The sequence below is a fragment of the Myroides sp. 1354 genome, from assembly GCF_030324495.1.
Taxonomy (GTDB): Bacteria; Bacteroidota; Bacteroidia; order Flavobacteriales; family Flavobacteriaceae; genus Flavobacterium.
Genome location: NZ_JACAGN010000002.1, coordinates 240,733 through 298,403, shown reverse-complemented (window position 1 = coordinate 298,403; position 57,671 = coordinate 240,733). Strand labels below are relative to the sequence as shown.

The following is a 57,671-nucleotide window of genomic DNA, read 5'->3' as shown; positions in this document are numbered from 1 at the left end:
TTTGCAAGCCTTAATTTTTGACTCGGTGTACAACCCATTTAGAGGGATTGAAGTAATCTTCCGTGTAATTAACGGAAAGATTTCAAAAGGTCAGAAAATTAAGTTCATGGCTACAGGTAAAGAATACTTTGCTGATGAAATTGGTACGTTGAAATTGAATCAAGTTCCCAAACAAGTCATCTCAAGTGGAGACGTAGGCTACTTAATTTCGGGTATTAAAGAAGCAAAGGAAGTAAAGGTTGGAGATACGATTACAGATGCAAAAGTACCTACGCAAAATATGATCGAAGGATTCGAAAACGTTAAACCCATGGTATTCGCGGGGATTTACCCTGTAGATACTGAGGATTATGAAGAATTGCGTAACTCGATGGAGAAATTGCAATTGAACGATGCTTCTTTGGTATTTGCTGCAGAGAGTTCGGCTGCTTTAGGATTCGGTTTCCGTTGTGGATTCTTGGGAATGTTACACATGGAGATTATTCAAGAGCGCTTAGAGCGTGAGTTCAATATGACGGTAATTACAACGGTTCCCAACGTATCGTACTTAGCCTATACGAAGAAAAACCCAGATCAAGCGATTGTGGTGAATAACCCTTCTGACTTGCCTGAACCTTCAAAATTAGAACGCGTAGAAGAACCGTATATCAAAGCAACCATTATTACAAAAGCGGACTTCGTAGGGCCTGTAATGAGTTTGTGTATTGAAAAACGCGGAATCATCACCAATCAAACATATTTAACTGAAGACCGTGTAGAGTTGATGTTCGATATGCCTTTGGCGGAGATTGTATTCGATTTTTACGACCGATTAAAAACGGTTTCTAAAGGATATGCTTCGTTTGATTATTCGCCAATTGGAATGCGTACATCAAACTTAGTGAAGGTGGACGTGATGTTGAATGCAAACGTAGTGGATGCATTATCAGCTTTAATGCACGCAGATAACGCTTACCATATCGGGAAAAAAATGTGTGAGAAATTGAAAGAATTGATTCCACGTCAACAATTCGATATTCCAATCCAAGCAGCTATCGGAGTTAAAGTAATCGCTCGTGAAACAGTAAAAGCTTTGCGTAAGGACGTTACCGCTAAATGTTACGGAGGGGATATTTCTCGTAAACGTAAATTATTGGAAAAACAAAAAGCAGGAAAGAAACGCATGCGTCAAGTTGGAAACGTAGAGATTCCTCAAGAAGCGTTTATGGCTGTATTAAAATTAAATGATTAAAACGAATGACTCGTGATATAAAGGGACTATCTCAACTTGGGATAGTCTTTTTTTTGTCAAAAAATAAAGAAAAATGAAAAAAGGAATCGTATTAGCCCTTATGGTGGCTTTATGGGGGTGTAAAGATACTGCTAAACCAGAACCTTTAGCACAACCAGAACAAATAGAAGACGTCGTTTTAGAAGATACAACATCGCCTAGTACAATTACTAAATCAATTCTACCTAGAGAAGAGAAAATTAGTATGGATGTACTTTTACCGATGTTTTATGATAGAGATTTTTATGGGGAAGAAGTCAATAAAATCAATGCAAATTGGCTGGCTCTATTTGAAGTAAACGGACAGTTTCAAGTGCGCAAGGCCAAGTACGAATTGCAAGTAGAAATGAACGAATGTACCGAATCTGAAGTAATTGGAGCTATTTCAACGGAAGAGGAGGGACCAATACTCTTCTTTAGTGGAACAAAGGACATTCTAAAAGGGAAAAAAGAAACAGTAAACATCAAAGAACAACCTCTTTGGCCGGAAGCACCACAACAATACGTTTTTAAGGGAAAAACATACGTTTTAAGAGCGGAAGGCAAACAAATGGACACTTATCTTTACACAGACGATTCAGAGCAGGAAAAGACCTTTAAATTGTTTGAGAATTATAAATTGTATTTGAGTGTAGATGGAAGTGAGGAACAATTGGTTTTAGATATCCCTCATTTCAATGATACCTTTGTAAAATTACTGTTTGTTGGTGATTTAGATCACGATGGTCAATTGGATTTTATTTTTGATACATCAGCAGATTACGAACAAAAGAGTGTAGAAATATATCTGTCTAAAGGAGCCAAACACAAGGTTTACTTAGCGGGTGCTACTACAGTGGATTTTGCTTGTTAATCAATTCATGAAAATAAAAAACCTCTTGTAGCTCAAGAGGTTTTTTTATGGTTGTTATTTTTTGGAAAAATCACCCACGTAAATGGTTGTGAATTTTGATGGTTGCAAGTACTTCTTAATTGCAGCATTCACTTGTTTTACGGTTAGTTTTTCGATATCAGTATTCAACTTGTCGAAATCATTGAATGGAATATCATACGTTAAGTATAAGTTAGATAATGACATTAAGAAATTGTCACTACCTAAGTTCGTTTGTCTTGAACTTTTCCAGCTAATTTTGTTTGCTTTTAGTTCTTCCTCTGTTATTCCGTTGGCAACAAGTTTAGCAAATTCTTCGTTGATTGCCGTTTCTACTTCTCCTCGTTTTGTTGGATTTAAGAAGGCATAAATCATCCAGCTGGAGTTGTTGTTATTTACATTAGAAGGTACAGATAAGGAAGTACCAGCACCATAGCTAATCCCTTCTTTTTCACGTAGTCTTTGTGGAATACGAGCTGTCATGAATCCACCCCCCATTACTTCATTAGCAAATGTCAAGGCTGCATAATCTGGGTTTGATTTATTCATTTGGAAGTTTAACTGTCCTACAGCCGCAGCATTTTCTTTGTCTGGTGTTTGTACTATCTCTTTCCCTTGTTTTGTTCCAAAGAAAGTAGGATACGCTCTTTCAAATTTTGCGTTGCTATTCCAGTTTCCTAAAACACGTTCTAGTAATTCTTTGGCCTCTGCTTGGTTTTGCATCCCCAAAACCGTAGCAATTCCATTGTTAGCACCGAAGAATTTAGCGTAAAAATCTTTGATTTCTTTGGTTGTTACAGCTTTTACACCATCAATGTCTTCTTGTATAGATGAAGCATAGAAGATACTACCTTTCGCTTCGTTTGATGTTGCTTGTGCTATTTTGGTAAATGCAAGTTGTTGAGGGTCATTTAGATTGCTTTCCAAATAGGTTGTGTATTCTAGTTTCATCTTCGTCAACTCACTTTCCGGGAAGCTTGGATTTTTCAATACATCATCCAAGAGATCCATTGTTTCCTTAATGGTGCTGCGGTACGAATTAACAAAAATTGAAATGGTTTGCTCATTAAAGCGAATGGAAATACTAGATTTTAAGTTGTCTAATTTATCTTGAATGTCTTGTTTAGATAATGCTTTAGTTCCAGAAGTCAACATCGATGCTGTGAAGGATCCAACGTATTGTTTATTGTGTAGATCTTTTTGGTTTCCAATTGGAATGTTGATTGAAATATTTACTTTTTCTCCTTTTAAATCTTTATCAATAATACCGTATTTTAAACCATTGCTCAATTGACCAGAGGTATAGTTTTGCTCTAAGTTAGCAATTGTTGGCGCAAAGTCTCTGATGTCGTGAGACGTTTCTTTTCCTTTGTAGTCTTTTACTAAATGTTCGATATCTGTATTCAAGAATTCGGTCGGTTTTACGCGAACTTCCTCTTTGGTAGGGATAAATAAACCAACGGTGCGGTTGTTGTCTTTGAAGTATTTTTTCGCCACGCGTTTGATATCTTCTACGGTTAAGTTTTCAATATTGTCACGGTGTAAGAAAGCCAAGCGATAGTCACCAGAACCGATGATTTCCGTTAAGTTAATCGCCGTTCCAATTGTATTGTTTTGCAGGGATTCGATATCCTTTAAAAGTTTCGTTTTTGCACGGTCTAAATCAGCTTGTGTATAAGCAATATCTCCAATTTTGGCTACTTCAGCTTTAATGTCCGCTAAGGTTTTCATTTGATCCTTATCATTAGGTACATCAAAATTGAATAGCATAAAACTAGCATCGCGTACGGTTGGACTATAGGCCCATAAAGAAGATACTTTCTGTGTTTCAACTAAAGCTTGGTGTAAATAACCCGAAGGATCGTTGTTTAAAATGTGCTCTAAAGCTTCTAAGGCAGCAAAATCTTTATCTGCATAAGAAGCAGTGTGATAGAGCATTTGGATGTGTTTGCTATCTCCATTGCGTTTTACTTCAATGTATTTCTCACCATCTTGAGCTGGTTCTACCGTTAATATTTCATCCAACACACGTGTTGGTCTAGGAATAACAGAAAAATGCTGTTCGATATATTCAATTGCTTTCTTCTCGTCAAACTTTCCTGCTACAACTAAGACCGCATTATCTGGTTGATAGTATTTTTCGTAAAAACGTCTCAGTTGAGGTGTTTTTACGCGCTCAATATCTTCTTTAGATCCAATTGTACTCAACCCATAGTTGTGCCATAAGTAGGCCGTATTAGCGGTTCTTTCCATTAATACACCTGTTGGATCGTTTTCTCCAATCTCAAACTCATTGCGTACTACAGAGAATTCTTTATCTAAGTCTTCCTGTAGGATAGTTGCGTTAATCATACGATCAGCTTCCATCTCCAATGCCCAAGCTAAGTTTTCATCAGTAGAAGGGAATACTTCGTAATAATTCGTTCTATCGTAATATGTGGTACCATTGGCAGCTCCTCCTTTGTCCGAAAGCATCTTCTTGATGTCTCCTAAGTTTTTGGTACTTTTAAAAAGCATATGCTCTAATAAGTGAGCCATCCCTTTTTCTCCGTACCCTTCGTGTTTAGAACCTACTTTGTAGACAATGTTTACGACTAAGTTGTTTTGAGAAGCATCTGGAAGTAATAAAACCTGAAGCCCATTGCTCAATTTGTATTCTTTAATGTCTTCAACTTGCGTTACAAAAGCAGCTTTGCTTCTTTGCTGTGCGGCAGCGAAATTGGTAAAACCAATGGCACTCGCCAGTACAAGTGTGTAAAAAATTCTTTTCATTTAAATTGTTTTATACTAATTGGTTGTAAATAACTCAAATTGATGCAATCAATAAAAGCTTATGGAAGATAGGTCGCCATTTTAGCTTTTTGTTACTGATTAACATATATTTAAGTTTTAAGTTGATTAATTTAGTATAAAAAAAAGCACTTAGCTAGTGCTAAGTGCTCGATTGATTTAGGAAAGCTCTTCTACAGCTTAATACAGGTCTTTATACTTGTTAAAGTGATATAACAATGTGTGTTTATCTGTATAACCCGATTGTTTCCACAAGAGTTTACCTTGTCGGAACAACAGTAAGGTGGGGACTCCTCTCATGTTGTATTGGGTACTGTATTGCGCGGTTATCGCTTGATTTTTATCTACGTCAATTTTGATAATCGTAATATCATCTTGTAAAATAGCTTTTACTTCTTCTAATACTGGGGCTTGCATTTGACAAGGACCACACCAAGTAGCAAAAAAGTCAACCAATACAAATTGATCGGATTGAATTAACGCTTCAAATTTTGTCATGTTTTTTATTTTAAATTAGAGGAACAAGTAGAAGTACAGCTGTTGTCTTCTAATGCAATTCCCGTATTTTTAATTGCGCCAAACCCACCAATTACATCAATCATATTGTGGTATCCTCTTGCTTTTAAGATAGAAGCGGCAATGAGTGAACGATATCCACCTGCGCAGTGAATATAGAAGTTTCCTGTTGTAGGGAAGGCGGCTAAATGATCATTTAAGAAATCTAATGGTGTATGGTTTAGATTTTTGTATTGAATGTGGGAGGCATTGTATTCTCCTGGTTTTCTCACGTCAAAAATAGTGATGTCTCCCGTGTTCATCGCTGTTTCTAATTCACTAGCCGTTACTTGTTGTATGGTATCATATTCTTTACCCGCATTTTTCCAAGCGTTAAAACCACCTGCTAAGTATCCCAGTGAATTGTCATACCCTACTCTTGATAAACGGATGATGCACTCTTGCTCACGTCCTTCAGGAGCAATGATTAGAATCGGTTGTTTAATATCGGTGATTAAAGCTCCTACCCATGGAGCAAATTGTCCATCTAAACCAATAAAAATAGATCCTGGGATATGTCCAGCAGCAAAGTCAGCTGCTGATCGAACATCAAGTAGTAAAGCACCAGACTCATCAGCGAGTAATTCAAATTCCGCAGGAGTTAAGGGTTTATTATTGTTGATAATGTTTGCAACATCATCGTATCCTTCTTTGTTTAGTTTTACGTTTAATGGGAAATAAGCAGGAGGAGGTAATAAGCCATCCGTTACTTCTTTGACAAATTCAGCTTCTGTCATATCTGCGCGTAAGGCGTAATTGGTTTGTTTCTGATCTCCTAGGGTTCCAACAGTTTCTTTACTTAAGTTTTTTCCACAAGCTGAACCCGCTCCATGCGCTGGATAGACGATTATATCGTCTGCTAACGGCATGATTTTATCGCGTAAACTGTGGTATAAAGTTGCGGCTAATTGCTCTTGCGTTAAGCTAGCTGCTTTTTGCGCTAAATCAGGTCGACCTACATCTCCTAAAAATAGGGTGTCACCTGTGAAAATAGCGTGATCTTTACCGTTTTCATCTTTTAATAAATAGGTTGTACTCTCCATCGTATGCCCAGGAGTATGCAGGGCTGTAATGGTGATATTTCCCAATTGAAACACTTCACCATCTTTTGCGATATGCGCTTTAAATGTTGGATTGGCATTGGGGCCATATACAATGGGAGCGCCCGTCTTTTCTGCTAAAGTAACGTGTCCACTTACGAAATCCGCATGAAAATGCGTTTCGAAAATGTACTTAATCTTAGCCTGATCCTTGTCTGCTTTGTCTACGTATTGTTGTACTTCGCGTAAAGGGTCAATAATAGCAACTTCTCCGTTGCTCTCTATATAGTAAGCACCTTGTGCTAAACATCCAGTATAAATTTGTTCTATCTTCATAAGTCTTGTTTATTTTATTGATTAGTAAAAGTAAGAAGATGTTTTTAATTGTGCAGTAACATAGGTTACAAACTAGAAAAACACTTCTTTACTGAATATGTATAAGGCCATCAGCAATACAAAATAGCCAAAGCCTTTTTTTAAGTTGTTGTCTGGAATATAACGCGTCAAAAATATACCCAGAAATATACCTGCGATTGAAATACCACTAAAAGTAAGCAGTAAGTTCCAGTCAATGAGCGGATTTTTAATGTCTCCTAAAAAGCCGATGAGCGATTGAATGGCAACGATGAATAAGGATGTTCCCACAGCTTCTTTCATGCTACTGTTGGCAAATAGAACCAAGGCAGGAATGATTAAAAAACCTCCACCTGCACCTACGGTTCCTGCTATAATCCCGATTAAAACTCCTTGAAGTATTAACTTACTTTCTTGAGGTTGTGCGATCTTAGAAGTGATTGCCTTGGGGCGAATCATTTTCATCGAAGACGCGAACATCACTAAAGCAAAAAGCACCATGAGCAGTACATTCTTTGAAAGTGAAAGAGATCCAAAGACAAACGCGTCAGGAACTAAAGGCAATACAAAGGCGCGCATCACATATACAGCTAGTAAGGAAGGAATTCCAAAAAGCAAAACTAACTTGTAATTTACTTTGCGGTTCACAGCATTTTGTATGCCTCCAACTAAAGCGGTAGACCCCACAATAAATAGGGAATAAGCGGTAGCTAAAAAAGGCTCTATTTTTAAAATGTATACCAAAATAGGTACGGTTAAAATGGAACCTCCACTGCCAATTAAGCCAAGCGAAATCCCCACTAAAAGGGCTAAAGCATAACCGACAAATTCTATGTTCATGATTAATTGTTTTTGAGCAATTCGATGTATTTTCTGTTTAAGCGAATAATCCCTTGATTTTCTAGGGTTTTTAAGATACGAGAGATAACAACTCTAGAGGTATTTAACTCATCTGCAAGTTCTTGATGGGTATTGTGGATGAATTTGCTGTTGTATATTTTGGCTTTGTCTTGTAGTAATTTACACAAGCGCTCTTCCATATTCATGAAAGCCAAACTGTCAATTGCAGACAGCATTTCGTTCATTCTGTTATTGTAACTATTCAGCACAAAATTGCGCCAGCTTTTATAGCGAACGAGCCAATCATCCATCTTACTTACAGGAATTAAGATTACACTACCGTCTTTTTCTGCAATAGAACGTACCTGACTTTTGGTCTCTCCCAAGCAGCAAGTTAAGGTCATCGCACAGGTGTCTCCTTCTTCGATATAGTACAATACAATTTCTCCTTCTTTCTGATCTTCGCGTATTATTTTAATTGCACCAGATAATAATAAGGGAATTTTTTTGATGTATTCTCCAATTTCCATCAGGCGTTCTCCTTCTGTAAAATCTTTAATTGTAGAGACTTCAATAATTTCGTCTAGTAACTTTTCTTCAAAAAGACCTTGGTATTTCTCTTTAATAATATGTCCCATAGTAATACTTCTCGTTGTTTGGATTTAAAGATAGTATAAATGGTTTAGGTATCAAAAATAGGAGAACCGCGAGGGCTAATTTTTTAATGAGGCAACCATTTTTGTATAAGACCGTAAAACCAGGTACCCAATAAAGCTCCTATAATGGCAATGATGATCGGATAAAAACCAGCACCTAATAAGGCAAACATAGGACCAGGACATGCACCACCGAGTGCCCAACCTAATCCAAAGAAGATACCGCCAAGTAAATACCGAGGAATGCGCTTTTCTTTTGGGGTAAATACAATGGGATTACCCGAAAAATCGTTGATTTTTTTCTTTTTGATGATCAAGGTGGCTATAACGGCTAGGGTTAAGGCTGTTCCCATAATTCCATACATATGAAAGCTATCAAATTGAAACATTTCATAAATTCTAAACCAAGAAGAAGCTCCTGATTTAAACATGCCAATACCGAATAAGATACCGACGAATAAATAAGCTATTTTTTTCATTTCGTAAGCATTAAAAGATAAGTGGAAAAATTAAGTGTACCATAATCAGTCCACCGATAAAAAAGCCAATAACGGCGATAAGAGAAGGCAATTGAAAATTACTCAAGCCTGTAATTGCATGTCCTGAAGTACATCCACCCGCATATCTCGATCCAAAACCAACAAAAAAACCAGCAATTAGTAGCAAAAGGATTGTTTTGATAGAGGAAAATGCTTCTTCTCCAAAGAGCTCAGTTGGAACATAGGCCTGACCAGCACTTTCAATACCCAATTCGTTCAGCTTTTGAATGGTGGATTCTCCCAAGGGAATAGCAGCACCATTGACACTTAAAAAATGATAAGCAATAAACCCGCCGAGTATGGTTCCTATTAAGAAAAGTAAATTCCACGTTTGGGCTTTCCAGTTGAAACAGAAAAAATCACAAGTCTTTCCTGCTCCCATCATGGAACACATGGTTCTTAAGTTGGAAGAAAAACCAAAAGTTTTCCCCATGAGTAACAGTAACACTAAGGTGGTAGCGATAAAAATTCCACCCATATACCAAGGCCAAGGTTCGTAAATCCAATGCATAATTGTTCTATTTAGATTTGTATAGGACAAAAGTGAGGATTATTTTAGGGATGCACAGTAACTTTTGATACAGTAAAAGACATTTAAGATAGGGGAGGAAGAAAAAGGTGTAAAAAACAAGCGAAAATTTCGAATAATGAAAAAGGATTTAGTAGCTTTATAATTAATCAACAAAAAACAAAAATTAAACGAGTACAATTATGAATACAAGAAAGAAACATAGGGTTGTTTTTCAAATGAATACCGAAAATATCAATGAACAAAACGCTTTAATGACCTATGTAACGAATGTAATTAATCATTGGGGAAATGATGTGGAAATCCATGTGGTTGTACATGGTCCAGCTATTGGAATGGTGAGAAAAACAAAGACAATGGTTGGTGATGCTTTGAAGCAAGCCATGCAAAAAGGCGTTCAGTTTTTTGCTTGTGAAAATACTATCCGCGTACGCCAAATTGACAAAACGGATATTTTCGAACATGTGGGTTATGTACCTTCCGGATTGATTGCAATTATTGAAAAACAAGAGGAAGGATGGGCCTATATTAAATGCAATTTATAGCGGTCAAAAGATTCTCTCTGTTTACCTTTGTGTCGAAATAAATAAAGACAAATTAATGAATATTGATACTGCAAATTTCTGTGCTTATCTGCAAGCTGAGGTGATTGGGGATAAGAAAGAAGAGCGCTTTGAAATTAATCGCGTTTCTGTAGACAGCAGAACGCTTTTAAATGATAGTACAACCTTGTTTTTTGCCTTGGTTGGACAAAATCACGATGGACATACTTATATCGAAGAACTGATTCGATTGGGAATTACCTATTTTGTGGTATCAGATCAAACAAAAATAATACAACAGCCAGGCGTAACGTATTTTGTTGTACAAAATACGTTACAAGCGCTGCAACAAGCTGCCACTTGGCATCGTCAAAAGTTCGATATTCCAGTGGTGGGAATAACGGGAAGTAGAGGGAAAACGGTGGTCAAAGAATGGTTGAATTTTCTGTTGAGTAAGGAATACTCTATCATAAAAAGTCCCAAGAGTTACAATTCACAAACAGGTGTGCCTTTATCTGTATTTGGAATGGCTGAACAGCATACGATTGGTTTGTTTGAGGTAGGAATATCTACAGTAAATGAGATGAAAAATCTACAGCCAATTGTTCAGCCAACGTTGGGGATTATCACTTCGATAACCAGTGAACATCAGGACGGGTTTGAAACAGTAGAACAAAAGATTCAAGAGAAAATGCAATTGTTTACGCATACACCTGTCCTAATTGGAGAAAAAGACCCTCGAATTTTAGCCGTACTACCTTCACAAACGACCTATGCAAGTTGGAGTTTAACTGATTCAGATACCGTTTTATACGGCAAGGTTGAAGAGAGGAAACTAACACTTATATATAATAAGGTAGAAACCTTTACGGTTGACATTCCTTTTACGGATGAATTTTCGATACAAAATTGCATGACCTGTATTCTGACGATGCTCGTCATGGGGTATGCAATTGAAACCATACAAGAACGCATCAAAAAATTGTATGCGATTGAATTGCGATTGCAAGTAAAAAAAGGCATCAACAATTGTTCGATTATTGATGATGCTTATAGCTCGGATTTTCAATCTTTGAGTATTGCTTTGGACTTCTTGGAAAAGCACCGTAGTAATGCCAATAAAACAGTGATTCTATCTGATGTATTTCACAGTGGATTAGAACCGCGAGAATTGTATCGACAAGTCAATCAATTGCTCAAGAACTCTCATATTGGAAAGGTAATTTGCATTGGAGAAGAAATTAGTCAATATGGCAAAGATTCTTCCATTGTGCGCTACTTTGCATCTACGGATGAATTTTTGCAAAAAGTGTCCATGGATGAATTTATAGATGAAACAATTTTAATTAAGGGAGCACGAGGATTTCGCTTCGATAAAATTGTCAGTTTATTAGAAGAAAAAACTCATGAAACCGTATTGGAGATTAATCTCACCGCTATTCGTCATAATTTAAATTTCTATCGCTCTAAATTAAAACCAGAAACCAAAACCATGGTGATGGTAAAAGCTTTTGGTTATGGTCACGGAAGTGTTGAAATTGCCAAGTTATTGGAGCATGAAAAAGTAAGTTATTTAGGAGTGGCATTTGCTGATGAAGGAATTGCATTGCGAAAAGCAGGAATTAAAACGAATATTATTGTGATGAATCCTGAGATTAGTGCTTTTTCTGCTATGGTGGCTTATGATTTAGAACCTGAGATTTATTCGCTTCGAGAACTACGTGCTTTTCTTCAATTAGTTCGTGAAAAAAACGCGTATCAATATCCTATACATATTAAGGTAGAAACGGGTATGCATCGTCATGGATTTGTAACCTCCGAATTGGATGAGCTTATTGCTATTTTAAAACACACCAATAGCGTAGAAGTAAAATCTATTTTTTCTCATTTATCTTCTAGTGATATGGAGGTATATCAAGATTTTACCTTGGGGCAAATGGAATTGTTCCAAAAAGATAGTTCCTATATTAAGGAGCAATTGCAGATTCAACCCATTTTACACATTTTAAATACATCGGGTATTTATAACTATTCTTCGTATCAGATGGATATGGTACGTTTGGGAATTGGGTTGTATGGTATTGGCAATGACAAACAAGAGATGAAGCAATTGCGCAATGTGGGAACCTTGAAAACGCGCATTATGCAGGTGAAAGAAATAGAGACTGGCGAGAGTGTTGGTTATGGTCGTCGTTTTCGAGCGACGGGAAAAACGAAGATAGCGACTGTGCCAATTGGATATGCAGATGGGATTCATCGTCTATGGGGAAGTAATGGAGGTTATGTTTTGATTGAAAATCAAAAAGCGCCAATAACCGGATCCATCTGTATGGATATGTTAATGGTCGATGTTACAGCCATTGATTGTCGTGAAGGAGATGAGGTTATTATTTTTGGAGCAGATTTGCCAACGACGATTATAGCGGAGGCTATTCACACAATTCCATATGAAATAATAACAAGTGTGTCTCAAAGAGTTAAAAGAATTTTTTTCGAAGAGTAAAAAAAAGTTTTTTTTTAGAATAAAATAAGTATTTTTGTTAAAAACAATCAATAAAATTTTAACTATGGGATTTTTAAAAGAATTTAAAGAATTTGCTGTAAAAGGCAATGTAATGGACCTAGCAGTAGGGGTTATCATTGGGGGGGCATTTGGTAAAATCGTTACAAGTATCGTGAATGATGTTATTATGCCTGTAGTTTCTGCAATTATAGGAACGCCAGATTTTACGAATATGTATTTGGTGTTAAAAGGAGATGCACCAGATGGAGCGCCTTTGGCAGCAGCGAGAGGAATTGACGGAAACGTTGTTTTCGCCTATGGTAGTTTTATTACAGAAGTAATTAACTTTACATTATTAGCGTTGTGTGTATTTCTTTTGGTAAAAGGAATTAATCAATTGAGAAAGAAAGAAGCTGCGGCTGTAGAACCAGAACCAGCAGGGCCACCAGCACCAACACAAGAAGATTTGTTAGCAGAAATCAGAGATTTGTTGAAAAATCAAGGAAAATAAATCGTGATTTATTCTTAATAAAAAAAGGAGAGGGGTTTTACCCTCTCCTTTTTTTATGTGTGTTTTGGAAGCCTAGTAGAAAGGGGTGTTACACCCCTGTTTTTTGTTTAGTTAAAGTTTTTTTTAGTAAATATTAAGATGATGCATCTATTTGAGCTTAATTGTTAATATAGTTCTTCTGTTTGTTTGTATTTGTTGATTATTTTGATTGTCTTAACGTATTTTTTTTGTGTTTATATATTTTTTTAAGATTTTGTTTTTGGTTGCATTATACTGTATCTTCCCGCATAGAATTTGACTTTAAGGAGTGTTGTTGTAATTGTTTGTAAAACAAGCTTATACATTTTTTAACTTTTTCGTATTGTAAAAAAATAACATAAAATTAGCATATGTCGATTTTTTGTTATTTGTTTGTTAAACAATTTAAAATTAATAAAACATGAGGAAAATTGTACTTCATTTCTTCTTTGTTATAGCTGCCTTGCTAATGGTAAATGAGGGGTTTGCGCAAAGTAGAAAGGTTACAGGACAAGTTACTGGTGAAGATGGATTAGGTCTGCCAGGAGCTAGTGTGTTAGTTAAAGGAACCCAAGAGGGTGTTGGTACCGATTTTGACGGTAATTACTCTATTAACGTAAAAGACGAGAATGCTGTTTTAGTATTCCAGTTTGTAGGGACAATTACAGTTGAGAAAAAAGTTGGTAAAGCTAGTGTTGTTAATGCTGTATTGAAAGATGACAGTGCAATAATGCAAGAAGTAGTAATCAATACAGGTTATCAACAAGTTGCTAAACGTAAGGAAGCAGGTGCAGTTAGCCGTATTGAGGCAAAAGACCTTAAAGTAGATGGGGTTGCGGATGTAAGTAGAATGATTGAAGGTAAAGCTGCTGGGGTAAACGTACAAAACGTTACAGGTACTTTTGGAGCTGCTCCTAAAATTACAGTTCGTGGTTCTTCTTCTATCTTAGGGGATACTAAGCCTTTATGGGTGATTGATGGAGTTGTTCAAGAAGATATCGTAAACGTGTCTTTTGAGCAATTAGCTTCAGGTAACTCTGAGTCATTATTGAGTTCAGCGATTTCTGGATTAAATAGTAGTGATGTATTGAGTATTGAGATCTTGAAAGATGCATCAGCAACAGCTATCTATGGATCGCGTGCGATGAATGGTGTTGTAGTTGTAACTACAAAATCAGGAAGAAAAGAAACGCCGTTGACTATTAACTATTCAATGGAGAACTCTGTTCGCGTTATTCCTACTTATGGGCAATACGATATTTTAAACTCACAAGAGACGATGAGTATCTTTAATGAGTTGACAGATAAAGGATATAATCAATTGCCTTCTTCTATTTCTGGAAGATACGGAGGGATTTATCGCAATATGTATACTGCAATTGACAATAATGAATTGTTAAATGATCCTATTGCGAAGAATCAATATCTACAACAATATGAAAGAGCTAATACAGATTGGTTTAAAGAATTGTTTAGACCAACTATTACGCAAAATCACTCGTTGAGTTTCTCAGGTGGAGGTAAAAATAATGCTTTCTTTGGATCGATTGGTTATTTTACGGATCCAGGATGGACAGTTGCAGACAAAGTAAACAGATTAACTGTGAATTTGAAAAATACATTCTTTGTTAATGACAGATTCAACCTTACATTATCTGCTAACGGATCAGTTCGTGATCAACGTGCACCAGGTAGTTACGATAGTAAAAGAGATGTAGTGAATGGTGGAACATCACGTGAGTTTGATTTAAACCCATTCAGCTATGCTTTGAATACTAATAGAACGATTCGTCCATATGACAACGATGGGAATTTAGAATATATTAGAATGAACTGGGCTCCTTTTAATATTTTACAAGAGCTTGAAGAGAATACAATGAAAATTGATGTAAAAGAAATCAAGTTTCAATTAGATGCTGACTATAAAATCTCTCCTACAGTTACTTATAACTTTAGTGGGGCTCTTAGATATGCAGATACATATCGTACACACGATATGACTGAAAATTCTAACGTTGCTGCAGCTTATAGATCAGAGGAAACTGCACAGGATGTTAAGAATAACGTATTTTTATATAAAGATCCTAAGAATCCTGCAAGAAACCCTACTTCAGTAATGAAAGAAGGAGGTATCCGCAGAACATTCAAAAATGATTTAACATCATATAACGTAAGAAATACAATTAGCTATGCTGATATCTTTAAAGATCTTCATGAATTAGATGTTTTTGGAGGTGTGGAGATGCGTTCAGTTGATAGAAATAGTGATTTTAATTCTATTTATGGTTTAATGTTTGACAACGGAATGGTTGTTAAAACAGATCCACGTATGTATGAGAAAATCATTAATGAAGGTGGTGTTTTAGCAAGTTCTGATGCATTTAGAGAAAGAACAGTTGGTTTCTTCGGAAAAGTTGGTTATACCTATGATAGACGTTATACAATTGGTGTAACTGGAAGATATGATGGTTCAAATCAACAAGGTAGAAGTGGTAGTAATAGATGGTTGCCTACTTGGACGGTTTCTGGAAAATGGAATGCTAGTAATGAAAAATTCTTAGCAGATAGCGAGACAATCAGTAACTTGAGTTTAAGAGGATCATATGGTTTAACTGCTACAGCAGGTCCTGCAACAAACTCTTTAGCTATTTACCGTAGTGCTATTATTGACAGAAGATTACCAGGAGAGAGAGAAACAGGTATGCAAATCGAAGATTTACAAAACGGTGATTTGACTTGGGAGAAACAACATGAGTTAAACGTAGGTTTCGACTTAGGATTGTGGAATAATAGAGTACAATTAGTAGTTGATGCTTACCAAAGAAAAGCATATGATTTAATTGACGTAGTTGTAACTTCAGGTATTGGAGGTCAAAAAAGTAAATTAGGTAATAATGCCGATATGACAACAAAAGGTATTGAGTTTGCTTTGACTACTACAAATATTAAAACGCCTAATTTTAGTTGGACAACTACTATTAACGCTTCTTACTATCACCAAGAAATTACTAGATTACAAAACAAACCTAGAGTTATCGATTTAGTAAGTGGTTTTGGTGGGAACGTGATTGGTAATCCAAGAAACGCTTTATACTCTTATGAATTTACAGGATTGACTGATGAAGGTTTACCTACATTCATTCAAGCACCTGGTGTAACCGATAATATTAGTGGTGCTAATTTCCAAGCAACAGAAGGTATTACTGATTATTTAAAATATGAAGGTGCTATTGAGCCAAATAAATCTTTAGGTTTATCAAGTACATTCAATTACAAAAACTGGAGTTTGAATTTATTCTTTGTTGCTTCAGGTGGAAACAAAATCAGATTATATGAATCGTTTAGCTCATCGTATAGTGATTTAGATGTATTTACAAAAGATTTTCAAAATAGATGGGTATTGCCTGGTGATGAGTTAAAAACTGATATTCCTGTTATTGCTGATAAAACATTGGTGCAAGAATATGGTATCAACAATTTAGCAAGAGCTTATAGTACTTATAACTATTCTAGTAGCCGTATTGCAGATGGTGGATTTGTTAGATTGAAGAACGTATCTTTAGCTTACGATTTCCCTCAAGATATTACTAGAAATCTAAGATTAAGTAATTTATCACTTAAAGTGATGGCTACTAACCCTTGGTTGATTTATTCTGACAAAAAATTAAGAGGTCAAGATCCAGAGTTCTTTAGAACAGGAGGAGTTGCAATGCCTGTAACTAGTCAGTATACTTTAACATTAAATGTTGGATTTTAAAAGATAAAAGATCATGAAAAGATTTAAAATATTAGTTTGTTCATTAGCGCTTGTAACAGCTTTTACAAGTTGTGATAGTTTCTTGTCTGAGACTCCTGACAATAGAACACAACTGAATACGACACAAAAAGTAAAGGACCTTTTAGTATACGCATATCCATCATACCACATGGCTTCTTTTTTAGAAGCAATGTCTGATAACGTTACTGATTCTGAGAACCCACGTGGTGGAACGAGAGAAAACGATGCATATTACCTTTGGAAAGATAGTGATGATGTTAGTTCAGACTCTCCTTCAGCTTATTGGGATGGTTGTTATAGTGCTATTGCTCAAGCAAATGAAGCTTTAGAGGCTATTGAAGGTTTTACAGAAACGAATGAAACTCGTGGGATAAGAGCTGAAGCACATTTAGCTCGTGCTTACGCTCATTTCATGGCAGTAAATATTTTTGCTAAGCACTATAATCCTGCAACAGCTGCAACCGATTTAGGTGTGCCATTCGTAACTGATCCAGAAAGAGAGTTGATTAAAAAATATAAACGCCTTAGTGTACAAGAAGTTTATGATTTAATCGAGCAAGACTTATTAGCTGGTTTAGCAGATGCTAAGTTTATTACTTATTCATCATTGCCAACTAAGTTTCACTTTAGTGTACAAGCAGCAAATGCTTTTGCTACTAGGTTTTACTTATACAAAGGTGAGTTTGATAAAGTTTTGGAGTATTCTTCTAGTGTAGATGGAAAACCAGCTACTTTAAGAGACTACGTAGCATTTAACTTGATACCTGTGGATAACAGAGTTTTATATTATGCCTCTACTGAACCAAAAACTAATTTATTAGTTTCTACTATTCCTTCTGGGTATGAAAGAACTTTTGTGTATGATCGTTTCGCTCCTGAAACAGATTATATTGTGAAAACTATTATGGGTAGTTCGAACAATCCATTTGGTAAGGAGTTTCATTATAGAACTGCCGCATACCGTGGCACTAATATTAGTTTTATACCTAAAGTTGGAGAGTACTTTAAATTAACTAACCCTACAGCAGGTACAGGGTTTGCTTTTGTTCAGTCTGTATTGTTCAGTAATGATGAAATGTTTTTAGCTCGATTAGAAGCTTTGGCAATGGATAATCAAATTGAAGCTGCTATTGAAGGATTACAGTATTTCTTAGGATTGAGAACTATAGGTTATAATGCAAGTACTGATATCTTAAAAATTGAGAAGCTTCGTTCGATGTTTCCTGATGCTGCTACAGTATTAACACCATATTATACATTATCAGGTGATCAAGCGGTTTTAGTTGCTGCAATTGCGGAAGCAAGACGTAGAGAGCTTATTCATGAAGGAAATCGTTGGTTTGATATCAAACGTTTTGATATGAAAGTAAATCACCGTATTGAACAAACGACATATACCTTAGAAAAAGGGGATTTGAGACGTGCATTTCAATTACCACAGCACGTTATTGATGCTGGTTTAACTCCTAATCCTAGATAAAAATGAAAAAAAATAATTTATTTAAGTTGGCTTTAGCCGTTTCTTTGGCTGCTGGTACATTTGTATCATGTGATAAAGACAATTCATTGGACAAAGACAGTGTATTGAACACAGATAAGGTTGAATATTCTCCATTAGATTTATGGTTAAGAGAAACATATTTGTATCCTTATAATATTAGTGTGGAGTACAAATGGGATCAATATAAAGTTGATAATACAAGATATTTAACTCCTGCAGACCCTAAAAACGTTGAAAAGGTAATGAAGGTGGTTAAAAAGGTTTGGATTGATTCTTATACAGAGGTGACATATCCTGAATTTATTAAAGAAAATACCAATAGAGAGTTTTTCCTTGTAGGAGGGGTGAATCTAAATAAAGAAGGAAGTCAAACATTAGGTTTAGCAGATCAAGGACAGCGTATTGTTCTTTTTACAATTGATTTGATTGACGTGACTAATGTAAATGAGATTAGACAGTTTGTACATACTATTCAACATGAGTATGTGCATATTCTAAATCAAAAAAGAATCTTTGATAAAGAAGCTTTTGGAGAGATAACACCTTCAGGTTATGATTCTAACTGGCAGAACTATAACGATCCTGCATCTAGAAATGAAGGATTTATTTCTGCTTATTCTAGAAGTAATGTTGACGAAGATTTTGCTGAAATGGCAGCAGCAATGCTTGTGAATTTTACGGCTTATGATGCAATGATAAACGCTGTTCCAAATGCTACAGGTAAAGCTAAACTAAGAGAGAAAGAAGCTTTAGTTGTTGAATATTACAAAGATATTTGGGATATTGATTTTTATGATTTGTGTCAAAAAGCTGATGCTAATACTAAAAAAGCAGCTGAAGAAGCACAGCTAGGTCAGTAATTTTAATAGAAATATAATTATGAATTTAAGATATATTAAAAGTGGCCTTTTGGTTTGTATGTTGAGCTTATTTACAGTAGGTTGTCAAGATACGGATCCCGATGATATTTTCGGGGATAAGGCAAATGTTAGAATAGAAAAAGCACGTGTTGAGTTAAATTCTGCATTGTTAGATGCTGAATATGGTTGGAAAATGATTTATTTTACCGATGATGCTCAGTTAGGTGGATTTAGTCACTTGATAAAATTTGAGGCAGCTGATAAGGTTACTATGGTATCAGATTTTAATGCAAGTACCTTAGTACCTAAGGTATCTACTTATACTTTACCTTTAGGAAGTACAATTTCAGTATTATTTGCTACTCCAAATCATATTCATGAATTAGGAAAAGGAAATATTTATCCTAATGAACAGTTAAAAGGAAAAGGGTATTTAGGAGATAATCAGTTCTTATTCTACGGTTATGATGGTGATGTTCTGACTTTAAGAGGAAACCGCGGTTTGTTTAATATCAAATTAACTAAGGCAACAGCAGAAGATTGGAATAATATCAGTACAAATAGTGCATTGATGAATGTTATTGCTCAAAAGCGTAATTTGGTTATGACTGAAAATGGAGAATCATTAGTATTAAATTTTAGATATACTAGAGGTACTAGATACGCTACTGTATTAAATAATGAACAAACAATATCTGTTAACTCTAAAGGTGGAATCGGAATTGGTTTTAACGTTGATGAGATTGTTGTTAGCCCAGCAATCGAATTTGAAGATGGATCTACAATTTCAGTATTGAAATTTGAGAATGGTGTTTTCAAAGGAGAAAGTGGTAGTAATTCAATTATAATCATGTAATATAAAAAGAGTCGCAATTGCGACTCTTTTTTTTGTACCTAACAAATCGTATTTTTGTTATTCACAATAGTCAGTATTTTACTGACTTTTTTATTTATGGGAATAGTAAAAGAAATCGTATTAGAAGCAGGATCACTTTATGTTTGGCATATTACCGAATCTATAGAAGAATTGGAGACATCGCTTGAATTAAGTATTTTTAGTCAAGGACGCTTAGCTAAAATGAAATCGGAGAATCATCAAAAGGCTTTTTTAGCCGTGCGTCAAGTTTTACGTCAGTTAAATATTGCGGATACTGATTTAACGTATGACAAAAATGGAAAACCTAGTTTGAGTTCTGGAGAACATATTTCTATTTCTCATTCTTTTGATTATGCAGTAGTGGCGATAAGTAAGGAAAATGTTGGGGTGGATATCGAATTGATCCGCGAAAAAATCGTGCGCCTAAGTGGTAAATTTTGCAATGAAAGTGAATTGAGTAATGCGCCTATTGAACTTGGATTGAAGCTGGATTATTTAACGGAAATCTGGTCAGTTAAAGAGGCTTTATTTAAAATGTGTAATTCACGTAGTTTGAGTTTTGCCCAAGATATGAATGTCAACGTAGTACTGAAACAGGCGGAAATAAGTCAAGGAGAATTTCAAGTTAAGTTGAAGTATCTTTCTTTTAGACTAGAGAATTACGTTTTAGTGGTTAGTTATTAAATTAGTAAATGAAAATTGTAGCAATTTTCGTAAATTGCTCAAAAAATTAAAATATGGAAGATAATCAGCCTATTTATGCTGTTGCTCATGAATCGGATACGGTTAAAGCACAGTTTTACAGAAGAACTTATGGGAATTTAGCTCTTGGTGTATTAGCATTTATTGTATTTGAAACGATTTTATTGAACACTCCTTTTGTAGTAAATGGAATGTTTCAATTGTTGGGAATGGGTAAATTCTCTTGGTTAATCATCTTAGGTGCTTTTATGGGGATTACCTGGTTCGCACAAAATTTAACCTATAAAACAGCGAATAAACCACAACAATATGCTGGGTTTATGTTGTATGTATTAGCAGAAGCGTTCTTATTTGTTCCTATCTTAGTTGTTGCCTTGAGTATGACAGGTGATTCTTCACTTATCGTGCAAGCAGGTGTATTGACTTTAGCTTTGTTTTTAGGACTTACAGGAGTTGTATTTGGATCGAATGCAAACTTTTCATTCATGCGTTCTATTTTAACGATAGGGTTTTTCTTAGCGTTGGGAACGATAGTTGCAGGAATGTTATTTGGTTTTGATTTAGGTTTATGGTTCTCTTTAGCGATGGTAGCTTTAGCTTCAGGTTCCATCTTGTATTCAACATGGCAGATTAAAAATGAATATGCCGCAGATCAATATGTACCTGCTGCATTGAGTTTGTTTGCTTCTTTGATGTTGTTATTCTGGTATATCCTGAGAATTTTAATGAGCAGAAACAATTAATTCAATTAAAATAGAGAGTAAAGCCATACCAATCGTATGGCTTTTTTTATAAACTAAAAGTATGATTGAGTTTTTCTTTGGAGCCTATCGCGATACAAGTTGGTTGAACATAGGATTAGAGAGTATTGTCTTTGTTTTTGGTATACTCAGTGTTTGGTACGCAGGAAAGGAAAATATTCTTGTTTATCCTACGGGTTTAATCGCAACGATAATCACCGTTTATTTGCTGTATTTAGCCGGTTATTTAGGCGATATGATCCTTAATGGCTATTACTCCTGTATGAGTATTTATGGTTGGTATAATTGGTCTAGAATGAAGGAAGGTGGGCAAGTTGTACAAATTAGTCGGACGAATGGAAAAGAAAAGGGAATTGGAGTCTTTGTGTTTGTGGTAACTATTGTTCTTGTATATGCAGTATATCGTGTAACTAATACGCCAATTGCTCCAGAAAATTATATCGATATTTTTACCTCTGGTGTTTTCTTTTTAGGGATGTATTATATGGCTTTGAAGAAAATTGAAAATTGGACAATGTGGCTGATAGGAAATATTATTTCTGTGCCACTTTATGCTTATAGAGGCTTGGGGATTTTGGCTATTCAATTTATTATTTTTACGGTATTGGTTATTCAAGCTTATCTTAGTTGGTACAAAATTTTAAAACAAGAAGAAAAAAAATATGGATAAACAAGAGTTAATACGGGAGTTGACTTTCAAAGCGGTACGAAGTGGGGGAGCAGGGGGGCAACATGTCAACAAAGTATCTTCAAAAGTCGTTTTATTTTGGAATTTAGCAACATCCACGGTGTTTAATGAAGAAGATAAAAATAGATTGTTCAAGAAATTGAATAACTATATTTCGAAAGAGGGTGTATTGATTTTAAGTGCAGAGGAAACTAGAAGTCAAATAAAGAACAAGGAATTAGTCATTCAAAAATTAATTGCCTTACTTAAAGTGGCTTTGGTTCAACAGAAAATTCGAAAAGAAACCAAAGTACCCAAAAGTGTTATTCGCAAAAATCAAGAAAATAAAAAGAAATTATCGCTTAAGAAGGAATTGAGAAAGCGAATTATTTAATGTTGATTTGATAACCGGGTAATCATAGGGTAACATAACAGTTGTACTATTGAGTCAACGTTAGAACATATACTATGATTCCTAAGAAGATTCACTTGTGTTGGTTTGGTAGGGGAACTTATCCCGCAGAGATGATACAATGTTTGCAGTCGATTGCCTTACACTTACCTCAATATGAGGTTATCATTTGGACTGAAGAGAATTTCGATATAGCATATTATCGCTTTGCCAAAGAAGCTTATCAAGAAAAAAAATATGCCTTTGTCTCCGATGTTTGTCGTTTACACGTTTTGAATGAATATGGTGGAATATACTTGGACACCGATGTGGAAATTGTTCAAAATTTCGATGCATTTTTATCGCATAAGTTCTTTTGTGGTTTTGAATCGGATCGTTTGTTGAGTACCGCTGTTTTAGGTAGTGTAAAAAACAATCCTATTTTGCAGAAATTGCTGGATGTCTACCGAAAGAAGTCTTTTTACCGCAGGCACTTGTATAAAAAATACTATACAACGCCCAATACGATTACAATCACAAATGAATTTTTGCTGAGAGGATTGCAATTGAGTAATCAAAAGCAACAACTAGTTAGTTGTGAGACCGTCATCTATCCTCAAACTTTTTTCAGTCCAAAAGATTGGAATACTGGAGAATATCAAATTTCAGACGAAACTTGTGCCATTCACCATTTTTCGGGTTCTTGGAAACATGGGAAAAATCGAAAAGATTGGATCAAGCGTTTGTTTTTATTCTAAATAATACTACCTATATTTGCAGTTCAAATCTCAAAGGGGTGCCAAAAAGGCTGAGATCATACCCGTAGAACCTGGGCAGGTAATGCTGCCAAGGGAAATAGTGCAAGGACTAACTTGCACGGGAAAAGTGTAATTATTAATCAAACAATAATTGCCCCTTTTATTTGTGAAAGTATTTTTACGAATGAAAAAAGTAACTGTAAATTCATTATTTATCCTTGGTTTATGTTTAAGTGCAACCCTATCTGGGTATGCGCAGAACCAAGTGAATCAAGACTCCATTCAAAAAACAGCCTTAAATGAAATCGTGCTATCGGCTGTTCGCGTAGATGGCAAATCACCGATTGCTTATGAGAATATGTCCAAAAAACAAATTGCAAAACGCAATTTAGGACAAGATATTCCTTTGTTGATGTCGCATATGACTTCAGTAGTGACAACAACCGATGCAGGAAATGGAATTGGTTATTCGAGTTTTCGCGTGCGTGGTTCAGATGGAACACGGGTTAATGTAACCCTAAATGGAATCCCCTATAACGACGGAGAATCTCAAGGATCTTTTTGGGTGAATATGCCCGATTTTGGATCTTCTGTTCAAAATCTACAATTACAGCGTGGTGTTGGAACTTCTACCAATGGTGCAGGGGCTTTTGGTGCGAGTTTGAATTTAAAAACCGATGATTATTCCCAAGAAGCAAACGGAGAAATTGCCAACTCTTTTGGTAGTTACAATACCCGTAAGTCTACCGTTAAATTCAGTACAGGATTAATTAATGACAAGTTTGAAATTGCAGGGCGTTTGTCTGACATTCATTCGGATGGATATATTGATCGAGCCTCTTCAGATTTAAAATCTTATTTCTTACAAGGGGTTTATGTTGGTAATACTTCCTTAATAAAAGCATTAGTATTTGGCGGAAAGCAAAAAACATATCAAGCGTGGAATGGTGTTTCACAAGAAGAAATAGATACTTATGGCAGACGTTATAATCCTGCAGGAAAGTATAAAGATGATCAAGGAAATACACAATTCTACAATAATGAAACAGACAACTACAAGCAAGATCACTACCAATTGCACTGGAGTGAAAGATGGTCTGATCTATGGAGCTCGAATGTGTCCTTGCACTATACCAAAGGATATGGGTATTACGAGAATTACAAAAAGAATCAAAAGGTCAAAGAATATGGGTTAGCTCCTATTTTTGTCAACGGAGAAGAAGTGAATCGAACGGATTTAATTCGCAGAAAAGCCTTAGATAATCATTTCTATGGAATGGTATTTAATGTCAACTATAAGACAGAAACATTAAACGTTGTTGTTGGAGGAGGTGCGAATAAATACGAAGGAGATCACTTCGGAACTATTTTGTGGGCAAAACAACCCGTGAATTTTGATTATAAACAAGAGTATTACCGTGATCATGCGGTGAAAACGGATTTGAATTTCTTTGCAAAAGCGACTTGGCAATTGGCCGAACAATGGAGTTTATATGGCGATATGCAGTACCGTAGAGTAACCTATGAAGCGAATGGATTGGATACAGGCTTAGTCAACGATAAATTTAATTTCTTGAATCCCAAAGCAGGTATTACTTTCCAAGTGAATGAAGAGAATCAATTGTATTTCTCCTATGCTAGAGCTAATAAAGAACCAAATCGCAATGATTATGAAGGAAGAAAAGTAGAACATGAAATGCCAAAAGCAGAGAAATTAGACGATTTTGAATTAGGATGGAGATTGAACACACCCAATACTGCGATTCATGTCAATGCCTTTTATATGAAGTACAAAGACCAACTGGTACTAACAGGTGAACTAAATGATGTCGGAGCCTCGGTTCGCGAAAATATTGAGGATAGCTACCGTTTGGGAATTGAAATTGACGCTCAGGTGAAGGTGTTGGAAAAATGGTATTGGAGCCCAAGTATAACACTAAGTGCAAATAAGAATAGAGATTTATATTACCTATGGGAAGGAGAAATGCAGTATTTTGGAACAAAAGCCATTGCTTTTTCTCCTGATTTCATCGCGTCTAATGCCATAACGTATACGCCAATTACAGGAATGAGTGTTTCCCTATTGACGAAATTTGTTGGGGAACAGTATATGTCGAATATTGAAGCAAAGAATTCTAAACTAGATTCTTATTTTGTCAATGATTTGAGTTTGAACTACGAATTTCCAGTGAAGAAATGGTTTAGAAGTATAGGCGTTTCTGTCTTGGCAAACAATATTTTTGATGTCAAATATGTTTCCAATGGGTATTATTGGTCTGATTTTGATGGCACACAAGCCATTGATGGTGCAGGGTATTATCCTCAGGCTACATTCAATATCTTAGCAGGTTTAACACTGAAGTTTTAATAAAAAAAGGATAATCAATTGATTATCCTTTTTTTATTCAGTATAAATTTTTGCTCTTGTACTTTCTTTATAGCTTACATTTTTTTTATGATGCCCAACAAGCTTACCACGCTACGGAATCCTCTGGTGTTAGAGGTACCCATCGGATCGGTCTTTCTGGATCCCATGGTTCTACTAAGATGGGGCCTTCTGGATCCCAAGGTATTAGGATAGGATCTTCTGGCTCATAAGGCAAAGGCATGGCATTAAACACTTGATAATTAGGATAAGGATATATTCTCATTAAAGCTGATACCCTTGCATTAATAACTGAAATTGTAGCACTCCCCGATTCCGAAGAAATAAATTGAAGTTGATCAGGACTACCATTATGTCCTTTAATATTTCTCCATACCTCGATTTTATAAGGGTATGTTTTTCCTCCTTTTATAGGTCCTGGAATTTGTCTATCGCCATCATTTGTATTGGCAAATGTCGGTGTGCTGAAAGCTATTAATAAACCTAATGCTGCTAATAATTTTTTCATAATTAAAATCTTTTATTTGGTTAATGTAATTTAATGATATAATTAATTAATAAAAGTTTAATTGTGTAAAATTAACAAAATATATGGTATAAATACACATATTGTTAAAGAGTGAAAGATGGAATTGAAACAAAGAAGAAGATGACTTTTTAGGAGTCTATCTTTCTTAGTAATTGTTTTTAGATTGCTTTTTTTGCTATATAGTTAATAGTTTATGCTTAACGTATTCCCCTTTTGACTAACAGCATAGGGTTTTAATTGATATTGTGCCCCAGGAGTCTGAGAAGTTCCTGTTAGGAGACTGTACTGCAGTGGTGTTGGATGTTGTTCACAAGAACAGGTTAGAAAAATATCACCAGGTTTGTCTAATTTCATTCTGGAGCAATTGCGATCAACAGGATGGTTAGGGCAAGCAACATCATAGGCCAAATAGTAAGGACCTGCATTGAAAATAATCACGGCAATTACGCCCTGATTTTCAATAATTACAGAATTATTAGGGAATTTTAATTTATCGTAAGCAGGTAAGTTTAGATCGATGAAGATAGAAACCGGATTATTGGGTAAATAAGGGTTACTATAACGAACGCTGTCTTTTGAACAGCTAAAGCTAAATAAGAGGACGAGCACTAAGAATAAATTTTTTTTCATCGCATAAAATATTTGTAAAACAAATTTAATTAATTAACTTTGACATGTAGTCATTACAGAAATAGATAATTTATTTAAATAAATATTAAAATATTTTTACGCACCAGAAAATCCCGTTTCATGGGATTTTTTCTATTTATATAAACCAGTTAATTATGAGTAAAATTTCGTATTACACTGCTGAGGGGCTGAAAAAGCTAAAGGATGAATTAGAGCAGTTAAAAAGTGTAGAGCGTCCAAAAGCATCACAAGCAATTGCAGATGCAAGAGACAAAGGGGATTTATCGGAGAATGCGGAGTATGATGCAGCAAAAGAAGCACAGGGGTTACTGGAACTGAAAATTGCAAAAATGGAAGAGGTAGTTTCTACCGCTAGAATTATTGATGAGTCACAATTAGACGAATCAAAAGCATTGGTACTTTCAACGGTTAAAATTAAAAACCAATCCAACGGTATGATTTTAACGTATACGCTAGTAGCAGAAAGCGAAGCTGATTTAAAAGCAGGAAAAATTTCTGTAACTTCTCCTATTGGAAAGGGATTATTAGGAAAATCTGTAGGTGAAATCGCAGAAATTAAAGTTCCTAATGGACAAATGAATTTTGAAGTTCTTGAAATTTCAAGAGATTAATTAAAAAAACACCGTTCGTATGAGTTCAATTTTCACTAAAATAATCAATGGAGAACTTCCAGCATACAAAATCGCTGAAAACGATAAGTTCTTAGCTTTTTTAGATATTAATCCTAATGCAAAAGGACACACTTTGTGTATTCCAAAGCAAGAGATTAATAAGATCTTTGATATGGAAGAAGATCACTATGTAGAATTAATGAAATTCTCAAGAAAGATTGCGAAGGCTTTAGAGCAAGCGGTTCCATGTAAGAGAATTGGGATGTCTGTGGTAGGACTAGAAGTACCTCATGTACATGTACACTTAATTCCTTTACAAACAATGGATGATATTCGTTTTAGTAAAAAAGAAAGCTTGAGTCCAGCGGAGTTTGAAGAAGTAGTAAAAAAAGTACAACAATATTTATAGGCTAATAAGAAAGTCCTATAAAAAGTAAAAGCAAACAGCAGTAGAAACATTCATGTTCTACTGCTTTTTTGTGTTTGTATGTTTCCTTTGTAAGCGGCTTGTTTGTTGTTTCAATACTAGATGCTTCAATCTGAAAATGTACCTATCCTCTCATTCTTACCTGATGCTCAACTTTTTTATAAATAATAACGAAAGTTGTGCCCTTGCCAAGTTCTGAATGGTGTACTCTAATCTTCCCATTTTGATATTCCTCTACAATTCGTCGAGAGAGTGATAAGCCCAACCCCCATCCTCGTTTCTTCGAAGTATAACCTGGTTCAAATATCTTCTCAAATTTCTTTTTGGGAATTCCACTTCCTGTATCTGTAAGGAAAATATGCACCAATTGATCTGTTTCCGAGACGACCAATTCTATTTCTCCTTTTCCCTTTGTTGCATCAATGGCGTTTTTAATTAAATTCTCAATGGTCCAGCTGTGTAATTCTGGATTGAGCATCACCTTTATTTCTCGTTCAGGAGCTATAAAATTGAAGGTGATTTGCTTGGAAGAGCGCTGTTGAAAATAGGCATAAGTTTTATAGGTTTCAGCGATAATATCAACAGGGGTTAATTGAGGTTTGGAACCAATCTTAGAAAAGCGATCGGCAATGGTTTGCAATCGCTTGACGTCTTTCTCGATTTCTTCAATAATAGTAGGGTTAACATCTTCTAATTTCATCAATTCAATCCATCCTAATAAAGAGGACAAAGGTGTGCCAATTTGATGGGCGGTTTCTTTGGCCATCCCTGTCCATAAACGATTTTGTGCCGCAATTTTATTACTGCGATAAAAAATGATAATCAAGGTGGTAAAGAAGACGAAAATTAAGATTAGTGCTAGAGGATAATATTTTAATTTCAGCAAGAGTGAAGAATTACCATAATATAAATACTGCTTTTGCTTACCGACTTCCACCTCAATAGGTGTATTTTCATTTTTGAGCTTGCGTAAAAAGAGCACGGCTTCTGCTTCACTTTCTTGTACTTTAAGTGGAACATTGACCATAGCTAAAATACTATCTCGTTCATTGGTCTGAATAATGGGGATCGTCGTATTATTCGTCAGAATTAACAAGGGGAGTTCAAGATTTGTATCATGAGGGTTGGCTTCATTTAAGGTATTGGATGCTGTAGACCAAATTTCCATTTTAATGCGCTCTTCTTCTTTATAGGTCTGAAAAAAAGAATAAGTATTCCAAAGAATAAGCAGTAAAACCACAAAGGCAGTAGCAATGAGTGTCCAACGAATAAGTTCTCTTTGTATTTTCAAGGTAAATATCAATTTAGATGCTTAAAGGTAACTAAAAAAAAAGCGATATAATTCATTCGATTGGGGCTTTTATCCGAAGTGAAGAGATGCCTTTTCACTTATTTAAACGGAAAAGGATGTGTTTCAATATAAGCTTAGGTAAATTTTGTGTGATAAAGTACTATTATTTCTTCAGGAGAACAGCTATTCTACTGAGGTGGAGAAATACATAGAAAAAATAGCAAGTGAATCAGTTGTTTGTTTCCTGTGTTTTTTTGTGGTTCAATCTGCTTTTACTACCTTTACTCATCTACCTAAAAAGAAGAAATAAAATGAAAACAATAAACCCAAAAGACATTTCAACTGTTGAATTGCAAGGTTTTTTACAAGGATCTGTTGGTCCTAGACCGATTGCTTTAGCTAGTACAGTTGATGCTGATGGAAATCCCAATTTATCCCCTTTTAGCTTTTTTAATTTATTTAGTGCTAATCCACCGATTTTAGTTTTTTCTCCATCTAGACGTGTACGTGATAATACGTGTAAACATACGCTATTTAATGTTCAAGCAACCATGCAGGTGGTGATTAACGTAGTAAATTACGATATGGTTCAACAAACATCCCTATCTAGTACAGAGTACAAAGATGGAGTAAATGAGTTTGTGAAAGCTGGTTTTACGATGATAGAATCTGAAGAAGTTCGCCCGTTCCGCGTAAAAGAGAGTCCTGTTCAATTTGAATGTATTGTTCAAGAGGTAATCGGTTTGGGAACCGAAGGAGGGGCTGGTAATTTAGTGATTTGTGAAGTGGTAAAAATGCACATTGACGAAGCTATTCTCAATGAAAAAGGAGGAATTGACCAACATAAAATTGACTTGGTTTCGCGTATGGGAGGTAATTGGTACAGTCGTGCCAATCAAGGAATGTTTGAAGTTGAAAAACCCTTGACCACTTTGGGATTAGGTGTTGATAATATCCCGCAAGAAGTCATTGATAGTTTGGTGTTTTCAGGAAATGATTTGGGTATCTTAGGAAACGTGGAGCACTTGCCTACGGAAGAGGAAATTCAAACCTTTTTATCGGCAAATGCACAAGCAAAAGAAATCGTCGAGTCAGGGGATTTAGAAAAGAAATTTAAGCAAGCTAAAAAGTATTTAGAGGAAAATAATGTACCTTTGGCTTGGAATATGATATTAGCAAAGTAACAATCAGGAAAAAAAAGATATAATGGAAGTAATAGGAAGAATTAAGGTGATTGGGCAGCCACAAGATATTAGCTCAAGCTTCAGAAAAAGAGAAGTTGTGGTTACTACTGAAGAACAATATCCACAAGATATTTTAATTGAATTTACGCAAGATAGAGTGAATTTATTGGACAGCTACCAAGTTGGTGAACCAGTAAAAGTATCGATTAATTTAAGAGGAAGAGAGTGGACATCTCCACAAGGTGAAGTAAGATATTTCAATACGATTCAAGGTTGGAGAATTGAAAGAAACATGCCTGCACAAGGAATGGGTCAACCAATGGGTCAACCGATGCAAAATCAATATATGCAACAACCAAACATGGGGCAACCAGCACAACAAGCAGGAGGTTTCAACCAAAATTACCAAGGTAATCAAGGAACGCCAAACCAGTTTGCACAACAAGCACCGCAAGCGCCTCAAACACCACAGTTCCCTCCAGCTCCGTCATTCACGGAAGAGGATCACGATGATTTACCATTCTAAATTAATACAAATCCCTAATCACTTGATTGGGGATTTTTTTTCACAATGATTGCTATTTTAGACCCCAATTATTTAGGTTTTCCCCCGGTAGAAACTGCACATGAATCGGGAATTTTAGCCATCGGCGGTGCTCTTACTGCGGACTGGTTACTTTTGGCTTATCAACACGGTGCTTTTCCTTGGTTTGAAGATGGTGAACCCATTACCTGGTGGGCTCCAAATCCAAGAATGGTTGTGGACCCCAAAACGTTTAAGCCCTCGAAGAGTATGCGTAATATTCTGAATAGAAATTTGTTTGATGTGACTTTTAATACGTGTTTTGAGGCTGTAATTAGCCAATGTCAGCAAGTCAAAAGACAAGGGCAAAATGGAACGTGGATTACAGATGAGATGTTGACTTCGTATTGTGCGTTACATCAGCTTGGTTATGCTCAATCTGTAGAAGTTTGGCAAGCAGGTCAACTCGTAGGGGGACTGTATGGTGTAGATGTTGGCCATGGTGTTTTCTGCGGCGAGAGTATGTTTTCTTTGGTATCCAATGCGAGTAAAGTCGCTTTTCATAAGTTGATAGAAAGGCTTCAAGAAAAAGAGTATCAATTGTTAGATTGCCAAGTGTATAATCCCCATTTAGAATTATTAGGGGCTGTCGAAATTCCCCGTGAAAAGTATATGGAGTATCTCCAAGATAAAAAGTAAACGGAAGATGCAAACGTTAAAAGGCTAACGTCTGCATCTTCCAGTTTAAAGTATCAATGAGTACCAATTGATTGTGTAAAGGCTGTACGTTTAAGATAACCTTGAGTGTTTCTTGGGCCATCATCAAACCGATAATACCAGGAAAAGTTCCCAATACACCGTGTAATCCACAGTTGGGAATATCTTTGGGATCAGGTGCTTCAGGAAATAGGTCCCGTAGATTTTTTGATTTTTGGTGATTAAAAACAGCCAATTGCCCTTGAAAACCCAAAATGCTTCCATAGATCAATGTTTTGTTTAGCCGTACACAGGCATCATTGACTAAATAACGCGTAGTGAAGTTATCCGAACCATCTACAATATAATCATAGGAAGAAAACAACGACTCAACGTTTTTGTGCGTTATTTTCTCTTTATGGATCTGGAAGGAGAGATGTGGATTGAGTTGTGCAATGCGTTTTGCTGCAAGGTCAACTTTATATTGTCCAAGGTCGTTTTCTGTAAATAAAATCTGACGGTGTAAATTGTGTATTTCCACACAATCAAAATCGACAACCCCTAAATAACCCACCCCAGATGTGGCTAAGTAAGTTAAGATTGGAGAACCTAATCCACCAGCACCTACAACCAATACGCGTGCCTCCTTTATTTTTAGTTGCCCCGTCGTTCCTACTTCAGCTAGATTCATTGGGCGACTATAGCGTAAAAAATCGTGTATCTCCAACATATTAAGACAATAAAAAATTAGCATAACTCTGATTCCAATCGGTCCAAACAGGATCATACCCTTTCGATTTAATCAGCTGATATATCGATGCTGTCGATCGATTGTCACAAATTTCGAATTGAGCGAGAGAGTCCTGATCTACACTATAGCCTCCTGGGTTTGTTTTTGAACCTGCACTCATTGAAGTTACCCCTAGTCCAATGACATGATCTCGAAATAGCTCGCTTTCTCGTGTAGAAATCGATAGTTCAATATCTTCATTCCAAATGCGATAAGCAAACATCAATTGCAGTAAATCGATGTCTTCCATGATAAAGTTAGGTTCGACATTGCCTTCTGCAGGGCGCAATCGAGGAAAGGAAATGGAATATTTAGTTTTCCAGTACTTCTTCTGAAGGTAATCCAGATGCAAAGCAGTGAAAAAACTATCCACTCGCCAATCTTCTAAACCGAGTAATACACCCAATCCAATTTTGTGTAGACCCGCTTGTCCAATGCGATCTGGCGTTTCCAGGCGATAGCGAAAGTTGGATTTTTTTCCTTTGGGATGATATTGCTTATACACAGCTTCATGATAGGTCTCTTGATAAACCAAAACAGCATAGACCCCCAGTTGAGCCAGAATTTCATACTCATTTTGTTCTAAAGGTTGTACTTCGATAGATATCGTTGAAAAAGAAAGGCGTATTTGCTTGATTGCTTGTTCAAAATATCGAAGATTTACAGTGTGATTGGCTTCACCTGTTACCAGTAAAATATGATCATATCCTTGACTTTTAAGTAAGTGAATTTCACGTTCAATTTCGGTAGGTGTTAGTGTTTTTCGACGAATTTTGTTGTCGATACTAAAACCGCAATAGGTACAGATATTGTGGCATTCATTGCTCAGATACATGGGTGTATAAAGTTGAATGGTTTTGCCAAATCGCTTATGTGTCAATTGTTGACTCAGTTGGGCCATTGGTTCTAAAAAAGGACGAGCTGCAGGTGAAATCAAGTGAAGAAAATCAGTTAGATTTCGTTTTGACTTGCTGAGACTTTGGAACACTTGTTCTGCTGTCGTTTCGTCTAGTTGTTGGCGAATTTCTTCCCAGGAATATTGTGTGTAAACATCGTAAAACGTCATAGTTACTGATCTAAAAAGGAAGTTAATGGACTAGAGGCATGGGCGTGGTTTTGGACGGTACCCAGTTGAGCTTCATAAGCCATACGCCCTGCAGCGACGGCTTGTTGAAAGGCTTTGGCCATTTGAACGGGATCTCCAGCTACGGCAATAGCTGTATTGACTAATACCGCATCTGCACCTAGTTCCATGGCTTTGGCCGCATCGGAAGGAGCCCCTATTCCTGCGTCAACAATAACGGGAACACGACTATTTTCAATAATGATTTCCAAAAAATCAAGGGTCTTCAATCCCTTATTTGTTCCTATTGGGGAGCCCAAAGGCATGACTGCTGTTGTTCCCACTTCTTCTAAACGCTTACACAAGACAGGATCTGCATGAATATAGGGCAGTACAAAAAATCCTTGTTTTGCCAATTCTTCTGTTGCTAGTAAGGTTTCAATGGGATCAGGTAATAGATATTTCGGATCAGGGTGAATTTCAACTTTCACCCAATTGGTCGCTAGGGCTTCTCTTGCTAATTGAGCAGCTAATATCGCTTCTTTCGCATTTCTCGCTCCTGAGGTATTGGGTAATAAATGCAAATGTGGATGATTCAAATGGGCTAATAAAGTCTGGTTGTTTAACTTTAAATCCAATCGCTTTAGTGCAACGGTAATGAATTCCGTTTCGCTAGCTAAAGTAGCGGCTTCCATTTGAGCATTAGAACCATATTTTCCTGTGCCTAAGAATAGACGTGAGTGAAAAGTTTTATCTCCAAGTTGTAGGGGTTTCATAAGAAGTAGGTATTTAATTGTTGTAGTATATGTTGAGGATGTTGGGCTTGATGAAGTAGGGAAGAAATAGCTACACCTGATAATCCTAATTGCTCTAAGAAGGGAAGATCCTCTAAGGTAATTCCTCCAATAGCGATAATAGGTGTCTTTTTTTCTTCGATAGTCAATGTAGTCAATAGGGTTTCATAACCTTTAAATCCTAAAAGAGGGCTTAAATTTTTTTTAGTTGACGTATAGCGCAAAGGACCTAATCCAATATAATCGCAACCTTCTGCTATTCGTTGCCTAATCTCAGATAATGTATTTGCTGTTCCGCCTATTATTTTATTGGGTAATAATACACGTGCAGTAGCTATTGAAGTGTCTTGAAGACCAAGATGAACACCATCGGCATCAAGAGCTAAGGCTAGATCAACATGATCGTTAATAATTAATTTAGCTTGATAGGTATCACAGAGGATTTTGGCCTGCTCGGCAGTTTGCCATCGAATGGAGTTTAGGGTATCTTTAAAGCGGAATTGAATCCATCGCTGACCTCCAGCTAGAACGGATTCGATGTGATACAATTGTTCTTGAGGGGTATCTCCCTGGCTGATGTAATGAATGGAATTAAACATGATAGGCAAGTAAAGTTGAATTAGATGCTAATAATTGTTCTACATATTTTTTAGCTTTTAATACTGCTTGATCCAAAGAATAATTCAAAGCAATATGACTCGCAATAGCAGAGGATAATACACAACCTGTGCCGTGTTTGGTTGTGGGATAGATACATTGAGGATAAAACGAATGGGTTTTCTCCGGCAGGTATAATTGATCCATTGCTTGGGATTCAGTGCGATGTCCTCCTTTGAGTAAGACTGCACAAGAAGAGCGAAGTGATTGAGCTTTTTCTTGCGGTGTGTTGGTGTTCGGAATCAATTGATCTATTTCTAAATAGTTTGGAGTGATTAAATCTATTTGATGCAATATGGCATGGAGTGTTGAGGTGCTAAGAGCTTTAGTAAATTCAAAATGACTACTAGAACTCAAAACGGGATCCCAAACAATAAAAGCACGCGGGACATATTGTTTAATGACCTGGAGATATTGTAAGAGTTCTTCCCCTGATTGAACAATACCAACTTTGATTACCCGGGGTTGATAGCGTTTTAAAAGCACTTCGAGTTGTTGAAGTACGTAATTGCGCTCTTCCCAACGAATCGATTCAACTGAATCTTCTGTTTGAATGGTGTTTGCAGTAAGAATCCCTAAACCATAGACTTGATGACTTTCAAAGGTTTTTATATCGGCGAGTAATCCAGCTCCACCTGAAGGATCAAATCCAGCTATCGAAAGAGCAAAAGGTCTTGTTTGTAACATAAATCAAAAATTTTTAACGGTTCATCTGCTTGCCAAATTGAGCCAAGTAGAGCAAAATCACAAAATCCCATGGCGCGAATGCTCGATAGATGATTGAGCGTAATACCCCCTAAAGCCACTGTTTGTATCCAAGGGTACTTCCAATCTTGTAAAAAAGAGATCCAATCCACTGTGGGATGATAGTCCTTTTTTGAGATACTAGTAAAAACAGGACTGAGAAAAACGCGCTGATGACTTGTTGATAACTTCTCGCATTCGGTAGTGTTATGAACAGTTGTTGACAAATAGGGCAGTTTTTGTACATGGTTATTAACAAATGAACAATTACTTGTTGATAAGTGGGTAAATTGTGCATTTAAACTGTTGATAAGTTCGGCGTATTGTTGGAAAACCTGTTCATTATTGTTCATAACTAGGGCTGGAATGTGAATAACCAGCCGATGTCGATGTTGATAACTTATCTTTTGTACCCAATTTTGGAGCTCTTCAAAAGTGAAATGAGGCTTTCGAATATGTAAAAGGGGTAAGCCTCTTTCCAACATTTCATTGGCGAGGCTTAACTCTTTTGGATGATATTCAGGGGTTATTACAACCATTTTATAAATAGATTTCTTTTCCTGCTTTTATAAATTCTGCTGCCATTTTTTTCATTCCTAGCTCTGCGGAATCTCGAATCTCTTGGGATATTTTCATCGAACAAAACTTGGGACCACACATGGAGCAGAAGTGAGCTACTTTAGCTGCATCTGCTGGTAGGGTCTCATCGTGAAATTCTCTAGCAGTGTCTGGATCCAAGGATAGGTTAAACTGATCTTCCCAACGGAATTCGAAACGAGCTTTACTAAGGGCATTATCTCTATATTGTGCACCTGGATGTCCCTTGGCTAAATCTGCTGCATGGGCTGCTAGCTTGTAGGTAATCACCCCGTCTTTGACATCTTTTTTGTTGGGTAAGCCCAAGTGTTCTTTGGGTGTAACATAACACAACATGGCTGTTCCATACCAACCAATCATCGCGGCTCCAATAGCTGAGGTAATATGATCATATCCTGGTGCAATATCCGTAGTCAAAGGGCCTAAAGTGTAAAAGGGAGCTTCTCCGCAATCGCGCAATTGCTTTTCCATATTCTCTTTGATCAGGTGCATCGGTACGTGACCAGGGCCTTCAATCATCACTTGAATATCGTGTTTCCAAGCAATTTTTGTTAGTTCACCCAAGGTTTCCAATTCCGCAAATTGAGCCGCATCATTGGCATCTGCAATCGATCCTGGTCTCAATCCATCGCCTAGTGAAAAAGCAATATCATAGCGCTTCATGATTTCGCAGATTTCTTCAAAGTGAGTGTATAAAAAGTTTTCTTTGTGGTGGAATAAACACCATTTGGCCATGATGGATCCTCCTCGGGACACAATGCCTGTTACGCGCTTCGCAGTTAGGTGAATATAGCGCAAGAGTACGCCTGCGTGAATCGTGAAATACGATACCCCTTGTTCTGCTTGTTCAATTAGAGTATCCTTGAAAATTTCCCAAGTCAAATCTTCGGCAACTCCTTTTACTTTCTCCAAAGCTTGATAGATGGGGACTGTTCCAATTGGTACAGGTGAATTGCGAATAATCCATTCGCGGGTTTCGTGTATATTCTTCCCTGTCGATAAGTCCATAATCGTATCGGCACCCCATCGACATGCCCAAACTGCTTTTTCTACCTCTTCTTCAATGGTTGAGGTAACGGCGCTATTTCCAATGTTGGCGTTGATTTTAACTAAGAAATTGCGTCCAATAATCATGGGCTCACTCTCTGGGTGATTGATGTTGTTGGGAATAATGGCTCGTCCAGCAGCAATTTCATCGCGTACAAACTCTGGTGTGATATAATTTTTTGGGGTATTGGCTCCAAAACTATTTCCGGCATGTTGCTGTTTTAAAGTAGGAGATACACTGTTTCGTTGTTCCAAGCGTTGATTTTCTCGGATAGCTACATATTCCATTTCTGGGGTAATAATCCCTTTTTTAGCATAGTGTAATTGGGTTACATTGTGTCCCGATTTAGCTACTTTGGGTTTATGCGTAAATTCAAAACGCAAAGGAGCTAACTTAGGATCTTCTGCTCGTTGCTGTCCATAAGCCGATGTAAGAGTATCTAGAATTTCAACATCTTGTCGATCTAAAATCCAAGATTCTCTCAAACGAGGCAATCCCTTTTTGATGTTGATGTCAAGTTGTTCATCTGTATAAGCACCAGAGGTGTCATAAACCGTTACAGGTGGATTTTTCTCCGTTTTCCCTTGACTGAGTTTGGTGTCGTGTAAGGTGATTTCGCGCATGGCTACGCGAATAGGAAATAGCTTACCCTCTACGTAAATCTTTTTGGAGTTTGGAAAAGGGGTTTGGGAAATTTTTTCGTGTTGTTCCATGTTTACTTATTTAATTTTAGTTTATACTGATCAAATAAAATGGAATCAACCGCCTTGGGTTGCTGTGATAATCAAAATATCATCTGTTTCAGATAGGAGATAAGTACTCCAATCTGATTGGGTAATAACCTTTGTGTTTACCGCAACAGCAATGCCTTTTTGTTGGGTTGTACCGTGTAAATCTAGCAAGGTTTTAATGCTGATTTGCTTCTGTTCAAAGTGAAATTTTTGATTGTTGATGTGTAGTTCCATTCCTTATTGTTTTTAATACATAACTTTAGGAATGGCTACACGCTAGTACAGGATGTACCGAATGAAGTCATCTTACTTTTCCCTACGCTAGTATGAACTAGATCAGGTTCAAAGGGTAAAATCTCAGCCTACTTGATGTAGACACCCCTAAAGTTGAAAGCAAATATAGGCATTATTTCACGGGATACAAGTTTTGTTTGTTTTAAGTTGAATGTTGTATCTTGTTTTGCAAATTGAGGATATGAAAAAATCAGAAGTAAGATTCATTGAGAATTGGAAGAAGAAAATAGAAAAGGGACGATTGAGGTATGGCTTTATTGAGGGTGGTATTTTTGGATTATTCGTGGGGATATTAACCATGCTGTTATCTTTGGTATTTGATGATCGTTCTATTGTTTTAGGGATGCAATTGATCTATGATTTGATTATTTGGGTATTGGGAGGTATACTTGGTTATTTGACTATTATGTGGGAAGTTAATATGTATTATTATAAGTGTTTTCTTAAGAAAAGAGACAGTTAGGCTGGGATTGAGTAGATCATTTTTCAGGACACTATTGAGAATGTTTGTTTCGCCAAAAGAGGATAAAAGGAGGAGGGGATTTGGAGTGCGATAGTGTTGTAGGAAATGTCAAAGAAAATAAAAGAGCCAGAAATTTTTCATTTCTGGCTCTTTTATTTTCTTTAAATTTGTGTCTTTCGATGAGGTTGTTTCTCAAACAACCTAGGATTTTTTTAAGAATAGATGACTTAGACTTCTACTTCTAAAGAATCTACGTTAGTTCCAATTTTGTCCACAATAAGTGCAATAGCACCGTCTCCCATTACATTACAAGCTGTACCAAAACTATCCATAGCAACATATAGGGCAATCATCAGTGTTTGTTGTTCAGTAGTAAAGCCTAAAACAGATTGTAATACCCCTAAGGCTGCCATAATAGCTCCACCAGGTACACCTGGAGCGGCAATCATCGTCACGCCTAACATAAAGATAAAACCAATCATTGCTAAAGGATCAATAGGTGTTTGTTGAATGAGCATCAAGGCGATGGCACAAGCAACAATTTTTAACGTACTTCCTGCCAAGTGAATGGTTGCACAAAGCGGAATAACGAAGCCTGCAATTTTTGGATTGACCTCATTTTTTAATGTGGATGCTAAAGTAACGGGAATAGTCGCCGCAGAAGACTGGGTTCCCAAAGCCGTGAAATAGGCGGGTAACATGCGTTTCATTAAAAGAAATGGATTTCTCTTTACGACTAATCCTGCAAGAGTGTATTGGAAAATTAAAAATACAATATGAAGGAGGAAAATAACGCCAATAATTTTCAAGAAGGTTTCTAGAACAACGAAAACTTGACCGCTGTAGGTCATATTTAAAAATACGCCGAAAATAAAGAGCGGTAAGAAGGGAATAATCACTTTCTCTATCACAGTCATGATAATAGACTGAAACTCGTTAAAAACCCCTTTTAAATGTGTGAATGGACCTTTGGAAATACAGATCCCCACAATAAAAGCAAGTATTAGAGCACTCATAACGTCAAATAGCGGTGGAATATCAATAGAAAAGAAGGGAGTTAAGGTTTGTTCATTTTCCAGTGTGAGTGCTGTAGACTGTGCGCTTAAGAGTTGGGGGAAAATACTTATAGAAACAGCATAAGAACTAAAACCCGCTAAGAGGGTGGAACCGTAAGCAAGTCCGGTCGTTAAAAGTAGAAGTTTTCCCGCCTCTTTGCCTATATTGCCAATAGCCGGAATAATCAACCCTACGATAATTAGCGGAATAATAAAGCTTAAAAAATTACCGAAGATGCTATTGAAGGTACTGAAAATTCTACTTATTTCTAAGGGCAGTTTATCGCCTAGGTAGGTCCCTAAGGCAATAGCAATGACAATTTGTAATAATAAGCTATTCTTGATGAGTTTCATATTTTTTTGTTTAAAAATACGAAAAAAAATAAAAAAACCTCAAACAAAATGCTTGAGGTTTGATATTTTAATGTTTTTAGGAAAAATATTATCCTAATGAAGCTCTTTTGAATCCTGTGATTTCAACACCAAAAGACTGAACATAGTCAGATACTTTTTTAGACTCATCTTTAATGAAGTTTTGGTCTAATAAAGCTTTCTCTTGGTCTAAAGTTGTATTGTCACTGATGAAACGAGCAACTTTTCCAGGTAAGATTCTATCCCAGATGTTTTCAGGTTTACCTTCAGCTTTTAATTCAGCTTTAGCATCTTCTTCCGCTTGTTTCAATACTTCTTCAGTAAGTTGAGCGTAAGAAATATATTGAGGTACATTTTTAAGTGTTTTACCTAAACGCACCAATTCTTCGTTTTCTTTAACGATAACTGCGATACGAGCTTCAGTTTCTTTCGCGATGAATTCTGGATCAAAATCTTTGTAAGATAAAGTCTCAGCACCCATTGAAGCTACTTGCATAGAAACGTCTTTAGCAATTTCTTCTGCTTTAGCAACAGCTGAAGATAAAGCTGTAATAGCAGCAATTTTGTTACCGTGAACATAAGAACCGATGAAAGCTCCTTCTAATACTTCGAAAGAACCGATTTCGATTTTCTCACCGATAACTCCTGTTTGCTCGATACATTTGTCAGCAATAGTCATTGTATCGTTGTATGGAGAAGCTAAGAATTCTTCTTTTGTATTGAAGTTGATTGCTTTTTCAGCTAATTCTTTTGCTAATGCTTGGAAACCTTCGTTTTTACCTACGAAGTCAGTCTCACAGTTTAATGTAATAACAACACCTCTAGTTTTGTCAGCATTAACGATAGCTACAGCAGCTCCTTCTGATGACTCACGGTCAGAACGGTTAGCAGCAACTTTTTGTCCTTTTTTACGTAAAACTTCGATTGCTTTATCGAAATCTCCCTCAGCCTCAACTAAAGCTTTTTTACAGTCCATCATTCCGGCACCTGTTTGTTGTCTTAGCTTGTTTACGTCTGCAGCAGTAATATTTGCCATTTTAGTAATCTTTAAAGAGTTAATAAATTAAAAAAGTCGTTATTGACAGTTGAATACAAAGGTAAACATCTATCAGCATAACGACTTTATGATATTGTTAAAAAATTATGCTTTAGCTTCAGCATCCGCTTTTACAGCTGGAGCTTCTTCTTTTTCAGATTTTCTCTCTGCATTACCTTCGATAATAGCAGTAGTAACTAAAGATAAAATTTTATCGATTGATTTAGAAGCATCATCGTTTGCTGGAATAACGTAGTCAACTTGACGTGGGTCAGAGTTCGTATCCACCATAGCGAAGATCGGAATGTTTAATTTTTGTGCTTCTTTAATCGCGATGTGTTCAGCTTTGATATCTACAACAAAAAGAGCAGCTGGTAGACGAGTCATGTCAGCAATAGAACCTAAGTTCTTCTCTAATTTTGCACGAAGACGCTCAACTTGTAAACGCTCTTTCTTAGAAAGCGTCATAAATGTACCGTCTTTTTTCATTCTATCAATAGAAGCCATTTTCTTAACAGCTTTACGGATAGTAACGAAGTTTGTTAACATACCACCTGGCCATCTTTCAGTGATGTAAGGCATGTTAGCTGCAGCTGCTTTTTCAGCTACGATGTCTTTCGCTTGCTTTTTTGTAGCAACGAAAAGGATTTTTCTTCCTGATGCAGCGATTTTTTTCAAAGCTTCATTCGCTTCTTCAATTTTAGCTGCAGTTTTATATAGATTGATAATGTGAATACCATTACGCTCCATATAGATATAAGGAGCCATGTTTGGATCCCATTTTCTAGTCATGTGTCCGAAATGAACACCTGCTTCTAGTAATTCTTTTACTTCTACTTTGTTTGCCATTTTCTAATAGTTTACGTTCTGTTACTTTAGCAATGATTCAGTAGCGATTACTCGGTCTCAACCATTTAGATGCTAAACTACTTCTTACAAAAAATGCAAGTGCGCAACAAAAACCTAGATTTTTTAATAATAAATAAATATTAACGTTTAGAGAATTGGAATCTCTTACGAGCTTTCTTCTGACCGAATTTCTTACGCTCAACCATACGAGGGTCACGAGTCAATAATCCTTCTGGTTTAAGAACTGCTCTGTTCTCAACATCAATTTCGCACATCGCTCTAGCAATTGCCATACGCACTGCCTCAGCTTGTCCTGTCGTTCCACCACCATATACATTTACTTTGATGTCAAAGTTCTCAGCGTTCTCAGTAAGTGTAAGAGGCTGTAATACTTTGTACTGTAATGTACCTGTAGGGAAATAAATTTTAAAATCTTTTTTGTTTACTGTAATGTTTCCTGTTCCTTCTGAAACATAAACACGAGCTACAGCGGTTTTTCTTCTACCGATTTTGTGAATAACTCCCATTACTTAACTTCGTTTAAATTAACGGCTTTAGGTTGTTGAGCTCCATGTTTGTGCTCAGCGCCTACATTAACATTTAAATTACGGAATAATTGTGCTCCTAATTTGTTTTTAGGCAACATCCCTTTGATTGCTTTCTCTACTAATAATGCAGGGTTTTTTTGTTGCATTACTTTAGCAGTTAAAGATCTTTGTCCTCCTGGGTAACCTGTGTGACGGATGTAAGTCTTGTCATCTAATTTGTTACCTGTTAGGTTGATTTTTTCTGCGTTGATTACGATTACGTTGTCTCCACAGTCTACGTGCGGCGTGTAATTTGTCTTGTGTTTACCTCTTAAAAGTGTTGCCACTTTAGAAGCAAGACGACCCAAATTTTGGCCTTCAGCATCTACAACTAACCATTCTTTTTGAACAGTCGCTTTGTTTGCTGATACAGTCTTGTAGCTTAAACTTTCCACAATAATTTTGTATTTAATTAAACATTCCATTCCCAATTAAGGGAGTGCAAAATTACATAATTTCTTTTATTATACAAATTCATACCGCTGTTTTTTGCTTTTATTTGCTTTTAACAAGCTGAGTTGTAATTTGTTTGAAGAAAAAAGTCAAGCTTTTTTTGCTTCTCCTTCCGCTAAAAAAAATAAAATATACCTAACGATTCGGAACGAAGTGAAGTAATTGAATTATTTATTTGGACAAATACTGCCGCTAATGCTTTCTATCTTAATGCTTTTCGCATTGCTTAATACAATTTAGGATTGTAATTCTCCGGATATTTTGCCATTTCTGCCTTGTAGTAAGGAGCAATCTCATCGAGTAAAGCTTCAAAAGACTTGTCTTCTACATGGACTAATTTCATGATTCCGCATTGTTTCTTTTTGTAATCAGCATAACATAAGGCAATCGGAATATCGGCTTGTCTCGCGATGTGATAGAACCCTTGTTTCCACTTGTCCGAATAAGAACGCGTCCCTTCAGGAGTGTTAATCAGTGCAATGGTGTCTGCCTCTTCAATAATTTGTACGGCATATTCAACTAAATTCTGACTTTTGGTGCGGTCAACACCAATACAGCCAATTGCTTTAAAGAAAAAACCAAACCACGATTTGGTGTAATAGTCCTTAATAAACATTTTAAAAGGCATTCCTAAAATCCAAAAACAAGCCAAGCTGTAATAAAAGTCCCAATTGGATGTATGTGGTACACAAATGAGTATGCTCTTTTTTTCTTGTTTGAACGATTCGTCGTGAACGACTAATTTCCATCCTGTGATGGCTAACATGAATTTGCCTAATGCTTTTTTCATTTCCTTTGTCTGAAAGTAAGATGCAAAAGTAAGTATTTTTATTAAAGGAAAGATTAGATGGGGTTTAACCCTAAAAAAAGCCCTTATTTTTGAGATAAGGGCTGAGGTATATTTTATCGTTTTAATGGGCTTGTAGCCAATTTTCTCCAATTCCTAAGTCAACAACTAAGGGAACATCTAAGGTAAAGGCATTCTCCATTTCTTGTTTGACCATCGTCTTTAAAGCGTCTAATTCTTCTTTGTGTGCATCAAACACCAACTCATCGTGTACTTGCAACAACATTTTAGATTTCCATTGTTCGTTTACTAAACGCTTGTGAATATTAATCATGGCAATTTTGATAATGTCTGCCGCACTTCCCTGAATAGGTGCATTCACAGCATTGCGTTCTGCTGCACTGCGCACAACAGCATTTTGTGAGTGAATGTCTTTCAAGTAACGCCTTCTTCCTAAAATAGTTTGTACATATCCGTTTTCTCTGGCAAATTCAATTTGTTGAGCGATATAATCCTTTAACTTCGGATAAGTCTCGTAATAAGTATCAATTAATTCTTTGCTTTCTGAACGCGATAAATTGGTTTGATTGCTCAATCCAAAAGCTGAAACGCCATAAATGATGCCAAAGTTTACCGTTTTAGCGTGACTACGTTGTTCTTTTGTTACTTCTTCTAAAGGAACATTAAATACGCGTGCTGCTGTTGAACGGTGAATATCCTCTCCATGTTTAAATGATTCAATCATATTGGGCTCTTGACTCAAAGCTGCAATAATGCGCAATTCAATTTGAGAGTAATCGGCTGCCATCAACAGGTAATTTTCATCACGTGCAACAAAGGCCTTGCGAACTAAACGACCGCGTTCTGTTCGTATGGGGATATTTTGTAAGTTGGGGTTATTTGAACTTAAACGTCCAGTAGCCGCCACGGCTTGCATATACTCTGTATGGATGCGATTTGTAACAGGGTTAATCTGTTTCGGTAAAGCATCTACATAGGTGTTTTGCAACTTAATCAACTGACGCCAATTCAAAATGTCTTGTACAATGGGGTGTTTTGCTGCTAAATCGCTCAAAATTTCTTCTCCAGTTGCATATTGACCTGTTTTTGTTTTCTTTGGCTTTGAGCCTCCAATCTGCAATTTTTCGAATAGAATATCACCTAATTGTTTAGGAGAAGCTAGGTTGAAAGTTTCTCCTGCGGTTTCGTAAATGGCCTGTTCCAATTGTTTGATATCACTATCTAGTGTAGCCGATAAAGACTGTAAGAACGCTACGTCTAAGCGAATTCCTTCATTTTCCATATCAGCTAATACTGATACGAGTGGAATTTCAATGTCTTTGAATAATTGTGCTGTTTGCGTGGCTTCTAATTGAGGCAAGAATACCTGTTTTAGCTGAAAGGTTACATCTGCATCTTCTCCCGCGTATTCTTTGGTTAATTCAACCTCTACCTCGCGCATGGATTTTTGGTTTTTACCTTTTTTACCAATTAGCTCTTCTATGGGCTGAGGGGTATAATTTAAATAGGTTTCTGCCAACACATCCATGTTGTGACGCATATCGGGATTAATTAAATAATGCGCAATCATGGTGTCAAACATCGGGTGGTTGACCTGGATGTCGTATTGTTTTAAGACCTTAATGTCGTATTTTAAGTTTTGACCAATTTTTTCAATGCTAGTAGATTCAAAGAAAGGTTTGAAGTGTTCTAGCGTTTCTAAAACTTCAATTTTATTTTCCGATAGTGGCACGTAAAAGGCAGTTCCCTTGTTAAAAGAAAACGCAATACCCACTAATTCTGCTGTCAAAGGATCTAAACCAGTAGTTTCTGTGTCAAAACAAACACTGTTTTGTTGCATTAATTGTTGAGCCAATAAACGAATCGCCATCGGAGATTGAACCAACTGATAAACGTGTTGGGTCGTTTCTAAGGTTTGGTAGGGCGATTGAGTGTTGCTACCCTCTGCTGTGTCAAATAAAGAAAACTGTTCTTCTTGATTCGCAATTTGTGTAGGTATAGCTGTTGTAGCGTCCTGAGGGGTTGAAGAGAAAATTTTGTCAAATTGCTCTTTCATTCTTCTGAATTCTAACTCAATGAATAGCGCATCTGTTTTCTCAACATCGGGTTGTTCTAAAATATAATGGTCTGCATTAAATGTCACGGGACAATCCAAGATAATCGTCGCTAATTTCTTGGAAAGTAACCCTTTTTCTTTATTTGCTTCGATGTTTTCTTTCATTTTGCCTTTTAATTCATGAGTATGAGCTAAAAGGTTTTCCATTGATCCGTATTCTTTGATGAATTTTTTAGCTGTTTTTTCACCAACTCCTGGTAATCCTGGAATATTGTCAACAGCATCTCCCATCATCCCCAAAAAGTCAATGACTTGTTCTGGATGATCAACTTCGAATTTTTCTTTTACTTTCTCAACATCCCAAATTTCAATACCGTTCCCCATTCTTGCAGGGCGATACATTACGATATTGTCAGAAACAAGCTGGGCGTAATCTTTATCTGGTGTGACCATATACACCATAAAATCCTCTTTTTCTGCTTGTTTTGAAATGGTTCCAATTAAATCATCTGCCTCAAAACCTGAAACTTCAATAATGGGAATATGCATGGCTTTTAAAATCTCTTTGATGTAAGGCACAGCAACTTTAATTGCTTCTGGTGTTACATCTCGATTGGCTTTGTATTCGGGAAAAATAGCTAGGCGATCTTTACTCCCCCCATTGTCAAAAGCAACTGCTAAATGATCTGGATTTTCCCTTTTGATTACATCTAAAAGCGAGTTCATAAATCCCAAAATAGCAGAGGTATCTAAGCCTTTTGAATTGATTCTTGGGTTTTTAATAAGCGCATAATATCCTCTAAAAATTAAAGCATAAGCATCTAAGAGAAAAAGACGTTTTTGTTGAGCCATTGAATGATGGTTTTATTTAATACTGAATGATTTTCAAAGATAGTGATTTTGTTTTTCTAAGGGCGAATAAGTATAAATCGAATCGATTTAATCTGAATTTGGCAAAAGAGGATTGAATTGGTGCGTTTTTGAAATTCTTGCTATTAAATCTATATTTTATCAATTACGTCATTCTTTGTTTTAAAAGTTAGCTTTATTGGTTTTTTAACCCTAGACTTGTGTGTTGTTTATTATTAAAAAAAGATAAATTTATGAAAAAAATTCACCTTAAATTAGGAGTTTTAGCTTTAGTGGTTTCAGGATTGCTAACAACTGTAGCTTGTTCAAGTGACGATAATAGTTACCTGAAAGACAAAGATAAAGACAAAGAAAAAACAGAGCCAGAAGATGGCGACGGAGAAGGAGAGGAAGGACCCAATGTTCCAGCAGCATCGTTGAAAGTCGAAATTGTTTCGGTGTATGAAGAATCTGTTGCGTTTAAATTAGGAGCATCGAATGCGGAAAAAGTCTATTATCTAATTCAAGAGAAAGGAGTATCTGCAACGTTAGCATTGGTTCAAGAGAAAGGAGTTTTGGTAGATAATCCTGCAATAGAACAAACGGCGGAAGGATTAATTTCTGATAAAGAGTATGTTCTATATGCAGTGGCCTTGAATGCTCAGGGTATCGCTACTTTTGATGCGAATGGGATAGATTTCAAAACACAAAAAAAGATTGATGTAAGTATTACTTTGACTAATCTTGATGCTACGCATGAACGGGTTATGTTTACATTGACACCAGTAGGAGCAGTAAGGGCTCGTTATATGGTTGTAGAGAAAAGCGCAGTAGAGGGAAGAGAAGTAACAGCTGAGGAAGTATTGGAAGAAGGTTCAAATATTATGAATCTAAATCAACCGAGTAATTTAAAACCAAAAGTGGCGCATGCTAATACAGATTATGTCATTTTTGCTGCAGGATTGTCTGCAACAGGAGCAACGGTAATCGTGAGTGAAGAGGTTCGTACAAAAGATGAATCAGAAGCACCAGTTGATCAAGAATTGTTGATTATGACTCAGATGAATTTTGTAGGAGACGAAGTAGGGCATACAGTAGCCTATGATTTGTATTTGTCGAATGAACTGTGGGAGGTACAGTTTACGGTAGCAGCAGCACAAGCGGATGAAGATATTCTGAAAGAGGGACGTTATGTACTTAATGCTAGCCAAAGACCGGGAAGACCTGGGGCAGATGAGGTGTCAAAATCATTTAAAATTAAAAATAAACAAACAGGAGCATTAGATACGGATATCGATTATGGTGAAATTAATATCACTAAAACGGGAACAACTTACAGGGTGGTTATTGATATGGTTAGGAGAACGGATGTAACTAGACGTTTTAAAGCGGATTTTACAGGTGTTCCTGTCAATGGATATCCACGACCTTAGAAAATTACAAACTGAAAGGAAAACAATCGAACGATGTAAAAGGCCAATACAACAGCTGTTGTATTGGCCTTTTTGTTTAAAAAAGAGAATAAATTCTCGTTTTTTGGAAGAAGGCTATTAATCTTTGTTAAAGATATTTTGATACGTTAGACAAAAAATTAACTTTGTTACTTATAGCTTTTACTATGTTAAACTTAGCATTCTTATTGCCTGTTTTGCTGCTTGTAGAATTTTATACCTATCAAGCGGTAAAGCAATTGACACGCCATAAATTTTTTCGACTATTATACTTTATCTGTTCCGCCTTGATTGTGGCTTATATCGCCTACGGATTTTCACGCTTTGATCGCGCATCCGGGCAAAATCATCAATCGATGTTAGCAGCAGCACTTGTTATTTTAGTGTATTTACCCAAAGTACTTATTACCCTCTTACTGCTCGTAGAAGATCTGATCCGAGTACTCCGTGGGATTATTCATTATTTTAAAAGAGAGCGAATTTCAAAAAGAGATCGCTTTCTTCCAGAGCGAAGAAAGTTCATTACCCAAATTGCATTTGGAATCGCAGCCATTCCTTTTATTTCAGTATTGCACGGTATCACCATCGGACGTTATAAGTTCCAGGTACACAAACACATTCTAACTTTTGACGATTTACCTGATGCTTTTGACGGTTTTACTATTACTCAACTTTCTGATATTCATTCAGGTAGTTTCGATAATCGTGAAAAATTAGAATACGCCATTGATTTGGTGAATCAGCAGCAATCGGATGTTTTGTTGTTTACAGGTGATTTGGTGAATAGTTTGGCTGGTGAAATGACACCTTGGGTGGATGTATTTCAAAAAATTGAACAACATCCCTTTGGAAATTACTCGATTTTAGGAAATCACGATTATGGCGAATATATTCAGTGGGAAACGGATGAAGAAAGAGTGCGCAATTTCAAGGCCATATGTAATTTAAGTCCAACAATAGGATTTACTCTCTTGCGCAATGAAAATGTACGCTTGAAAAAAGGAGAGGATAGTCTTGTAATTGTTGGTGTTGAAAATTGGGGTGAACGTGCGCATTTTATGAAATATGGGGATTTAGATCAAGCAACTCAAGGGGTGACTGCTAAAGATTTCAAAGTGTTGTTGTCTCATGATCCTTCTCATTGGGAAGCAAAAGTATTAGAACATCCAAAAAACTTTCAATTGACGTTATCTGGGCATACTCATGGTAGTCAGTTTGGTATTGAAATTCCTGGTTTTCTCAAATGGAGTCCGATTCAATACGTTTACAAACAATGGGCGGGACTTTATGAACAGGTGGGCAAGATGATTTATGTCAATAGAGGATTTGGTTATCACGCTTATCAAGGACGCACTGGGATTTGGCCAGAGATAACAGTTCTCGAATTGCGCAAGAAAAAATAGTTTATTTTGATAAAATGTAATATTTTTGTAAGAATAGGTTGTGAAAGAAGAAGTAAAATTAGTAACGGAAAGATTTATGTCAAAATTCGGAGATTTAGTAACAGCAGACGTTCCTGTATTGGTATATTTTTACGCCCAATGGAATGAAGCATGTACAGCTATGGATGCTGTAATCTATGATGTCGCAGCTGCTATGGGGGATCAATTGCGCATTGTTAAAATTGATGTAGCAAAAAACAATGAATTAATTGAAGCTTTGCGAATTAAGAAAGTGCCAACGTTGTTGTTGTACAAAAAAGGAGCAATGATTTGGAGACAAAGCGGCGTTATGGAAACAGAAGCTTTACTTAGTGTTACTAAAACCTTATAAAGTAGCAAAGGAATAACCCTCTTTTTTCAAGTATTCAATGAGGAGAGGAAGCGTGTATTTCATGTTCTTCTCCGCTTTTAAACTGTCGTGAAAAACGATAATACTACCTGGGGTAATCTGTTTGATGGTACCCTGTAAGCACTGTAGTGGACTTAAATTCGCCTCATAGTCTTTGGTGATGATAGACCACATAATGATTTCATATCCTTTTTTGAATAAATAGTCTGCTTGTTTTTTCTTTATTTTTCCATAAGGTGGACGAAATAAAGTCGTCGCTTCTTTGCGGTGTTTGACAATTTCTTGTTGACACTGTTCTACATTAAAAATATATTCTTCAATGGACGTCTTCCAACCTTTGAGGTGATGGAAGGTGTGATTGCCTATTTGATGTTGTTCAGCAAGAATACGCTGAAATACCGTTGGATGTTTTCTTATATTATCTCCAATACAAAAAAAGGTAGCTTGTATTTGTTGTTCTTGTAATACATCTAACACCCATTCTGTTACTTCAGGAATCGGTCCGTCATCAAAGGTTAAGTAAATAACTTTGTCTTGTTTTGACTTCTGCCAAGTGTAACGCGGAAAAAGAAAAGGTAGTATTCGCATGAATCAAAGATAAGAAATTGGTTTGTTCTTTGTGAGGTTTGTTCTTTGTGAGGAATAAGGCGTTTCACTATTTTGCCCTTCATCAACCTCCAAAAAAAATAGCAGTAAACTTTCGCCTACTGCTATCTTTAACTATGGATAATGTTGGTGTGTCTTATTCTAGTCCACCACCTAAAGAACGATACAATTGTACTAAAGTAGTCAATTGAGTCAATTCTGTGTTGATGTAGCTTAATTCAGCAGCCAATGCACTTTCTCTAGCGGTTAATACATCTAGATAAGTAGCCATACCTTGAACTAATAACTCTTCAGAATATTGTGTTGCTAACTGATAAGCTTCGTATTCTTTTTTCTTTAAATCTAACTTATCAGAAGCACTTTCATACGTATATAAAGCATCAGAGACTTCTTTAGAAGCCGTTAAGATTGCTTTTTTATATCCCAAGTAAGCTTGTTCTTTTTTCGATTGAGCGACTTGATGTTGCGTTCTGATTTGTCTACCATTTAATAACGGTTGAGTTAATCCACCGATTAAATTAGCAAATAAAGAGTTTGTGTTGAACAATTCGTCAAAATCAAGACTTTGAAGTCCTCCATTCGCAGTTAAACGCAAAGAAGGATAGAAGTTTGCTCTCGCAACATTCGTCATTTCAAAAGCATTCACTAAACCGTATTCTGCAGCTCTAACATCTGGGCGATTAGCCAATAATTGCATCGGAACTCCTACTGTTAAATCTGTGTTTACTCTTTGATCACTTAGTTTTGCTCTTTTGATTTCACCAGGGGTTTGTCCTAGTAAAATGCTAAATGTATTCTCTGTGATTTTGATGTTGTTGTTCAAGTCAACTAATAGCGCTTGTGCGTTATACAATTGAGCTTGTGTTTGCTTTACTGCAATCTCATCTACTTGTCCAGATTCTTTCAAAGCTTGGATAGTCTCTAAACTGTTTTTTCTGTTTGCAATAGTAAGTTCTGTAATCTCTTTTTGTTTATCTAAAGCAACCAATTGGAAATACGTTGTTGCAATGGTAGAAATCAACTGTGTTTTTACTGCTTGTTGAGCAGAAACAGTTTGTAGATAGCTCGCTACGAAAGCTCGTTTGTTGCTTCTCAATTTCCCCCAAACGTCCAATTCCCAAGAAAATTGACCTGTAATATCATATAGGTCTGTTTTGATGCGTTGGTTTCCGTTTAGAATTCCCTGCGGACCATTTTTAGATGGAATGCTATGGGTGTAATTTGCACCAACACTCAAAGTAGGAGCAAACCCCCATTTTCCTTGTTGCATATACGCATGAGCAGCGTTGATGTTTTCAATAGCAATTAACATGTCTAGGTTGTTTTCTAAACCAGTCTCAATATGTTGAATCAAGATTTGGTCAGAGAACAACTCCTTCCATGACATTGTTGCCATGGAAAGAGAGTCTGCTGTATTGCTACCTCTATATTGTTCCTCTTGAATAACATCAGGTCTATCATATTTCTTTGCAACTATACAAGATTGCATCGTAAGCCCTAGTATTGCAACAGGAATCGCTCTGTATATATATGTTTTTTTCATGTTATTCAGACTTAATTTCTTCAAATTTAATTGGTTTAATTTTCTCTTGAAGATATTGGAATATCGCGTATAATACTGGAATAACAAATACTCCAATTACAGTACCAATCAATAGACCGAAGGCAGCACCTGTACCAATTGAACGGTTTCCGATATAACCAACCCCACCTGCAAATACCAATGGCATTAATCCTAAGATAAAGGCAAATGACGTCATTAGAATCGGTCTTAAACGAGCTTTTGCACCGTTAATTGCAGATTCTACAATCGATTCGCCATGTCTTCTTCGTTGAACGGCGAATTCCACAATCAAAATGGCATTTTTCGCGAGTAATCCAACGAGCATGACCAGGGCAATCTGGAAGTAAATATTGTTTTCCAATCCTGCAATTTTTTGTGCAAGGAAAGCGCCCATAATACCTGTTGGCAATGACAAGATTACCGCAAATGGCAACATATAACTTTCGTATTGTGCAGATAATAAGAAGTAAACGAATACCACACACAAGAAGAAAATCAATACCGTTTGGTTACCAGCGCTAATCTCCTCACGAGATAACCCTGTAAAGTCAATACCATAACCTGATGATAAGTTTTGCTGAGCCACTTCTTGAACCGCTTTAATTGCATCTCCAGAACTGAAGCCTGGTTTCGGTGCTCCTGTAATATTCGAAGATGTAAATAGGTTATAACGGTTAATCGATTGTGGTCCGTATACTTTTGTTAAGTTAACAAACTGTGTGATTGGTGCCATTTCTCCAGATCCTGTTCTCACGTAAATTTCATTTAAGCTATTTACATCCGAACGATACTCTGGTAAGGATTGTACCATTACACGGAATTGTTTACCAAAACGAGTAAAGTCAGCGGCGTAAATACCTCCAATATACCCTTGTAAAGCAGAGAAGATATCACTTACTAAAACGCCTGATTCTTTTGCTCTAGCCACATTTAAATCTAACTCGTATTGTGCGTAGTTTGTGTTAAATGACGATTGAGCATACATGATTTCAGGACGTTGCATTAAAGCACCTAAGTATTCTTTTGATTTTTGATCAAAGTCAGTCAAAGAACCTCCTGTTTTATCCAATAATTTTAACTCAAAACCAGATGACATACCAAAACCAGGAATACTTGGTGGTTGGAAGAAAATCATTCTCGCATCTTGGAATTGTGTAGCTGCTAAACCGAATAATTTACCAATTACTACGTCAGTTGCCAATTCTGGTGCTTTTCTTTCTTTGAAATCTTTCAATTTAATCATCGCCATACCGTAGTTTGACCCTTGACCGTTGATGAAAGAGAATCCAGATACTACAGTAACCCCGTCAACTCCTGGAATTTGTTCTACAATTTTAGAGAATTCTCTCTGAATTGCTACCACACGGTCTTGAGAAGCACCTGCAGGTAACTCAATATTACCCATGATAAATCCACGGTCTTCGTTTGGTACGAATCCAGTAGGCATTGTTTTAGCAGAGTAATATGTAATTCCCAAACAAGCAATCAAAACAACGAATGTCAACCATTTGTGTTTTAATAATAATTTGAATGAATTACCATAACGTTCGGTAAGACTGTTGAACGCGATGTTGAACGCTCTAAAGAAACGTTGAAGTAAATTCTTTCTTTTTCCGTTGTCAACTACATCATGGTGTTTCAAGAATACCGCACATAAAGCCGGACTCAATGTCAAGGCATTTACCGCAGAAATTAAAATCGCAATGATAAGCGTAATACCGAACTGTTTATAGAATACTCCCGTAGGACCACTAATAAATGTTACAGGGATGAATACCGCCGCCATTACTAAAGTAATCGAGATAATCGCACCAGAGATTTCATCCATGGTACTCTTACTCGCTTCTAAGGCATCTTCTCCTGTGGCTTCCATCTTGGCGTGGACGGCCTCCACCACAACGATGGCATCATCCACCACAATACCAATGGCGAGTACGAGGGCAAATAGCGTTAGTAAGTTCAACGAGAATCCAAAAGCATTCAAGAAGAAGAACGTACCTACAATAGAAACAGGAACTGCAATCAACGGAATTAACGTTGATCTAAAGTCTTGTAAGAAAATATATACTACAAAGAATACTAAGATAAAAGCTTCAATTAACGTAGTAACTACTTTACTAATTGACGCATCCAAGAATTCGTTGGTATCCATCAAGATTTTATAGTGAATTCCCTCAGGGAAGTTCTTCGATAACTCTTGTAATTCGTGGTGTAAGTTTTTGTTGATCTCTTGAGCGTTAGATCCTGGCGTTTGATAAATTGCCATGGCAACCGCTGGATGCCCATCTAACTCGGAGTTTCCAACATAAGACATTGCACCTAGTTCAATTTTAGCAACGTCTTTTAATAATAAAACTTGTCCGTTTGCTAATGATTTAACTACAATATTTTCATATTGCTCTTGTGTTTTGTACTTACCGCTGTATTTGATAACATATTGGAAGGCTTCCGCATTGTTTTCCCCCAATTGTCCTGCAGCCGCTTCCAAACTTTGTTCGTTTAATACGCGAACAACATCAGAAGGTACTAAACCATAAGCTTTCATTTTTGATGGTTCAATCCAAATACGCATCGAGTAGTTACGTGAACCAAACGCTTGCGCATCCCCAACACCACTTACACGTTTCAACTCAGGAATAACGTTAATATTCATGTAGTTTTGGATGTAAATCGCATCGTAGTTTGGATTTTCAGAGTAGAACGAAAGGAACATCAACGCACTGGTTTGTTGTTTCTGTGTTGTAACCCCTGAACGCGTTACCTCTGCAGGTAAAAGTGGTGTAGCACGAGCTACACGGTTTTGCACGTTTACCGCAGCAATATCCGGGTCAACCCCTTGTTTAAAGATTACTTGAATACTCGCACTACCATCGTTACTGGCAGTTGAAGTAATGTAATCCATGTTTTCCACCCCGTTTACTTGCTCTTCAATCGGAATGATAACACTTTGCATTACAGTCTCAGCGTTCGCACCAGGATAACTGGCGTTAATCTGCACTGTTGCAGGCGCAATATCGGGATATTGCGTCACAGGAAGTGCGGTTAATCCCAGCACCCCTAAGATTACTATTAGGATAGAAATAACTGTCGATAGAACAGGTCTTTCAATAAATGTCTTTAACATAGATTAGAATGTTGATTGGTAGTTGTTAATCTCTTCAATTGAAGTAGGCGTTGGTGTAATAGCCGATCCATTGCGCAATGTACCTAGTCCTGTACCTACAATGGTTTGTCCTTTTTCCAATCCTGATTTTACAACTGCTAATTTGTTTACGCGATCAATAACCTCAATTGCCGTTGATTTCACCGTGTCATTTTCTACTTTGTAAACATACACTTGTCCTTGTTGCTCGAAAGTAGATGATTCTGGAACAACCATCACGTCTTTATACGTTTGCGGAACTAACAAAGTACCACTGTTTCCTGTACTTAAGATACGCTCTTTGTTCGGGAATGCCGCACGTACTTGAACAGTACCTGTAGCTGTGTTAATTTGTCCACTGATGGTTTCGATTTTACCTGAATATTGGTATGTTGTTCCATTGGCTAATTGCAATTTCACTTCAGGTAAATGCGATAACTTCTCTTTTAATGAATTTCCTTCGATTTTCTCTAAGAAATTGAAGTACTCTTTTTCGTTCATTGAAAAATAAGCAAATACTTCACTATCGTCAGAAACGGTTGTTAATGGCGTAGGGTCACTAGGTGAAATTAAAGCCCCTTCACGGAAAGCAATTGCTCCAACAATACCATCTATAGGACTTCTAACAATGGAGAAATCAATGTTCGCTACTACACTGTTGTAGTTTGCTTTAGCCGAAGCTAATTGGCTTTGTGCACTCGCTAGATTTGCTTTAGCTGTCTCCAATTGAATGTTACTTACAATTCCTTTTTGAACTAGAGGAACTAATTTGTCAACATTTACTTGTGCCACATTTACTTGTGCTTCAGCTGTTCTTATTGCAGCTTTGCTAGCATCTGCATTTTGTGATAAAATATTGGTTTCCAAACGGAATAAAGGTTGCCCTTTTTTTACGATTGCTCCTTCATCCACATATACTTCCTGGATGTATCCTGTTATTTTGGCACGAACGCTACTTGTAACTTTACCTTGTAGCGTAGTGGGGTATGATGTATGACCCACAACATCCTGTGTTGGAACTTGAACAACTTTGTATGGCATTGGACCTTGCCCTCCTTGTGCTTGCTCTTTCTTTCCGCATGAAATTACGGCTAGTGATGAAAGAGAACCAAGAACGATAGTATGCAAATAACGTTTCATATATAAATTACTGGTTTGTACTTTTTAATTTTTCTATTGTGTTTGCTAATTGAATTTTACTGTTTTCTAGATGCTCTATATAGAGTTTCATCTTCGCTTGACAGTTGTTGGAATTAATCAACCCTTCTTCTACATAACCTTTTAATTTTAGGGTTAAGGTAGATTCCCTGTCTAACATATTCTTAATCAACTCCAATCGCGTGGTAATAAAATTAGAGTTTAAACGAAAAAAACGCTTCCGTTCGTCTATTTTATTAAAATGTTCAATTTGATTGTTGCTGATTAGTAAATTTAAACTTGTGGATACGGAACTTTTACTGGCATTAAGGCGTTCAACAAGCTCGTCAAATGTCACTCCGTCTCTGTTGTTGTTAAACATGATGTAGGTGTAAATCTGAGCCGTAAGAGGCGAGAAATGATAAACTACTTCATGATGTGCACAGAAGTCTTGAAACAAATCGACTAATCTTTGATCGTATTGCATTATGTAAATAACTCTTAATAATAATTATACTCAGCAAAGATAGTGTTAGTTTTTTTCTTTCCGAACCAAACAAACTTAAAGTTCTCTTAAATTATGTGGACGACGTCTAAATAATGTGAGAAGTCAATGTTAAAAAGGGTTGTGGGGTTTTTTTATGTTTTTTATTTTGAACATTTTGGCTTTAAAATCTCAAAAAAAAATCATTTACTTGCATTTATTGTGTGGAATTATCGGATCAAATTGTGTTTTTGATAAGATAGATTGTATTTGATGTAGGGGGATAATTGAGAAAAAAGGAATAATGTAAACACCGTTCGTCATAAAATCAGTGGGCGTGTAATTTGAAAATAGCGTTGAATAGATAAAAAAAAGATTGATAGTATAAGAATAGGAGCATTGAAGGATAGAAAAGGGGAATTTTGAGTTTTTTTTTGTCATTTGTTTGAGGATATCTAGTTGATATTCTGTGAGAAGAAAAATAAATGCAGGGCGGAAGAAAAAAATATCTTTTTATTTCTTGCATAAAATTTGAAAAATGCCTTATATTTGCATCCACAATTGCGGAAGTAGCTCAGTTGGTAGAGCTCCAGCCTTCCAAGCTGGTTGTCGCGAGTTCGAGCCTCGTCTTCCGCTCCA

General features: G+C 36.4%; 54 protein-coding genes, 1 tRNA gene and 1 riboswitch (1 of these 56 running past the window's edge). Of the genes, 25 read left to right on the top strand and 30 right to left on the bottom strand.

Going from position 1 to position 57,671, the window contains the following annotated elements; genetic code table 11:
* Together lepA and HX004_RS04270 are read left to right on the top strand one after the other, a co-directional pair.
* Window positions 1-1,231: the 3' portion of a translation elongation factor 4 gene (gene lepA, locus HX004_RS04275; RefSeq protein WP_286441076.1), read on the top strand. 566 nt of this gene lie to the left of the window's left edge; the window shows 1,231 of its 1,797 coding nt (coding positions 567-1,797); its start codon lies beyond the left edge, outside the window; its stop codon occupies window positions 1,229-1,231.
* Between the two features lie 73 nt (window positions 1,232-1,304).
* Window positions 1,305-2,123, top strand: coding sequence for a hypothetical protein (locus tag HX004_RS04270; protein ID WP_286441075.1), 819 nt, complete (start codon window positions 1,305-1,307; stop codon window positions 2,121-2,123).
* A 54-nt stretch (window positions 2,124-2,177) separates the two neighbouring features.
* On the opposite strand, the gene HX004_RS04265 is transcribed toward HX004_RS04270, so the two are convergent.
* The 7 genes from HX004_RS04265 to HX004_RS04235 form a co-directional block, all read right to left on the bottom strand.
* A complete protein-coding gene (locus tag HX004_RS04265; RefSeq protein WP_286441074.1) occupies window positions 2,178-4,913 on the bottom strand; it encodes a M16 family metallopeptidase in 2,736 nt (911 codons plus the stop codon).
* Between the two features lie 198 nt (window positions 4,914-5,111).
* On the bottom strand, window positions 5,112-5,429 hold the full coding sequence (gene trxA, locus HX004_RS04260) for a thioredoxin (protein ID WP_286441073.1): 318 nt from the start codon (window positions 5,427-5,429) through the stop codon (window positions 5,112-5,114).
* A gap of 5 nt (window positions 5,430-5,434) precedes the next feature.
* A complete protein-coding gene (locus tag HX004_RS04255; protein ID WP_286441072.1) occupies window positions 5,435-6,862 on the bottom strand; it encodes an MBL fold metallo-hydrolase in 1,428 nt (475 codons plus the stop codon).
* Between the two features lie 72 nt (window positions 6,863-6,934).
* Complete coding sequence (locus tag HX004_RS04250; protein WP_286441071.1) at window positions 6,935-7,720, bottom strand: sulfite exporter TauE/SafE family protein; 786 nt, start codon at window positions 7,718-7,720, stop codon at window positions 6,935-6,937.
* 2 nt (window positions 7,721-7,722) lie between these two features.
* Window positions 7,723-8,358 (bottom strand): Crp/Fnr family transcriptional regulator, encoded by a 636-nt coding sequence (locus HX004_RS04245; RefSeq protein ID WP_286441070.1) that lies wholly within the window; start codon window positions 8,356-8,358, stop codon window positions 7,723-7,725.
* A gap of 83 nt (window positions 8,359-8,441) precedes the next feature.
* Window positions 8,442-8,855 (bottom strand): DUF6691 family protein, encoded by a 414-nt coding sequence (locus HX004_RS04240; protein ID WP_286441069.1) that lies wholly within the window; start codon window positions 8,853-8,855, stop codon window positions 8,442-8,444.
* A gap of 10 nt (window positions 8,856-8,865) precedes the next feature.
* On the bottom strand, window positions 8,866-9,426 hold the full coding sequence (locus tag HX004_RS04235) for a YeeE/YedE family protein (RefSeq protein ID WP_286441068.1): 561 nt from the start codon (window positions 9,424-9,426) through the stop codon (window positions 8,866-8,868).
* A gap of 200 nt (window positions 9,427-9,626) precedes the next feature.
* On the opposite strand from HX004_RS04235, the gene HX004_RS04230 reads away from it, so the two are divergent.
* The 13 genes from HX004_RS04230 to HX004_RS04170 all read left to right on the top strand — a co-directional run bounded on the left by HX004_RS04230 (window position 9,627) and on the right by HX004_RS04170 (window position 25,681).
* Window positions 9,627-9,989: a DsrE family protein gene (locus HX004_RS04230; RefSeq protein WP_286441067.1), complete on the top strand. Its 363-nt coding sequence runs from the start codon at window positions 9,627-9,629 to the stop codon at window positions 9,987-9,989.
* 55 nt (window positions 9,990-10,044) lie between these two features.
* Entirely contained in the window at window positions 10,045-12,489 is a 2,445-nt protein-coding gene (locus HX004_RS04225) for a bifunctional UDP-N-acetylmuramoyl-tripeptide:D-alanyl-D-alanine ligase/alanine racemase (RefSeq protein ID WP_286441066.1), read from the top strand.
* Window positions 12,490-12,553: 64 nt separating this feature from the next.
* A complete protein-coding gene (mscL, locus tag HX004_RS04220) occupies window positions 12,554-13,000 on the top strand; it encodes a large conductance mechanosensitive channel protein MscL (RefSeq protein ID WP_286441065.1) in 447 nt (148 codons plus the stop codon).
* A 439-nt stretch (window positions 13,001-13,439) separates the two neighbouring features.
* Window positions 13,440-16,775, top strand: coding sequence for a SusC/RagA family TonB-linked outer membrane protein (locus HX004_RS04215; protein WP_286441063.1), 3,336 nt, complete (start codon window positions 13,440-13,442; stop codon window positions 16,773-16,775).
* A 13-nt stretch (window positions 16,776-16,788) separates the two neighbouring features.
* Window positions 16,789-18,276, top strand: coding sequence for a RagB/SusD family nutrient uptake outer membrane protein (locus tag HX004_RS04210; protein WP_286441061.1), 1,488 nt, complete (start codon window positions 16,789-16,791; stop codon window positions 18,274-18,276).
* A 2-nt stretch (window positions 18,277-18,278) separates the two neighbouring features.
* Window positions 18,279-19,157 carry a substrate import-associated zinc metallohydrolase lipoprotein gene (locus HX004_RS04205; protein ID WP_286441060.1) on the top strand — a complete coding sequence of 293 codons (879 nt, stop codon included), beginning with the start codon at window positions 18,279-18,281 and terminating at the stop codon, window positions 19,155-19,157.
* 19 nt (window positions 19,158-19,176) lie between these two features.
* Window positions 19,177-20,013: a DUF4302 domain-containing protein gene (locus tag HX004_RS04200; RefSeq protein WP_286441058.1), complete on the top strand. Its 837-nt coding sequence runs from the start codon at window positions 19,177-19,179 to the stop codon at window positions 20,011-20,013.
* A gap of 96 nt (window positions 20,014-20,109) precedes the next feature.
* Complete coding sequence (locus HX004_RS04195) at window positions 20,110-20,718, top strand: 4'-phosphopantetheinyl transferase family protein (protein ID WP_286441057.1); 609 nt, start codon at window positions 20,110-20,112, stop codon at window positions 20,716-20,718.
* A 53-nt stretch (window positions 20,719-20,771) separates the two neighbouring features.
* Window positions 20,772-21,479, top strand: a complete 708-nt coding sequence (locus HX004_RS04190; RefSeq protein ID WP_050899482.1) for a Bax inhibitor-1/YccA family protein — start codon at window positions 20,772-20,774, stop codon at window positions 21,477-21,479.
* Between the two features lie 61 nt (window positions 21,480-21,540).
* Window positions 21,541-22,167, top strand: coding sequence for a nicotinamide riboside transporter PnuC (gene pnuC, locus HX004_RS04185; RefSeq protein ID WP_286441056.1), 627 nt, complete (start codon window positions 21,541-21,543; stop codon window positions 22,165-22,167).
* Window positions 22,160-22,558: an alternative ribosome rescue aminoacyl-tRNA hydrolase ArfB gene (gene arfB, locus HX004_RS04180; protein WP_286441055.1), complete on the top strand. Its 399-nt coding sequence runs from the start codon at window positions 22,160-22,162 to the stop codon at window positions 22,556-22,558. The genes pnuC and arfB overlap by 8 nt, the downstream gene beginning before the upstream one ends.
* A 74-nt stretch (window positions 22,559-22,632) precedes the next feature.
* Window positions 22,633-23,313: a glycosyltransferase family 32 protein gene (locus HX004_RS04175; protein WP_286441054.1), complete on the top strand. Its 681-nt coding sequence runs from the start codon at window positions 22,633-22,635 to the stop codon at window positions 23,311-23,313.
* A gap of 184 nt (window positions 23,314-23,497) precedes the next feature.
* Entirely contained in the window at window positions 23,498-25,681 is a 2,184-nt protein-coding gene (locus HX004_RS04170; protein WP_286441053.1) for a TonB-dependent receptor, read from the top strand.
* Between the two features lie 103 nt (window positions 25,682-25,784).
* On the opposite strand, the gene HX004_RS04165 is transcribed toward HX004_RS04170, so the two are convergent.
* Window positions 25,785-26,207 (bottom strand): hypothetical protein, encoded by a 423-nt coding sequence (locus HX004_RS04165; protein ID WP_286441052.1) that lies wholly within the window; start codon window positions 26,205-26,207, stop codon window positions 25,785-25,787.
* A gap of 204 nt (window positions 26,208-26,411) precedes the next feature.
* A complete protein-coding gene (locus HX004_RS04160) occupies window positions 26,412-26,858 on the bottom strand; it encodes a hypothetical protein (protein ID WP_286441051.1) in 447 nt (148 codons plus the stop codon).
* 155 nt (window positions 26,859-27,013) lie between these two features.
* Here HX004_RS04160 and greA point away from each other — a divergent pair, with 155 nt between their 5' ends.
* Complete coding sequence (gene greA / locus HX004_RS04155; protein ID WP_286441049.1) at window positions 27,014-27,490, top strand: transcription elongation factor GreA; 477 nt, start codon at window positions 27,014-27,016, stop codon at window positions 27,488-27,490.
* A 19-nt stretch (window positions 27,491-27,509) separates the two neighbouring features.
* Window positions 27,510-27,899, top strand: a complete 390-nt coding sequence (locus tag HX004_RS04150) for an HIT family protein (RefSeq protein WP_286441048.1) — start codon at window positions 27,510-27,512, stop codon at window positions 27,897-27,899.
* 142 nt (window positions 27,900-28,041) lie between these two features.
* On the opposite strand, the gene HX004_RS04145 is transcribed toward HX004_RS04150, so the two are convergent.
* Window positions 28,042-29,208, bottom strand: a complete 1,167-nt coding sequence (locus tag HX004_RS04145) for a sensor histidine kinase (protein ID WP_286441047.1) — start codon at window positions 29,206-29,208, stop codon at window positions 28,042-28,044.
* Between the two features lie 311 nt (window positions 29,209-29,519).
* Here HX004_RS04145 and HX004_RS04140 point away from each other — a divergent pair, with 311 nt between their 5' ends.
* The 3 genes from HX004_RS04140 to aat are packed head-to-tail and all read left to right on the top strand — an operon-like array spanning window position 29,520 to window position 31,614.
* A complete protein-coding gene (locus HX004_RS04140; protein ID WP_286441046.1) occupies window positions 29,520-30,392 on the top strand; it encodes a flavin reductase family protein in 873 nt (290 codons plus the stop codon).
* 22 nt (window positions 30,393-30,414) lie between these two features.
* Window positions 30,415-30,918: a DUF3127 domain-containing protein gene (locus HX004_RS04135; protein ID WP_286441045.1), complete on the top strand. Its 504-nt coding sequence runs from the start codon at window positions 30,415-30,417 to the stop codon at window positions 30,916-30,918.
* Window positions 30,919-30,963: 45 nt separating this feature from the next.
* On the top strand, window positions 30,964-31,614 hold the full coding sequence (aat, locus tag HX004_RS04130; RefSeq protein ID WP_286441044.1) for a leucyl/phenylalanyl-tRNA--protein transferase: 651 nt from the start codon (window positions 30,964-30,966) through the stop codon (window positions 31,612-31,614).
* 16 nt (window positions 31,615-31,630) lie between these two features.
* Here aat and HX004_RS04125 read toward each other — a convergent pair whose 3' ends face one another.
* From HX004_RS04125 to thiS, 8 genes are read right to left on the bottom strand one after another with little or no spacing between them, the layout of a single operon-like run.
* On the bottom strand, window positions 31,631-32,341 hold the full coding sequence (locus HX004_RS04125; protein ID WP_286441043.1) for a HesA/MoeB/ThiF family protein: 711 nt from the start codon (window positions 32,339-32,341) through the stop codon (window positions 31,631-31,633).
* A gap of 1 nt (window position 32,342) precedes the next feature.
* Entirely contained in the window at window positions 32,343-33,467 is a 1,125-nt protein-coding gene (gene thiH / locus HX004_RS04120) for a 2-iminoacetate synthase ThiH (protein ID WP_286441042.1), read from the bottom strand.
* Between the two features lie 2 nt (window positions 33,468-33,469).
* On the bottom strand, window positions 33,470-34,240 hold the full coding sequence (locus HX004_RS04115; RefSeq protein ID WP_286441041.1) for a thiazole synthase: 771 nt from the start codon (window positions 34,238-34,240) through the stop codon (window positions 33,470-33,472).
* A complete protein-coding gene (gene thiE, locus HX004_RS04110; RefSeq protein WP_286441040.1) occupies window positions 34,237-34,857 on the bottom strand; it encodes a thiamine phosphate synthase in 621 nt (206 codons plus the stop codon). Before thiE ends, HX004_RS04115 begins: the two co-directional genes overlap by 4 nt.
* The gene (locus tag HX004_RS04105) at window positions 34,850-35,602 is read right to left on the bottom strand and encodes a hydroxymethylpyrimidine/phosphomethylpyrimidine kinase (RefSeq protein WP_286441038.1); all 753 of its coding nucleotides are present in this window, start codon (window positions 35,600-35,602) and stop codon (window positions 34,850-34,852) included. The genes thiE and HX004_RS04105 overlap by 8 nt, the downstream gene beginning before the upstream one ends.
* Entirely contained in the window at window positions 35,569-36,198 is a 630-nt protein-coding gene (locus tag HX004_RS04100; protein WP_286441037.1) for a thiamine phosphate synthase, read from the bottom strand. Before HX004_RS04100 ends, HX004_RS04105 begins: the two co-directional genes overlap by 34 nt.
* Before the next feature lies 1 nt (window position 36,199).
* On the bottom strand, window positions 36,200-38,017 hold the full coding sequence (thiC, locus tag HX004_RS04095) for a phosphomethylpyrimidine synthase ThiC (protein ID WP_286441035.1): 1,818 nt from the start codon (window positions 38,015-38,017) through the stop codon (window positions 36,200-36,202).
* 45 nt (window positions 38,018-38,062) lie between these two features.
* Window positions 38,063-38,269 (bottom strand): sulfur carrier protein ThiS, encoded by a 207-nt coding sequence (gene thiS, locus HX004_RS04090; protein WP_286441032.1) that lies wholly within the window; start codon window positions 38,267-38,269, stop codon window positions 38,063-38,065.
* 62 nt (window positions 38,270-38,331) lie between these two features.
* Window positions 38,332-38,428: riboswitch (TPP riboswitch) on the bottom strand.
* 82 nt (window positions 38,429-38,510) lie between these two features.
* Between thiS and HX004_RS04085 the strand changes: the two genes are divergently transcribed.
* Window positions 38,511-38,792 (top strand): hypothetical protein, encoded by a 282-nt coding sequence (locus HX004_RS04085; protein WP_286441030.1) that lies wholly within the window; start codon window positions 38,511-38,513, stop codon window positions 38,790-38,792.
* A gap of 227 nt (window positions 38,793-39,019) precedes the next feature.
* On the opposite strand, the gene HX004_RS04080 is transcribed toward HX004_RS04085, so the two are convergent.
* The 7 genes from HX004_RS04080 to polA all read right to left on the bottom strand — a co-directional run bounded on the left by HX004_RS04080 (window position 39,020) and on the right by polA (window position 46,860).
* Window positions 39,020-40,201, bottom strand: a complete 1,182-nt coding sequence (locus HX004_RS04080) for a dicarboxylate/amino acid:cation symporter (protein ID WP_286441028.1) — start codon at window positions 40,199-40,201, stop codon at window positions 39,020-39,022.
* 88 nt (window positions 40,202-40,289) lie between these two features.
* Window positions 40,290-41,255, bottom strand: a complete 966-nt coding sequence (tsf, locus tag HX004_RS04075) for a translation elongation factor Ts (protein ID WP_286441027.1) — start codon at window positions 41,253-41,255, stop codon at window positions 40,290-40,292.
* Window positions 41,256-41,360: 105 nt separating this feature from the next.
* Window positions 41,361-42,104 carry a 30S ribosomal protein S2 gene (gene rpsB / locus HX004_RS04070; RefSeq protein WP_286441026.1) on the bottom strand — a complete coding sequence of 248 codons (744 nt, stop codon included), beginning with the start codon at window positions 42,102-42,104 and terminating at the stop codon, window positions 41,361-41,363.
* Window positions 42,105-42,244: 140 nt separating this feature from the next.
* Entirely contained in the window at window positions 42,245-42,631 is a 387-nt protein-coding gene (gene rpsI, locus HX004_RS04065; protein WP_002987796.1) for a 30S ribosomal protein S9, read from the bottom strand.
* Entirely contained in the window at window positions 42,631-43,086 is a 456-nt protein-coding gene (gene rplM / locus HX004_RS04060) for a 50S ribosomal protein L13 (RefSeq protein ID WP_036462661.1), read from the bottom strand. The genes rpsI and rplM overlap by 1 nt, the downstream gene beginning before the upstream one ends.
* 284 nt (window positions 43,087-43,370) lie before the next feature.
* On the bottom strand, window positions 43,371-43,934 hold the full coding sequence (locus tag HX004_RS04055) for a 1-acyl-sn-glycerol-3-phosphate acyltransferase (protein ID WP_286441025.1): 564 nt from the start codon (window positions 43,932-43,934) through the stop codon (window positions 43,371-43,373).
* Between the two features lie 121 nt (window positions 43,935-44,055).
* Window positions 44,056-46,860 (bottom strand): DNA polymerase I, encoded by a 2,805-nt coding sequence (gene polA / locus HX004_RS04050; RefSeq protein WP_286441024.1) that lies wholly within the window; start codon window positions 46,858-46,860, stop codon window positions 44,056-44,058.
* 251 nt (window positions 46,861-47,111) lie between these two features.
* Here polA and HX004_RS04045 point away from each other — a divergent pair, with 251 nt between their 5' ends.
* The 3 genes from HX004_RS04045 to HX004_RS04035 all read left to right on the top strand — a co-directional run bounded on the left by HX004_RS04045 (window position 47,112) and on the right by HX004_RS04035 (window position 50,081).
* Window positions 47,112-48,290 (top strand): hypothetical protein, encoded by a 1,179-nt coding sequence (locus HX004_RS04045; RefSeq protein ID WP_286441023.1) that lies wholly within the window; start codon window positions 47,112-47,114, stop codon window positions 48,288-48,290.
* A 185-nt stretch (window positions 48,291-48,475) separates the two neighbouring features.
* Window positions 48,476-49,711, top strand: a complete 1,236-nt coding sequence (locus HX004_RS04040; protein ID WP_286441021.1) for a metallophosphoesterase — start codon at window positions 48,476-48,478, stop codon at window positions 49,709-49,711.
* Window positions 49,712-49,787: 76 nt separating this feature from the next.
* Window positions 49,788-50,081, top strand: coding sequence for a thioredoxin family protein (locus HX004_RS04035; RefSeq protein ID WP_286441020.1), 294 nt, complete (start codon window positions 49,788-49,790; stop codon window positions 50,079-50,081).
* Here HX004_RS04035 and HX004_RS04030 read toward each other — a convergent pair.
* The 5 genes from HX004_RS04030 to HX004_RS04010 form a co-directional block, all read right to left on the bottom strand.
* The gene (locus tag HX004_RS04030; protein WP_286441019.1) at window positions 50,076-50,687 is read right to left on the bottom strand and encodes a polysaccharide deacetylase family protein; all 612 of its coding nucleotides are present in this window, start codon (window positions 50,685-50,687) and stop codon (window positions 50,076-50,078) included. The two genes, HX004_RS04035 and HX004_RS04030, sit on opposite strands and share 6 nt — an antisense overlap.
* A 154-nt stretch (window positions 50,688-50,841) precedes the next feature.
* A complete protein-coding gene (locus HX004_RS04025) occupies window positions 50,842-52,248 on the bottom strand; it encodes an efflux transporter outer membrane subunit (protein WP_286441018.1) in 1,407 nt (468 codons plus the stop codon).
* 1 nt (window position 52,249) lies between these two features.
* A complete protein-coding gene (locus HX004_RS04020) occupies window positions 52,250-55,393 on the bottom strand; it encodes an efflux RND transporter permease subunit (RefSeq protein ID WP_286441016.1) in 3,144 nt (1,047 codons plus the stop codon).
* Between the two features lie 3 nt (window positions 55,394-55,396).
* Window positions 55,397-56,551 (bottom strand): efflux RND transporter periplasmic adaptor subunit, encoded by a 1,155-nt coding sequence (locus HX004_RS04015; protein ID WP_286441015.1) that lies wholly within the window; start codon window positions 56,549-56,551, stop codon window positions 55,397-55,399.
* A gap of 7 nt (window positions 56,552-56,558) precedes the next feature.
* Entirely contained in the window at window positions 56,559-57,035 is a 477-nt protein-coding gene (locus HX004_RS04010) for a GbsR/MarR family transcriptional regulator (protein WP_286441014.1), read from the bottom strand.
* A gap of 560 nt (window positions 57,036-57,595) precedes the next feature.
* On the opposite strand from HX004_RS04010, the gene HX004_RS04005 reads away from it, so the two are divergent.
* Window positions 57,596-57,671 (top strand) — tRNA-Gly (locus HX004_RS04005).

What these genes read in the sequence shown, in the direction of transcription:
- thiH (WP_286441042.1), bottom strand. Translation starts at nt 33,467, where the DNA reads ATGACGTTTTACGATGTTTACACACAATATTCCTGGGAAGAAATTCGC.
- HX004_RS04040 (WP_286441021.1), top strand. Translation starts at nt 48,476, where the DNA reads ATGTTAAACTTAGCATTCTTATTGCCTGTTTTGCTGCTTGTAGAATTT.
- HX004_RS04055 (WP_286441025.1), bottom strand. Translation starts at nt 43,934, where the DNA reads ATGAAAAAAGCATTAGGCAAATTCATGTTAGCCATCACAGGATGGAAA.
- rpsB (WP_286441026.1), bottom strand. Translation starts at nt 42,104, where the DNA reads ATGGCAAACAAAGTAGAAGTAAAAGAATTACTAGAAGCAGGTGTTCAT.
- HX004_RS04235 (WP_286441068.1), bottom strand. Translation starts at nt 9,426, where the DNA reads ATGCATTGGATTTACGAACCTTGGCCTTGGTATATGGGTGGAATTTTT.
- HX004_RS04205 (WP_286441060.1), top strand. Translation starts at nt 18,279, where the DNA reads ATGAAAAAAAATAATTTATTTAAGTTGGCTTTAGCCGTTTCTTTGGCT.
- thiS (WP_286441032.1), bottom strand. Translation starts at nt 38,269, where the DNA reads ATGGAACTACACATCAACAATCAAAAATTTCACTTTGAACAGAAGCAA.
- HX004_RS04190 (WP_050899482.1), top strand. Translation starts at nt 20,772, where the DNA reads ATGGAAGATAATCAGCCTATTTATGCTGTTGCTCATGAATCGGATACG.
- HX004_RS04160 (WP_286441051.1), bottom strand. Translation starts at nt 26,858, where the DNA reads ATGAAAAAAAATTTATTCTTAGTGCTCGTCCTCTTATTTAGCTTTAGC.
- HX004_RS04210 (WP_286441061.1), top strand. Translation starts at nt 16,789, where the DNA reads ATGAAAAGATTTAAAATATTAGTTTGTTCATTAGCGCTTGTAACAGCT.
- HX004_RS04140 (WP_286441046.1), top strand. Translation starts at nt 29,520, where the DNA reads ATGAAAACAATAAACCCAAAAGACATTTCAACTGTTGAATTGCAAGGT.
- HX004_RS04100 (WP_286441037.1), bottom strand. Translation starts at nt 36,198, where the DNA reads ATGGTTGTAATAACCCCTGAATATCATCCAAAAGAGTTAAGCCTCGCC.
- HX004_RS04175 (WP_286441054.1), top strand. Translation starts at nt 22,633, where the DNA reads ATGATTCCTAAGAAGATTCACTTGTGTTGGTTTGGTAGGGGAACTTAT.
- rpsI (WP_002987796.1), bottom strand. Translation starts at nt 42,631, where the DNA reads ATGGGAGTTATTCACAAAATCGGTAGAAGAAAAACCGCTGTAGCTCGT.
- HX004_RS04200 (WP_286441058.1), top strand. Translation starts at nt 19,177, where the DNA reads ATGAATTTAAGATATATTAAAAGTGGCCTTTTGGTTTGTATGTTGAGC.
- HX004_RS04245 (WP_286441070.1), bottom strand. Translation starts at nt 8,358, where the DNA reads ATGGGACATATTATTAAAGAGAAATACCAAGGTCTTTTTGAAGAAAAG.
- polA (WP_286441024.1), bottom strand. Translation starts at nt 46,860, where the DNA reads ATGGCTCAACAAAAACGTCTTTTTCTCTTAGATGCTTATGCTTTAATT.
- HX004_RS04125 (WP_286441043.1), bottom strand. Translation starts at nt 32,341, where the DNA reads ATGTTGGAGATACACGATTTTTTACGCTATAGTCGCCCAATGAATCTA.
- HX004_RS04265 (WP_286441074.1), bottom strand. Translation starts at nt 4,913, where the DNA reads ATGAAAAGAATTTTTTACACACTTGTACTGGCGAGTGCCATTGGTTTT.
- HX004_RS04045 (WP_286441023.1), top strand. Translation starts at nt 47,112, where the DNA reads ATGAAAAAAATTCACCTTAAATTAGGAGTTTTAGCTTTAGTGGTTTCA.
- HX004_RS04240 (WP_286441069.1), bottom strand. Translation starts at nt 8,855, where the DNA reads ATGAAAAAAATAGCTTATTTATTCGTCGGTATCTTATTCGGTATTGGC.
- HX004_RS04115 (WP_286441041.1), bottom strand. Translation starts at nt 34,240, where the DNA reads ATGAAACCCCTACAACTTGGAGATAAAACTTTTCACTCACGTCTATTC.
- HX004_RS04080 (WP_286441028.1), bottom strand. Translation starts at nt 40,201, where the DNA reads ATGAAACTCATCAAGAATAGCTTATTATTACAAATTGTCATTGCTATT.
- trxA (WP_286441073.1), bottom strand. Translation starts at nt 5,429, where the DNA reads ATGACAAAATTTGAAGCGTTAATTCAATCCGATCAATTTGTATTGGTT.
- HX004_RS04230 (WP_286441067.1), top strand. Translation starts at nt 9,627, where the DNA reads ATGAATACAAGAAAGAAACATAGGGTTGTTTTTCAAATGAATACCGAA.
- HX004_RS04255 (WP_286441072.1), bottom strand. Translation starts at nt 6,862, where the DNA reads ATGAAGATAGAACAAATTTATACTGGATGTTTAGCACAAGGTGCTTAC.
- HX004_RS04010 (WP_286441014.1), bottom strand. Translation starts at nt 57,035, where the DNA reads ATGCAATACGATCAAAGATTAGTCGATTTGTTTCAAGACTTCTGTGCA.
- HX004_RS04030 (WP_286441019.1), bottom strand. Translation starts at nt 50,687, where the DNA reads ATGCGAATACTACCTTTTCTTTTTCCGCGTTACACTTGGCAGAAGTCA.
- HX004_RS04250 (WP_286441071.1), bottom strand. Translation starts at nt 7,720, where the DNA reads ATGAACATAGAATTTGTCGGTTATGCTTTAGCCCTTTTAGTGGGGATT.
- mscL (WP_286441065.1), top strand. Translation starts at nt 12,554, where the DNA reads ATGGGATTTTTAAAAGAATTTAAAGAATTTGCTGTAAAAGGCAATGTA.
- HX004_RS04015 (WP_286441015.1), bottom strand. Translation starts at nt 56,551, where the DNA reads ATGAAACGTTATTTGCATACTATCGTTCTTGGTTCTCTTTCATCACTA.
- thiE (WP_286441040.1), bottom strand. Translation starts at nt 34,857, where the DNA reads ATGTTTAATTCCATTCATTACATCAGCCAGGGAGATACCCCTCAAGAA.
- HX004_RS04025 (WP_286441018.1), bottom strand. Translation starts at nt 52,248, where the DNA reads ATGAAAAAAACATATATATACAGAGCGATTCCTGTTGCAATACTAGGG.
- HX004_RS04225 (WP_286441066.1), top strand. Translation starts at nt 10,045, where the DNA reads ATGAATATTGATACTGCAAATTTCTGTGCTTATCTGCAAGCTGAGGTG.
- HX004_RS04020 (WP_286441016.1), bottom strand. Translation starts at nt 55,393, where the DNA reads ATGTTAAAGACATTTATTGAAAGACCTGTTCTATCGACAGTTATTTCT.
- HX004_RS04270 (WP_286441075.1), top strand. Translation starts at nt 1,305, where the DNA reads ATGAAAAAAGGAATCGTATTAGCCCTTATGGTGGCTTTATGGGGGTGT.
- HX004_RS04085 (WP_286441030.1), top strand. Translation starts at nt 38,511, where the DNA reads ATGAAAAAATCAGAAGTAAGATTCATTGAGAATTGGAAGAAGAAAATA.
- HX004_RS04150 (WP_286441048.1), top strand. Translation starts at nt 27,510, where the DNA reads ATGAGTTCAATTTTCACTAAAATAATCAATGGAGAACTTCCAGCATAC.
- HX004_RS04215 (WP_286441063.1), top strand. Translation starts at nt 13,440, where the DNA reads ATGAGGAAAATTGTACTTCATTTCTTCTTTGTTATAGCTGCCTTGCTA.
- HX004_RS04035 (WP_286441020.1), top strand. Translation starts at nt 49,788, where the DNA reads ATGTCAAAATTCGGAGATTTAGTAACAGCAGACGTTCCTGTATTGGTA.
- arfB (WP_286441055.1), top strand. Translation starts at nt 22,160, where the DNA reads ATGGATAAACAAGAGTTAATACGGGAGTTGACTTTCAAAGCGGTACGA.
- aat (WP_286441044.1), top strand. Translation starts at nt 30,964, where the DNA reads ATGATTGCTATTTTAGACCCCAATTATTTAGGTTTTCCCCCGGTAGAA.
- thiC (WP_286441035.1), bottom strand. Translation starts at nt 38,017, where the DNA reads ATGGAACAACACGAAAAAATTTCCCAAACCCCTTTTCCAAACTCCAAA.
- HX004_RS04195 (WP_286441057.1), top strand. Translation starts at nt 20,110, where the DNA reads ATGGGAATAGTAAAAGAAATCGTATTAGAAGCAGGATCACTTTATGTT.
- pnuC (WP_286441056.1), top strand. Translation starts at nt 21,541, where the DNA reads ATGATTGAGTTTTTCTTTGGAGCCTATCGCGATACAAGTTGGTTGAAC.
- HX004_RS04135 (WP_286441045.1), top strand. Translation starts at nt 30,415, where the DNA reads ATGGAAGTAATAGGAAGAATTAAGGTGATTGGGCAGCCACAAGATATT.
- greA (WP_286441049.1), top strand. Translation starts at nt 27,014, where the DNA reads ATGAGTAAAATTTCGTATTACACTGCTGAGGGGCTGAAAAAGCTAAAG.
- HX004_RS04165 (WP_286441052.1), bottom strand. Translation starts at nt 26,207, where the DNA reads ATGAAAAAATTATTAGCAGCATTAGGTTTATTAATAGCTTTCAGCACA.
- HX004_RS04105 (WP_286441038.1), bottom strand. Translation starts at nt 35,602, where the DNA reads ATGTTACAAACAAGACCTTTTGCTCTTTCGATAGCTGGATTTGATCCT.
- HX004_RS04170 (WP_286441053.1), top strand. Translation starts at nt 23,498, where the DNA reads ATGAAAAAAGTAACTGTAAATTCATTATTTATCCTTGGTTTATGTTTA.
- tsf (WP_286441027.1), bottom strand. Translation starts at nt 41,255, where the DNA reads ATGGCAAATATTACTGCTGCAGACGTAAACAAGCTAAGACAACAAACA.